The sequence below is a fragment of the Ornithinibacillus halotolerans genome (assembly GCF_014637405.1).
Lineage (GTDB): Bacteria > Bacillota > Bacilli > Bacillales > Amphibacillaceae > Ornithinibacillus > Ornithinibacillus halotolerans.
In genome coordinates this window covers 1-57,262 of sequence record NZ_BMEY01000023.1, presented here as the reverse complement: position 1 = coordinate 57,262, position 57,262 = coordinate 1, and the positions used below count along the sequence as shown (strand labels likewise).

50 protein-coding genes and 1 pseudogene are annotated in these 57,262 nt (G+C 36.1%); 17 read left to right on the top strand and 34 right to left on the bottom strand.

Going from position 1 to position 57,262, the window contains the following annotated elements:
- Positions 1 to 548 precede the first annotated feature (548 nt).
- From IEV35_RS17395 to IEV35_RS17385, 3 genes are all read right to left on the bottom strand, one after another.
- A complete protein-coding gene (locus IEV35_RS17395; RefSeq protein ID WP_188385921.1) occupies positions 549 to 1,556 on the bottom strand; it encodes a hypothetical protein in 1,008 nt (335 codons plus the stop codon).
- Positions 1,540 to 2,067 (bottom strand): RNA polymerase sigma factor, encoded by a 528-nt coding sequence (locus tag IEV35_RS17390; protein ID WP_188385920.1) that lies wholly within the window; start codon positions 2,065 to 2,067, stop codon positions 1,540 to 1,542. The genes IEV35_RS17395 and IEV35_RS17390 overlap by 17 nt, the downstream gene beginning before the upstream one ends.
- Positions 2,068 to 2,449: 382 nt before the next feature.
- Positions 2,450 to 3,292, bottom strand: coding sequence for an alpha/beta fold hydrolase (locus tag IEV35_RS17385; protein ID WP_188385919.1), 843 nt, complete (start codon positions 3,290 to 3,292; stop codon positions 2,450 to 2,452).
- 147 nt (positions 3,293 to 3,439) lie between these two features.
- Between IEV35_RS17385 and IEV35_RS17380 the strand changes: the two genes are divergently transcribed.
- Positions 3,440 to 4,249, top strand: coding sequence for an N-acetylmuramoyl-L-alanine amidase (locus IEV35_RS17380; RefSeq protein ID WP_188385918.1), 810 nt, complete (start codon positions 3,440 to 3,442; stop codon positions 4,247 to 4,249).
- Positions 4,250 to 4,461: 212 nt separating this feature from the next.
- On the opposite strand, the gene IEV35_RS17375 is transcribed toward IEV35_RS17380, so the two are convergent.
- From IEV35_RS17375 to IEV35_RS17350, 6 genes are all read right to left on the bottom strand, one after another.
- Positions 4,462 to 4,794: a DUF3870 domain-containing protein gene (locus IEV35_RS17375; RefSeq protein WP_188385917.1), complete on the bottom strand. Its 333-nt coding sequence runs from the start codon at positions 4,792 to 4,794 to the stop codon at positions 4,462 to 4,464.
- Positions 4,794 to 5,561 carry an IclR family transcriptional regulator gene (locus tag IEV35_RS17370; RefSeq protein ID WP_188385916.1) on the bottom strand — a complete coding sequence of 256 codons (768 nt, stop codon included), beginning with the start codon at positions 5,559 to 5,561 and terminating at the stop codon, positions 4,794 to 4,796. The genes IEV35_RS17375 and IEV35_RS17370 overlap by 1 nt, the downstream gene beginning before the upstream one ends.
- 76 nt (positions 5,562 to 5,637) lie before the next feature.
- Positions 5,638 to 6,810, bottom strand: a complete 1,173-nt coding sequence (locus tag IEV35_RS17365; RefSeq protein WP_188385915.1) for a saccharopine dehydrogenase family protein — start codon at positions 6,808 to 6,810, stop codon at positions 5,638 to 5,640.
- Positions 6,811 to 7,685: 875 nt separating this feature from the next.
- Positions 7,686 to 9,176, bottom strand: a complete 1,491-nt coding sequence (locus IEV35_RS17360) for an aldehyde dehydrogenase family protein (RefSeq protein ID WP_188385914.1) — start codon at positions 9,174 to 9,176, stop codon at positions 7,686 to 7,688.
- 37 nt (positions 9,177 to 9,213) lie between these two features.
- A complete protein-coding gene (locus IEV35_RS17355; protein ID WP_188385913.1) occupies positions 9,214 to 10,878 on the bottom strand; it encodes a thiamine pyrophosphate-dependent enzyme in 1,665 nt (554 codons plus the stop codon).
- Positions 10,878 to 12,053: an LL-diaminopimelate aminotransferase gene (locus IEV35_RS17350; RefSeq protein WP_188385926.1), complete on the bottom strand. Its 1,176-nt coding sequence runs from the start codon at positions 12,051 to 12,053 to the stop codon at positions 10,878 to 10,880. Before IEV35_RS17350 ends, IEV35_RS17355 begins: the two co-directional genes overlap by 1 nt.
- A gap of 158 nt (positions 12,054 to 12,211) precedes the next feature.
- Here IEV35_RS17350 and kynU point away from each other — a divergent pair, with 158 nt between their 5' ends.
- Genes kynU through kynA form a run of 3 tightly spaced genes read left to right on the top strand, consistent with a single transcriptional unit; the run spans position 12,212 to position 14,963 of the window.
- Complete coding sequence (gene kynU / locus IEV35_RS17345) at positions 12,212 to 13,483, top strand: kynureninase (protein WP_188385912.1); 1,272 nt, start codon at positions 12,212 to 12,214, stop codon at positions 13,481 to 13,483.
- Positions 13,483 to 14,118, top strand: coding sequence for an arylformamidase (gene kynB / locus IEV35_RS17340; RefSeq protein ID WP_188385911.1), 636 nt, complete (start codon positions 13,483 to 13,485; stop codon positions 14,116 to 14,118). Before kynU ends, kynB begins: the two co-directional genes overlap by 1 nt.
- Entirely contained in the window at positions 14,118 to 14,963 is an 846-nt protein-coding gene (kynA, locus tag IEV35_RS17335) for a tryptophan 2,3-dioxygenase (protein ID WP_188385910.1), read from the top strand. Before kynB ends, kynA begins: the two co-directional genes overlap by 1 nt.
- A gap of 35 nt (positions 14,964 to 14,998) precedes the next feature.
- On the opposite strand, the gene IEV35_RS17330 is transcribed toward kynA, so the two are convergent.
- From IEV35_RS17330 to IEV35_RS17310, 5 genes are all read right to left on the bottom strand, one after another.
- The gene (locus IEV35_RS17330) at positions 14,999 to 16,159 is read right to left on the bottom strand and encodes a DUF5667 domain-containing protein (protein WP_188385909.1); all 1,161 of its coding nucleotides are present in this window, start codon (positions 16,157 to 16,159) and stop codon (positions 14,999 to 15,001) included.
- Between the two features lie 144 nt (positions 16,160 to 16,303).
- Entirely contained in the window at positions 16,304 to 16,978 is a 675-nt protein-coding gene (locus IEV35_RS17325; protein ID WP_188385908.1) for a hypothetical protein, read from the bottom strand.
- Between the two features lie 82 nt (positions 16,979 to 17,060).
- Positions 17,061 to 18,113: a C45 family autoproteolytic acyltransferase/hydrolase gene (locus IEV35_RS17320; protein WP_188385907.1), complete on the bottom strand. Its 1,053-nt coding sequence runs from the start codon at positions 18,111 to 18,113 to the stop codon at positions 17,061 to 17,063.
- 454 nt (positions 18,114 to 18,567) lie between these two features.
- The gene (locus IEV35_RS17315) at positions 18,568 to 20,442 is read right to left on the bottom strand and encodes an ABC-F family ATP-binding cassette domain-containing protein (RefSeq protein ID WP_188385906.1); all 1,875 of its coding nucleotides are present in this window, start codon (positions 20,440 to 20,442) and stop codon (positions 18,568 to 18,570) included.
- A gap of 27 nt (positions 20,443 to 20,469) precedes the next feature.
- Positions 20,470 to 20,649: a hypothetical protein gene (locus IEV35_RS17310; RefSeq protein WP_188385905.1), complete on the bottom strand. Its 180-nt coding sequence runs from the start codon at positions 20,647 to 20,649 to the stop codon at positions 20,470 to 20,472.
- A 158-nt stretch (positions 20,650 to 20,807) separates the two neighbouring features.
- Here IEV35_RS17310 and IEV35_RS17305 point away from each other — a divergent pair, with 158 nt between their 5' ends.
- Complete coding sequence (locus IEV35_RS17305; RefSeq protein ID WP_188385904.1) at positions 20,808 to 21,797, top strand: DmpA family aminopeptidase; 990 nt, start codon at positions 20,808 to 20,810, stop codon at positions 21,795 to 21,797.
- Between the two features lie 31 nt (positions 21,798 to 21,828).
- Here IEV35_RS17305 and IEV35_RS17300 read toward each other — a convergent pair whose 3' ends face one another.
- From IEV35_RS17300 to IEV35_RS17285, 4 genes are all read right to left on the bottom strand, one after another.
- The gene (locus tag IEV35_RS17300; protein WP_188385903.1) at positions 21,829 to 22,728 is read right to left on the bottom strand and encodes an RluA family pseudouridine synthase; all 900 of its coding nucleotides are present in this window, start codon (positions 22,726 to 22,728) and stop codon (positions 21,829 to 21,831) included.
- A 12-nt stretch (positions 22,729 to 22,740) separates the two neighbouring features.
- Positions 22,741 to 22,971, bottom strand: a complete 231-nt coding sequence (locus IEV35_RS17295) for a helix-turn-helix domain-containing protein (protein ID WP_188385902.1) — start codon at positions 22,969 to 22,971, stop codon at positions 22,741 to 22,743.
- A 197-nt stretch (positions 22,972 to 23,168) separates the two neighbouring features.
- Positions 23,169 to 23,582, bottom strand: coding sequence for a transposase (locus IEV35_RS17290; protein ID WP_188385901.1), 414 nt, complete (start codon positions 23,580 to 23,582; stop codon positions 23,169 to 23,171).
- A gap of 122 nt (positions 23,583 to 23,704) precedes the next feature.
- Positions 23,705 to 24,331, bottom strand: coding sequence for an N-acetylmuramoyl-L-alanine amidase (locus tag IEV35_RS17285; RefSeq protein ID WP_229740793.1), 627 nt, complete (start codon positions 24,329 to 24,331; stop codon positions 23,705 to 23,707).
- Positions 24,332 to 24,439: 108 nt separating this feature from the next.
- Here IEV35_RS17285 and IEV35_RS17280 point away from each other — a divergent pair, with 108 nt between their 5' ends.
- Positions 24,440 to 25,312, top strand: coding sequence for an AAA family ATPase (locus IEV35_RS17280; RefSeq protein WP_188385899.1), 873 nt, complete (start codon positions 24,440 to 24,442; stop codon positions 25,310 to 25,312).
- A gap of 43 nt (positions 25,313 to 25,355) precedes the next feature.
- Positions 25,356 to 27,263 carry a vWA domain-containing protein gene (locus IEV35_RS17275; RefSeq protein WP_188385898.1) on the top strand — a complete coding sequence of 636 codons (1,908 nt, stop codon included), beginning with the start codon at positions 25,356 to 25,358 and terminating at the stop codon, positions 27,261 to 27,263.
- Between the two features lie 75 nt (positions 27,264 to 27,338).
- Here IEV35_RS17275 and IEV35_RS17270 read toward each other — a convergent pair.
- Positions 27,339 to 27,701, bottom strand: a pseudogene (locus IEV35_RS17270) (GNAT family N-acetyltransferase); the annotation flags it as partial.
- A gap of 181 nt (positions 27,702 to 27,882) precedes the next feature.
- Between IEV35_RS17270 and IEV35_RS17265 the strand changes: the two are divergent.
- Both IEV35_RS17265 and IEV35_RS17260 read left to right on the top strand, forming a co-directional pair.
- A complete protein-coding gene (locus IEV35_RS17265) occupies positions 27,883 to 28,575 on the top strand; it encodes a hypothetical protein (protein WP_229740792.1) in 693 nt (230 codons plus the stop codon).
- Positions 28,576 to 28,703: 128 nt separating this feature from the next.
- Complete coding sequence (locus tag IEV35_RS17260; protein WP_229740791.1) at positions 28,704 to 29,114, top strand: DUF2500 domain-containing protein; 411 nt, start codon at positions 28,704 to 28,706, stop codon at positions 29,112 to 29,114.
- A gap of 76 nt (positions 29,115 to 29,190) precedes the next feature.
- On the opposite strand, the gene pdxR is transcribed toward IEV35_RS17260, so the two are convergent.
- Positions 29,191 to 30,591, bottom strand: coding sequence for a MocR-like pyridoxine biosynthesis transcription factor PdxR (gene pdxR / locus IEV35_RS17255; protein ID WP_188385896.1), 1,401 nt, complete (start codon positions 30,589 to 30,591; stop codon positions 29,191 to 29,193).
- A 128-nt stretch (positions 30,592 to 30,719) separates the two neighbouring features.
- Between pdxR and pdxS the strand changes: the two genes are divergently transcribed.
- Positions 30,720 to 31,607 (top strand): pyridoxal 5'-phosphate synthase lyase subunit PdxS, encoded by an 888-nt coding sequence (gene pdxS, locus IEV35_RS17250; protein ID WP_505797951.1) that lies wholly within the window; start codon positions 30,720 to 30,722, stop codon positions 31,605 to 31,607.
- 188 nt (positions 31,608 to 31,795) lie between these two features.
- Entirely contained in the window at positions 31,796 to 33,403 is a 1,608-nt protein-coding gene (locus IEV35_RS17245; RefSeq protein ID WP_188385895.1) for an amidohydrolase, read from the top strand.
- A 37-nt stretch (positions 33,404 to 33,440) separates the two neighbouring features.
- Here the strand turns inward: IEV35_RS17245 and IEV35_RS17240 are convergent, their stop codons facing one another.
- On the bottom strand, positions 33,441 to 34,175 hold the full coding sequence (locus IEV35_RS17240; protein WP_188385894.1) for a sulfite exporter TauE/SafE family protein: 735 nt from the start codon (positions 34,173 to 34,175) through the stop codon (positions 33,441 to 33,443).
- Between the two features lie 159 nt (positions 34,176 to 34,334).
- Here IEV35_RS17240 and IEV35_RS17235 point away from each other — a divergent pair, with 159 nt between their 5' ends.
- Both IEV35_RS17235 and IEV35_RS17230 read left to right on the top strand, forming a co-directional pair.
- Entirely contained in the window at positions 34,335 to 34,526 is a 192-nt protein-coding gene (locus tag IEV35_RS17235; protein WP_188385923.1) for a YbxH family protein, read from the top strand.
- A 108-nt stretch (positions 34,527 to 34,634) separates the two neighbouring features.
- A complete protein-coding gene (locus tag IEV35_RS17230; protein ID WP_188385893.1) occupies positions 34,635 to 35,870 on the top strand; it encodes an IS256 family transposase in 1,236 nt (411 codons plus the stop codon).
- A gap of 550 nt (positions 35,871 to 36,420) precedes the next feature.
- Here the strand turns inward: IEV35_RS17230 and IEV35_RS17225 are convergent.
- From IEV35_RS17225 to IEV35_RS17205, 5 genes are all read right to left on the bottom strand, one after another.
- Positions 36,421 to 36,606 (bottom strand): DUF2187 family protein, encoded by a 186-nt coding sequence (locus tag IEV35_RS17225; RefSeq protein ID WP_188385892.1) that lies wholly within the window; start codon positions 36,604 to 36,606, stop codon positions 36,421 to 36,423.
- Positions 36,607 to 36,813: 207 nt separating this feature from the next.
- Complete coding sequence (locus tag IEV35_RS17220) at positions 36,814 to 37,539, bottom strand: ABC transporter permease (protein ID WP_188385891.1); 726 nt, start codon at positions 37,537 to 37,539, stop codon at positions 36,814 to 36,816.
- Positions 37,536 to 38,261, bottom strand: a complete 726-nt coding sequence (locus tag IEV35_RS17215; RefSeq protein WP_188385890.1) for an ABC transporter ATP-binding protein — start codon at positions 38,259 to 38,261, stop codon at positions 37,536 to 37,538. The genes IEV35_RS17220 and IEV35_RS17215 overlap by 4 nt, the downstream gene beginning before the upstream one ends.
- Positions 38,262 to 38,723: a DUF3021 domain-containing protein gene (locus IEV35_RS17210; RefSeq protein WP_229740790.1), complete on the bottom strand. Its 462-nt coding sequence runs from the start codon at positions 38,721 to 38,723 to the stop codon at positions 38,262 to 38,264.
- A 10-nt stretch (positions 38,724 to 38,733) separates the two neighbouring features.
- Positions 38,734 to 39,168 carry a LytTR family DNA-binding domain-containing protein gene (locus IEV35_RS17205; RefSeq protein ID WP_188385889.1) on the bottom strand — a complete coding sequence of 145 codons (435 nt, stop codon included), beginning with the start codon at positions 39,166 to 39,168 and terminating at the stop codon, positions 38,734 to 38,736.
- A gap of 170 nt (positions 39,169 to 39,338) precedes the next feature.
- Here IEV35_RS17205 and IEV35_RS17200 point away from each other — a divergent pair, with 170 nt between their 5' ends.
- A complete protein-coding gene (locus IEV35_RS17200) occupies positions 39,339 to 40,472 on the top strand; it encodes a zinc-dependent alcohol dehydrogenase (protein WP_188385888.1) in 1,134 nt (377 codons plus the stop codon).
- Between the two features lie 112 nt (positions 40,473 to 40,584).
- On the opposite strand, the gene IEV35_RS20235 is transcribed toward IEV35_RS17200, so the two are convergent.
- The 5 genes from IEV35_RS20235 to IEV35_RS17180 all read right to left on the bottom strand — a co-directional run bounded on the left by IEV35_RS20235 (position 40,585) and on the right by IEV35_RS17180 (position 49,044).
- Positions 40,585 to 40,737, bottom strand: coding sequence for a hypothetical protein (locus tag IEV35_RS20235; protein ID WP_229740789.1), 153 nt, complete (start codon positions 40,735 to 40,737; stop codon positions 40,585 to 40,587).
- A gap of 776 nt (positions 40,738 to 41,513) precedes the next feature.
- Positions 41,514 to 43,313, bottom strand: a complete 1,800-nt coding sequence (locus tag IEV35_RS17195; RefSeq protein ID WP_188385887.1) for a M3 family oligoendopeptidase — start codon at positions 43,311 to 43,313, stop codon at positions 41,514 to 41,516.
- Between the two features lie 129 nt (positions 43,314 to 43,442).
- The gene (pepV, locus tag IEV35_RS17190; RefSeq protein WP_188385886.1) at positions 43,443 to 44,855 is read right to left on the bottom strand and encodes a dipeptidase PepV; all 1,413 of its coding nucleotides are present in this window, start codon (positions 44,853 to 44,855) and stop codon (positions 43,443 to 43,445) included.
- A gap of 184 nt (positions 44,856 to 45,039) precedes the next feature.
- Positions 45,040 to 47,634, bottom strand: coding sequence for a polynucleotide kinase-phosphatase (locus IEV35_RS17185; RefSeq protein ID WP_188385885.1), 2,595 nt, complete (start codon positions 47,632 to 47,634; stop codon positions 45,040 to 45,042).
- Complete coding sequence (locus IEV35_RS17180) at positions 47,635 to 49,044, bottom strand: 3' terminal RNA ribose 2'-O-methyltransferase Hen1 (RefSeq protein WP_229740788.1); 1,410 nt, start codon at positions 49,042 to 49,044, stop codon at positions 47,635 to 47,637.
- 156 nt (positions 49,045 to 49,200) lie between these two features.
- Between IEV35_RS17180 and IEV35_RS17175 the strand changes: the two genes are divergently transcribed.
- From IEV35_RS17175 to IEV35_RS17165, 3 genes are read left to right on the top strand one after another with little or no spacing between them, the layout of a single operon-like run.
- Positions 49,201 to 49,965, top strand: coding sequence for a methionine ABC transporter ATP-binding protein (locus IEV35_RS17175; protein ID WP_188385883.1), 765 nt, complete (start codon positions 49,201 to 49,203; stop codon positions 49,963 to 49,965).
- The gene (locus IEV35_RS17170) at positions 49,958 to 50,620 is read left to right on the top strand and encodes a methionine ABC transporter permease (RefSeq protein WP_188385882.1); all 663 of its coding nucleotides are present in this window, start codon (positions 49,958 to 49,960) and stop codon (positions 50,618 to 50,620) included. Before IEV35_RS17175 ends, IEV35_RS17170 begins: the two co-directional genes overlap by 8 nt.
- Positions 50,621 to 50,636: 16 nt before the next feature.
- Entirely contained in the window at positions 50,637 to 51,470 is an 834-nt protein-coding gene (locus IEV35_RS17165; protein WP_188385881.1) for a MetQ/NlpA family ABC transporter substrate-binding protein, read from the top strand.
- Between the two features lie 124 nt (positions 51,471 to 51,594).
- Here the strand turns inward: IEV35_RS17165 and IEV35_RS17160 are convergent, their stop codons facing one another.
- The 3 genes from IEV35_RS17160 to IEV35_RS17150 all read right to left on the bottom strand — a co-directional run bounded on the left by IEV35_RS17160 (position 51,595) and on the right by IEV35_RS17150 (position 56,982).
- Positions 51,595 to 55,320 (bottom strand): S8 family serine peptidase, encoded by a 3,726-nt coding sequence (locus tag IEV35_RS17160; protein ID WP_188385880.1) that lies wholly within the window; start codon positions 55,318 to 55,320, stop codon positions 51,595 to 51,597.
- 326 nt (positions 55,321 to 55,646) lie between these two features.
- Entirely contained in the window at positions 55,647 to 55,883 is a 237-nt protein-coding gene (gene tlp, locus IEV35_RS17155) for a small acid-soluble spore protein Tlp (protein WP_188385879.1), read from the bottom strand.
- Positions 55,884 to 56,010: 127 nt separating this feature from the next.
- Positions 56,011 to 56,982, bottom strand: coding sequence for a hypothetical protein (locus tag IEV35_RS17150; RefSeq protein WP_188385878.1), 972 nt, complete (start codon positions 56,980 to 56,982; stop codon positions 56,011 to 56,013).
- Between the last annotated feature and the right edge of the window lie 280 nt (positions 56,983 to 57,262).

Below are 57,262 nucleotides of genomic sequence, written 5' to 3'. Positions count from 1 at the left end.
TCCTTTTTGTTTACTTTAATATCAGAAAATTGCGTGCAAAAAATAATAAGCATGGTCCTTACCATTAAAACGTTGGTAAGGACCATGCTTATATTAATTTACTGGGGTTTTGTCCCAGCCTCTTTTTGTTTGGATGAAAAGGAGTATAGTGGGGATTTTCAATAGAATTCCCCTTCATTTGCTTGATGAAGAGGAGTTGTACTTGAATTCTTACTTGATTTCCCCTTCATTACCTTGATGAAAAGGATTTGATCACAGATTCTTAACCGATTTCCCTTTCATTACCTTGATGAAGAGGAGTTGAACTCGAATTCTTAGCCGCTTTCCCCTTCATTACCTTGATGAAGAGGAGTTGAACTCGAATTCTTAGCCGCTTTCCCTTTCATTACCTTGATGAAGAGGATTTGAACTCGAATTCTTAGCCTCATTTCCCCTTCATTCGCTTGATGAAGAGGATTTAACCTTGAATTATTAACCAATTACCCCTTCATATATCGAATAAGGGATTTGAGCAGAATTCCTGCTTCAAATCCCCTTCAACCTAAAAGCTAATATATAAAATCTAACTTCTCTAACCCATTATAAAAGAGATAATATGAGTATACATTTCCATCTTCCGTATCTACATAAAGGGCTGTAAATGATTCTAACTCATCATTCTCATTCCATGTAAAAGAAAGTATTGCCTCTACCGCACCATTCTTAATTTCTTTGATGTCTTCTATTTCATAAGTAACAGTGGGGGATTGATAACCTTCTATTGCACCAATATCATACTTCCAAGTTTCTTTTCCATCTAATTCGGATTTCCCAATTCTATAATCTGCACCTAATAGATTTTCAATTTCAGATTTTGTTGCGTTTAAATCTACTTTCTTCCGTAACATTTCTACCGTCTCGTTATTAATCTCTATTGTAAAGTTAGTATCATCTTCAATTAGATAATAAGAAGTATTTGACTCAGTTCCTAACTTCAAATAATATACTTGCTCTTCGCTAATTGAAAATGGGATTCTATTCGTGGTGTAAAATTCCCCTGTAGATGCCCATTCTATTTCCATTTCAAGTTTTACTTTTTCTTGATTCAATTCATATTCCATAAATTCAAATTCCATTATTTCACCCGGTTTGATGGCTGTTCCATCCGCGTAAGAACCGGCTAGAGAATATTTCAGATCCTCATTTATATATACATTAACAGTCATCTGCTTCAATGAATATGGGGTGTAATTCATTACCTTTAGCTTTATTTTCTCAGCCGAAGATTCGCTTACGATAGGGTTCTTATCTTGACCACTCGGTGTAGGAATAGATTCGTGTTCACGCGCTATGTCCTGATTTGGGTTTGTAAAGAATGGAATTACAATGATAAACAATAGTAAAATAGCAACTGTAGATGCAAGATAGTATTTCCATTGTATCGTTCTTTGCTTCTTTCCTCTTTTGCCTATTTTTTGATTAATAGAAACTAATAACTCCTGTCTTTCCATCTCAGGTAATTGAAACTTCTCATTCATAGACTTTAACCGTTGATTTAATTCATCGTACTGTTTCATGACTAAAATTCTCCTTTTCCAATTCTTTTCGAAGTGCTTTCATGCCGCGAAACAAGTTCACTTTCACCTTGTTCTCCGACCAGCCTAGAATACTAGCAGTCTCTTTTATGGAGAACTCTTTTATTTTCCGCAATATGATCACATCTCGATAGGAAAGTTTTAGTTTACTTAGGGCTACGTACAATTCCCGTTCAGACTCATTTAAGACCGCGATTTGTTCCGGGGTATATTCAGTTGTTTGCATGATTGGTAGAGTTTCTAGGAAATAGGTAATTGGCTTTTTCTTTCTCATTTCATCAATTGCTGTATTACGTGCAATTCGAAATAACCATCCCCTTACATTATCACCTCGAAATGAATCAATATGGTTGAATGCACGAAGAAATGTATCTTGTAGGATGTCTTTTGCATGGTCGTGGTCACGAATTAAAAAACAAATATAATTAAATAAATCATGACTAAACTCGTGGTACCAATGATTAATCTGCTCTTTCTTAATCTGTAGGTCCATGACCTCAATTCCTCTCATTCTTTCTATTTACTTAATCAACGGTTGAGTGTCAATAAAGTTACATATTTTTATGATTCGGATGATATATATTCTTAAAATATGTAACTAAACATCAAAGTAAGTGCAAATAACTCGCCCCGGAAATATACTTCGCTTTCCGCAGGCGGCTGCTGAGCCAGGCAACTACAAAGAATTTGCTTCTTCGCTGCCTTGCACCGAGGAAGCCTACTGCGTAGCGTTACTTGCAGACGCAGGTGCATCAAAGGGGTCTCACCGATGCCTTTCCTCCTGCTGGAGTCTACGTATATTTCCGGGGCTAAAGTAGTGGTTGATCCTTATTACTATCTTATGATTAGTTTTATTCCAGCCATAATGAAGATTACTATTCACCTCTTACTGTCTGCACAACAAATTCTTTAAACTTATCTTCTTCCTCAATAGCTGGGTTGTGATTACTCTCTTCGAATATAGTTAAAGATGCATTTGGAATTAATTCTGCAATTTCCACTCCAAACTTAACTGGACATTGGGCATCGTATTTTCCAGCATAAATATAACTAGGAATCGTAATCTCCTTAATATCCTCCCGTATATCGTAAGTTGGGTACTCTACTCTTCGAAAATAATCTAATCTAGGTCCAACCGTTTTCCCGCTGTTCGGCTTCTTTAATGAGGCTTGTAACTTCTCCTCCGAATAATAAGACATTAATGCCCATTCATAACCTAATTCTCTTCTTTTTTCTACAGGTGTTGTTGGGTCTTCTAGTTTGTTCATGATCTCTACAATTCTATTAAAGTTAGGATTCTTGGAGCAGTAGATAGAATCAGGATCTGCGCCATATTCATAGCTAGCCGCGGCTCCTCCAGCAATGATTTTTGTTAATGAATCTTGTTTTAAAATAGCATACTTTAATGCCAACATGCCTCCGGTAGAATGCCCTGCAAATCCCCACTTATCATATCCTAGCGATTCTCTAATTGCTTCAAGGTCGAGGACCGTATTATCCATACTATATTCATGTTCGTCTTCTACTTTGACAGAGTTCCCAGCACCTCTTAAATTAATAAGGTATACATGATAATGCTCGGTAAAAGTGTCAGCAAATTGATTTCCATTTTCATTATAAGCACTATAATGATGCGTAACTGCTAAAGGTTCACCTTGCCCTTTTTCAAATACTTCAAACATACCTCTTTTTGTTTCTAGTAGTCTTTTATTCCACATGATCAAAACCCCTTTACATTTAATAACTTTCTAACCTCTATACACACTAGCGGATTTTTCCATCATTCAAGATGTTTGTCCAATAGTTTCCTCTAAAGAGAGAATACATTATTACGTAAGATATCTAATAAATAAGGAGGGATTTATATGAAATTATATCTTGATCCCGGTCATGGCGGGACAGATCCTGGAGCACAAGGAAATGGTTTACGAGAGAAAGATATTAATTTAGATATAGCTCTAAAGATAAGAAGTTTAATAACAAGTCAATATGAAAACGTATCTGTAAAAATGAGTCGAACTAGTGATACGACCAAAAGTCTTACTCAACGGACGAATGAAGCTAATTCTTGGAATGCAGATTATTATGTGTCGATTCATTGTAATTCGTTCAATGGTTCAGCCCAAGGATATGAAGACTATATTCATAGCGGTCTAGCTGATTCGTCACAAACTGCTAGATACCGTGATATACTTCATACAGAAATCACAAAAGTCAATCAACTAAGGAACCGTGGTAAGAAGAAAGCCAATTTCCATGTTTTACGTGAATCCACGATGCCTGCGATTTTAACTGAAAATGGTTTTATTGATAACAACCATGATGCAGCATTAATGCGAAATGAATCATGGCGACAAAAAGTTGCCCAAGCACATGTTGATGGAATTGCCCGTGCATTTAATCTTAAAAAGAATGATTCAAGTCCATCCCCTAGTCCAAATGTAATCTTTCGTATTATTGCTGGATCATTTCAATCTCGAAAAAATGCAGAAAATCGCCAAGCTTTACTCGCTAATAATCAAATTGATTCCTTTATTGCATCAGTTACAATTTCAGGAAAAGTTTGGTACCGAGTGCAAGCAGGTGCTTTTACTAGTCGTGAAAATGCAGAAGAGCATCTCACAATTGTTAAACGTATCGTATCCGATGCTTATATTGTGCAGGAGCAACGATGATTTCAAAAGACAAAAGTATTGTGATTATCTCAGCTATGTCCAATTTATATAAATTGGACATAGTTTTTTTATAATTTATTTCCATTACGAATCATAATCTCTTGTTTCATTTTGAGGATCCAATTTTATTCTAGCAATTTTCTAAATTAATGGATAGTATTTTCAAAAGCTATTGTTCAAAACGAAAACGCATAGCTAGTAAACTATGCGTTCTATTTGTGAGCATTCTCATTCTTTTTCTCTAAATATAACTCGTACTGTTTATGTAAATCTTTTAATGCTGAAATGATTGCATTACTTGCTTTTCCCATATAATGGCTTTTAATGGCTTTAACTGGTTGGTCTATTCCATCTTGCAAGCTATATCCTCTTAACAACTGTTGCACAAAATCGCGGCCATGTTCCGTAGCTAGCGTACAACTAGCTGCAACAATGACACCATACTTTCGGTCTATTTCGGCCGTTATTGTTAATGTTTCATACATATTTTGGGCTGCCATGCCGGATGGTAATCTAGAATGGCCTGCTATGAAAACCGTATTCATTAGTCTACCACTCCTTGAACTATGCCTTTAAAACCTAATTTCCTAGAAATTTGTATAGCTGTTTCTTTTGATTTCAACTTTATTTTAGATAAATTATCTCCTTCAAAATAAGTAGACAATCCACTAATAGTAAGTGCGGCGATTACTCGATTTCGATAATCATAGATTGGATAAGAAATTCCAGTCGTATTTTCATCCTGCTCACTAACGCTATAGGAATAGCCTTCTATTTTTATTCGTTCAAGCTCTCGTAATAATAATTCCTTATTTATTCCACGAGCTATTACGCCATCATTTATTATTTTCTCTTGTTTCACTTTAGGTAAGTGGGCTAACAAAAGTTTAGGGCCAGAACCAATATAGAGTGGTGAGTTTTTACCAATCCTTGTGTGTAATCGAATTGCTTTTGAACTTTCCACCTTTTCAATATATGTTGCTTCATTATTATTAACAATAACTAAATGAACCGCCTCTAAGATTTTTTTGGCTAGCTGTTCCATATACGGGTATGCAACTCTTCTCACTTCTAATTGATCAGATACAAGCTGACCTAATTCTAGAAGTTTTAGTCCTAACCGATAGCGACTATCATGTTCATTTTCTTTTAATTTATATACATAATTCATTGATTCTAACGTAGTCAATAAACGATATGCTGTGGGCTTTGGAAGATTTGAACGCTCAGCTATTTCTTTGAGAGTAAGTTCATAATTATTCTCATCAAATAAATTTAGTAAATTAAGTGCTTTTCTAACACTTTGGTTCATCTTTATTCTCCCTTATTAGCAATTAGAAAAAGGAGAGGCAACCAGAGGATTCACCCTCTAGCAACCTCTATTTCCTTTAAGATTGAACAACGGAGTCTGTCTTTACAATAGATTCTTTGATTTCAACTCCACGTTTTGCCATCTCTTTAATGTAAACATCACCAGGTACACTTTGTTCTGGTGGGTATACTCCTTTTTTCGCTATCGTTCCATTTCCAATCATTTGTGCAACAACGGAGATCGTGTTTGCAGTCGCCCTTGCCATCGCAGTTACCTGATTCTTCCGGTCTTTAAAAGTTGCCATTTCATATTGATAGGATGTTTCTTCACCGTCTTTAATTCCAGAAACAACTACACGTAGTAGTACTGCATCATCACGGTCTCCTAGTTCCACAATTGGGTCAAGAACTTTGAGCAGGACATCTCTTGGTTTCACCTTTTGGCCATTTAAATCAATCTCATAATCATTTCTAGTTAAATTTAAATCTACTAGTAATTTAAATTTCTCGGCATGACCAGGATATCGAATTGTTTTATATTCTAATGTATCTATATTTGGAAAAGAAATGGATAATGTAGAAGTCCCACCAGATGTATGGAATGCTTCTAATGGCCCAAATTTTTCAAAATGTAGCCGCTCTACTTCTGATAAGGATGGAACTTCTTGTTTAACTCCATTTCGAATGATTAATGATGGATCTGTATAATGGTCAAATAATCCTTCCATAGAAAATACATGATAATATTCAAGTGGAGGCTCAGGTTTTACCGGAATTCCCCCAACATATAATTTAATTGATTTCAGTTCATCTAATTTGCTAGCTCCATAGCCTGATAGAATATTAATCATTCCAGGTGCTACACCAAGGTCTGGAATTAATGTTACTTTAGCAACTTCTGCATCCTCATGCATAGCTAATACCTTATCGGTAATGTGGCCAATATGGCCTCCTAAGTCGACTGAACTCACTCCAACTTGAATTGCGGTCTTTGCTACTATTTCATTAAAGGAGTAGAATAGTGCGTTAATTATTACATCATATTGGCGCATGAAATTAGCTAATTCTTGTTCATCAGATGCATTGACTTGATGAGCTGTTAACTTAGGTGAATTTAATTGATCAACAACTTGTTGGGCACGATTAAGATCAATGTCTGCTAAGCCAATTGCTGTTACCCCTTCACTTAACGTTAAATCACGCGCCGCTTCTTTTCCCATTAGTCCTGATCCTAGTACTCCGATTTTCATCGAATCACTCCTTTTAGTAAAATTTGTTTGCTTCCTTCAATTAGATTCATTTCAATAAAACTCTTTTAAATATGGTTAGTCTTCTTATGTTTATGAGTGACCGTTGCTCGCAGTTTTCTGCTCCAATGGGCACTCACTTCGCTTATGAGTGACCGTTGCTTCGAATTTTCTGCTCCAACGGGCACTCATCTCGCTTATGAGTGACCGTTGCTCCTAGTTTTCTGATCCAAACGGCTCTCATTTCGCTTATGAGTGACCGTTGCTTGCTAATTTCAACTCCAAACGGCACTCATCACACTTATGAGTGACCGTTGCTCCTAGTTTTCTGATCCAAACGGCTCTCATCTCGCTTATGAGTGACCGTTGCTTCGAGTTTTCTGCTCCAACGGGCACTCATCACACTTATGAGTGACCGTTACTACAAGTTTTCTGATCCAAACGGCTCTCATCACACTTATGAGTGACCGTTACTCGCAGTTTTCTGATCCAAACCGCACTCATCACACTTATGAGTGACCGTTACTCGCAGTTTTCCGCTCCAACCGGCACTCATCATCCTTATGAGTGACCGTTGCTACAGGTTTTCTGATCCAAACGGCTCTCATCTCGCTTATGAGTGACCGTTGCTACAAGTTTCCATCTCCAATGGGCACTCATCACACTTATGAGTGACCGTTACTACAAGTTTTCTGATCCAAACGGCACTCATCACCCTTATGAGTGACCGTTACTCGCAGTTTTCTGCTCCAACCGGCACTCATCTAACTTATGAGTGACCGTTACTCGCAGTTTTCCGCTCCAACCGGCACTCATCTAACTTATAAGTGACCGTTGCTTGCAAATTTCAACTCCAATGGTCACTCATAAACTGTGTCTTAATTATTATCAATTTGAGCACGTTGTAATTTGCCACTAAAGTCTACATAGACAGACTTCCATTCCGTAAATACATCTAGTGCTTGAACCCCTGAATCACGGTGACCGTTACCAGTACCTTTCGTTCCTCCAAATGGTAAATGGATTTCTGCTCCAGTCGTTCCTGCATTCACATAAACGATACCTGTATCTAGATCACGCTGTGCTCTGAATACACGGTTTACGTCTTTTGTAAAAATAGAACTTGATAAACCATACGTAACACTGTTATTTACTTCAATTGCTTCTTCAAAACTTTTCACAGGAATTAAAGAAACAACTGGTCCAAAAATTTCTTCTTGTGCAATACGCATCGAATCTTTTGCATCTGTGAATAATGTCGGTGCGAAGAAGTTACCACCTGTATGATCACCGTCTGTTAATTCATATCCACCAGCAAGAAGTTTTGCTCCTTCTTCTTTTCCAATTTCAATATATTTCTTGATTTTTTCAATACCAGCTTTATTAATAATTGGTCCTACCTTAATCGAAGAATCAAGTCCATTACCAATTGTTAGTTTTTCCATTTCAACTAATAGTCGTTCTTCCAATGCCTCTTTCACATCTTCATGGACAATTACACGACTACAAGCTGTACAACGTTGACCACTTGTTCCAAATGCACTCCATAAAATTCCTTCTACTGCAAGGTTCAAATCAGCATCGTCCATTACGATTACCGCATTCTTTCCACCCATCTCAAGTGAAACTTTCTTCAATTGGCGTCCACATTCTGCGGCAATATTTCTACCAACATCATTTGACCCAGTAAAGGAAATAACACGAATATCATCATGGTGAACCATGGCGTCTCCTACTTCTGATCCACTACCAAAGACAACATTGATGACTCCTTTTGGTAAGCCTGCTTCTTCAAATATTCTCGCTAATTCATAGGCCATAATAGGTGTTTCTGTTGCAGGTTTCCAAACTACTGCATTTCCTGCAACAATTGCAGGGAAGGACTTCCATGTTGCTATAGCAATTGGGAAGTTCCAAGGTGTAATTATTCCAACTACGCCAATTGGAGCTCGAACACTCATCGCAAACTTATCTCTTAACTCAGATGGTGTTGTTTGACCAAATAGTCGTCTCCCTTCGGCTGCCATGTAAAATGCCATATCAATACCTTCTTGCACTTCACCTCGAGCTTCATCAATGACTTTTCCATTCTCCATTGTTAGCAGCTGTGACAATTCTTCTTTTCTTTCTTTTAACAAGTAACCTACACGATATAGTACTTCCGCACGCTCTGGCGCAGGAACTTTAGCCCATTCTTTTTGTGCTTTTTTCGCAGCCTGAACTGCTGCTTCTACACTACTTGCATCTGATAATGGAACATCTAAAATTGCTTCACCTGTTGCCGGATTAATTACAGAGGTCGTTTTTTCAACATCAACCCATTCCCCATTAATAAAGTTTGCTAGTTTTTTTGTTTTAACTTCTACCATTTGTAAAAAACCTCCTATGATTATTAATTAAATAGATTTATAGTTTGGGGGACTGTCCCCTCAGTGATGATATTGTTGTTGATACAGAAATTTGTTCGACATCAGTAAGAATTTCAATTACTGTTGGTAAACCTACTTTTAACGCTTGACTAAAAGCATTTTTGAATTCTCCTATTGATTGTACGGTTATCCCTTGTGCTCCTACTGCGTTTGCGATTGCTGCAAATGAAACTTCCCCTAAGTCTGTACCTACGACTCTTCTTGGGTAATGGATTTCTTGATGCATTCGAATCGTTCCATAACTATTATTATTAAAAACTAATGCAATTACTGGAATATTTTCTCTCACTGCTGTTTCTAATTCTTGTACGGTCATCATAAAACCACCATCTCCGGAAAGAGAAACAACTGTTTTATCTGGTGAACCTAATTTAGCACCTATTGCTGCTGGCAATCCGTAACCCATTGCACCTGATGTTGGCCCGACATACGTATGTTTCTCAATAAATGGATAAAACGCATGGAGCCATCCTGCAAAGTTACCTGCATCGTTGGTAAGGAGTGCACTTGTTGGCAACATATCTACCATTGCTTTTATAATCTGCTTATTGATTACATCATCCTCACTTACTACTAACCGACTAGTAGACTCATAGCGAAGGTGTCCAGTCTCAGCCCATTGTGGCCAAGAGCCATGTAATTTTATCTCAGCAAAAGCATCTAATGCCTTATCCATATCTGCAATGATAGCTAAGTCTGGAGGATATACTTTACCAATCACTTCTGACTCGATATCTACATGAATGAGTGTTTGATCATTCGTTAATAATGTATAATCTTGTGTCGTTACTTCAGACAATCTCGTTCCAAGTGCTAAAATAACGTCCGCCTCTTTCACTGTTTCGAGAATCGGTTTAGGAGTTCCTAATCCTAGATGACCTGCATACAAATAATGGCGATTAGGAAACACATCATGACGACGGAAAGCAGCCATTACCGGAATTTGTAGTTGCTCGGCAAAAGCAATTAACTTCTCTTCTGCTTGGGCGAGTTTGACACCACCTCCAGCAATGATGAGTGGTTGTTTCGCTTGTTCTAATATCTTTTCCACCTTTAAGACTTCTTCATTGGAGGGAGCTGGTTTAGGAATCGTTATTTCCGGACCAAAATACATTTCCGCTTCCACAGGTAATACATCCTCCGGCAAAGAAACAACTACAGGACCTGGTCTACCCGACCTAGCGATTCGAAATGCCCTTCCTACTAGTTCAGGCATTCGTTCCGCATCCTTTACTTCTACAGCCCATTTAGTAATCGGTTTGAAAAATTGGTCTAAATCAACTTCTTGAAACCCTTCCCTCCCACGGAACTTACTATGTACTTGCCCCAAGAAAACAACCATCGGAGTAGAATCTTGATAAGCAGTGTGTACTCCAATTGAGAGATTTGCTGCACCGACACCCCTAGTTGCAAGAACAACTCCTGGCTTCAACGAACTCTTCGCATAACCTTCAGCCATAAAGGCTGCTCCACCTTCATGCCTTGCGGAAACCACATCAACCGTTTCTTCATCGTAAAGAGCATCTAAGAGTGGTAAATAACTCTCTCCAGGTACACAAAAAACTTTATCGATGCCTTCTCTTTTGATACATTTAACAATTGCTTCCGCAGCAGTCATCATAGTTAAAACTTTTGTATTCATTAGGAACTCACTCCCTTGCTTGTAAACTCTTTTATTCTCCTAATTACCTCGTCAATACGATCTAATTGTACGGATAAGGAGATACGAATATATCCTTCACCTGATGGACCAAAGGCTGTACCTGGAGTAACAATGACACCTACATCTTCTAATAACCTCTCTGAAAACTCAGCTGATGTATATCCTTTTGGGATTTTCGACCATATAAAGATGGACCCTCTTGGTTTTTCTACTTCTAAACCAGCTTCTATTAATCCCTGATACATTCGTTCCATTCTTTCTTTAAATATTTCACCATGTTTTTTCACATCGGATAAATCACTACGTAATGCATGTGCAGCTGCTATTTGGATTGGGAGAAATTGGCTTGTGTCAATATTACTTTTTAATGTATGAAGTGCCTTAATTAACTCTTTATTTCCAACTACATATCCAATACGCCAACCAGTCATATTAAAACTTTTAGATAGTGATCCAAATTCCACAGCTACTTCTTTTGCATTTGGTACTTGTAAAATACTAGGTGACTTATACCCATCGAATGTCACTAAGTCATAAGCTGCATCATGCACTACAGCAATTCCATTTTCTTTTGCAAATGTAACCGTTTCCAAAAATGTGTTTAATTCGACTGTGGCTGCTGTTGGATTACCTGGATAATTAAGAAACAATAACTTGGCGGCTTTTTTATTTTCTTCTTTGATTTGATTGTATAGTGGGACATAACCATTATCCGCATCAAGCGGAAAATAGACACTATGTCCACCTGCTAAGTGGGTCGCAGTTTGATAAACAGGATAACCTGGGTCTGGGATGAGTACGGTATCACCTGGATTAATACACGCTTGAATAAGATTCGCTATCCCTTCTTTTGAACCAATTAGCGTTAATATTTCAGAATTCGGGTCTAACTCAACTCCATAATGATGCTTATAAAAATATGCGACAGCTTCTCTAAAATCTTTACATCCATCATATGAAGAATATCGGTGATTTTTTGGCAATTGTACTTCTTCACAAAGTTTATCAATGATAAACTTTGGAGTCGGTAAATCTGGTGCGCCAATTCCTAAGTCAATTACATCCATACCTTTTGCTTGTAATTCTTCTTTTCGCTTATTAAGCCTTGAGAATAAATACGGTGGTAAATCTTTGACTTTATCCGACACATACATCGTTTCCACTCATCCTCCCATTTCAATATACGAAATGCCATTTCATATATCTGACAACAGTATAATCCTATTAACTAATTTTTTCAATTATTATTAAAAAATAAAATATTTTTGATACAATGAAATAGTAAGCGCTTACTTTTAATGGAGGTGACAAAATGATTGTAAATAAAGAATATGCCCTATCATTGGATAAGGAAGATCCAATTAGTCATTTTCGAGAAGAGTTTTATGTTTCTGATGAAATTATCTATTTGGACGGTAACTCATTAGGGCTCTTGTCTAAACGTTCAGAGAAGGCAGTTCTCACACTTCTTGACTCGTGGAAAAAATATGCCATAGATGGGTGGACAGAAGGAAACAACCCTTGGTTTTATTTATCAGAAGAAATGGGAAAACAATTTGCTTCTCTAGTAGGAGCAACAGACAAGGAACTAATTGCAACTGGTTCTACAACAACTAATCTACATCAATTACTTGCAACATTTTATAAACCAAAAGGAAATAAAACAAAAATTCTTGCCGATGAATTGAATTTCCCATCTGATATTTACGCAATAAAAAGTCATTTGCAATTACATGGCTTATCCCCTGAAGACCATCTTGTTACGGTTAAAAGTAGAGATGGCCATACATTAAGAACGGAAGATATTATTTCGCAGATGACCGATGAGATAGCATTAATTATTCTTCCAAGTGTTCTATATCGAAGTGGCCAAATTTTAGACATGAGTGCTATTACGACCGCTGCACATGAAAGAGATATTGTCATCGGCTTTGACTTATGCCATTCTATTGGCTCTGTCCCACATGATTTATCAAATTGGAAGGTAGATTTTGCTTTTTGGTGTACATATAAACATTTAAATGGTGGTCCAGGTAGTGTGGGAGGTATTTATGTAAATGAAAAACATTTAGGAAAAGAGCCTGGGCTTTCTGGATGGTTTAGTTCAGCCAAAGATAAACAATTTGATTTAGAATATGAACTTACTCCAGCTCTAACAGCTGGGGCCTACCAAATTGGTACACCGCATATACTTAGCTTAGCCCCACTCATTGGATCATTAGAAATATTTAACGAGGCTAGGATCGAAACCATTCGAAAAAAATCACTACAGTTAACGGATTATTTAATTCGTTTAATTGAGGCTGAGCTGACAGAGTACACTTTTGAGATCACAACTCCAAAAGAAGCTCACGCAAGGGGCGGTCATATATATCTCACCCACCAAAATGCTGCAAGTATTTGTAAAGCTTTAAAGTCAAATGGAGTCATTCCTGATTTTAGGAATCCTAATGGAATACGCTTAGCACCAGTGGCTCTTTATAATACTTTTGAAGAAGTATGGAAAACCGTTCAAATTTTAAAAAGGATAATGGAAGAAGAACAATATAAAAAATATGATAATACAAGAGGAGTTATTGCTTAATGACAAAATGGATTGATATTACCCAAGCCCTAACGAACGATATGGCTCATTGGCCTGGTGACCGACCATTTACTTTTGAAGTAGCTGCCACAAAAGAACAAACGGGTTCTGCAAATGTTGGAAAAATAACGACGAGTGTCCATATGGGTACCCATGTCGATGCTCCATTTCACTTTTCTAATGATGGCGATACAATAGATAAAATACCAATCGAAACATATATTGGAGAGGCAAAAGTGATTGACGTTAGTAAGTATGATTCGATCACTCCCAATGTGTTAGAACAATTTCAATTAGACGGGGTGAAAAGACTATTACTTCGAACTTCACTACCAAATAATCCTAAATATTTCCCTGAGGAGATTCCATTTCTAGATCCCTCAATTGCACCGTACTTAAGTGAACTAGGGATTTTACTTTTAGGAGTAGATATGCCGTCTGTCGACCCAATTACTAGTAAAACATTAGATACACATCACGCCCTACACAAGCATGGAATCTATATCCTTGAAAATCTAATGCTCGACCATATTGACATTGGGAATTATGAATTAATTGCTCTTCCACTAAAAATAGTTGGTGCGGATGGTAGCCCTGTTCGTGCAGTATTGCGTCCAATTAAGGAGGATGAATAATGGCTGAGGATTTCAATGAATCATCTTATTCAAAAGACGGAGCGCATACTGATTTTAAAGAGAAAATGACTTATGGAGATTATTTACAGTTAGAAACATTATTAGACAGTCAAAAACGTCTTTCTAACCATCATGATGAAATGCTTTTTATTATTATTCATCAAACAAGTGAACTATGGTTAAAATTAATGATTCATGAAATTGAAGCTGCAACAGAGGCCATTGCAAAGGGAGATTTTCAGAGTGCCTTTAAAATGCTAGCTAGAGTAAGCAAAATTCAATCTCAAATTATTCAAGCCTGGGACGTACTATCAACCTTAACACCTTCAGAGTATATGGAGTTCCGCAATTTCTTAGGAAATGCATCCGGATTTCAGTCTTATCAATATCGATTAGTAGAATTTGTATTAGGTTATAAGACACCACATATTATTAAGATTTATGAAAAAGATCCTAATCTCCATACTCGATTGAAGAAGGCATATGATTCACCAGGACTGTATGATATTTCCATACTAGCATTATCTAGGCATGGATTTCCTATAAACAACCATATACTAGAACGCGACTTCACGAAGAAGTATGAACAAGACCCTTCTGTTGCAAATGCATGGCTCCAAGTTTACCGTAAAAAAGAGATGTACTGGGACCTCTATCAATTAGCTGAAAAGCTAGTTGATATTGAAGATTGGTTCCAACAATGGAGATTCCGTCATATGAAAACAGTCGAACGGATTATTGGTCACAAAGCAGGTACTGGTGGTACATCAGGTGTTGGTTACTTAAAACACGTATTAGATCACTACTTTTTCCCTGAATTATGGGAAATAAGAACGCAATTATAATAAAAAACTTAGAGGAAGCCCTCTAAGTTTTTTTATTAGTTATTACCTTTTCCGTTATTTCCTTGTCCCTTACCATTGTTTCCATTATTTCCTTTGCCGTTGTTGCCATTATTACCTTTGTTTTCTTTATGTTTGTTTCTCTCGGCTTTTTCTGCTTTCTTCTCAGCCTTTTCTAATGCCTTTTCAGCTTTCTTTTCTACTTTTTCTGAAGCTTTATTTTCTTTTTTATTAGAGTCTTTTTTCACTTCTACTATTTTTAAATCTTTTGCATCCTTTTCTATTTCCGATTCTTTATCTGTTACTGGTGGTTGAACTGTAAATGTTGCTTTTTCTTCTGAGCTCTCTTTTGCTTTATCTTTTTCCTCTAGTTCAACTGGCTCTTCCTGCTTAGCTACTTTATTTGAACGTTTTTCAATTTTTTCCGCTAATTTAGCAAAGGATTTCTCGATATTTTTCATAATCGCTGCTTGTGCTTTAGGATTGTCTACTTTAGCTAATACAGCTGATAATGCATTAATATTATTCGCTAGTTTAACCTTAACTTTTTCTCCCTCTTCTGTATCCTCTTTTTCCGCTTCTTCCTCTACTACTTCGTCAGTTTCTTCAACTACGACTTCATCAGTTTCTTCTGTACCTTCTTCATTTGTATTACTTTCTTCCGTTACTATTTCGTTACCTTCTTCTTTATTATTTGTATCATCTTCATTATTTGCTGATTCCTCTTCAACCTTTAGTTCTGCCTCTTCTTGCAACTCTAATGCTTTTTGAAGTAATTCACTAGCTTTTTCGTATTCTCCTTGTTGGATTAAAGCATTTGCTTCACCAATTCGTTCAGCAGCAAGCTCTGCCAGTAATTGACCTTTTTTATAATCATTAAATGTTAATGCTAATTGGATTTTTTCTTGAATTACTTTTACAAAATAGAAAAAGTCTCCAGGAATTAGGCCAACTTCAACCTCTTCCATTGCTTCTTCTTCGTTATTTTCAGTATTAGTGCTTTCGTCTGTAACTTCATTATCTTCATTTGTTTCTACATTTTCTTCTTCCTGAGAAAGTGTAGTTTCATCCTGTGGTGCTGTAATAACTAGTCCCTCATCGTTCTCCTCTGCAAATACAGCAGTTACTCCTGATGTTAAGACCGTTGAGACTAGTACTGTACTAGTTACTAATACAGTTATCTTCTTTGATAATTTCATTTATTGTTCCTCCTCGAACTGTATATATTATTATTTGCGTTATATATTTCGAGGGGTATGAGAATTTATATGTCCCTTTTTGTAGAAAAAATAAAAATGCGAGAATAAATTAATTATCCTCGCAACACAGTTACCTATTTCTGCTTATAAATCTTCTAAAATCCTGAAAACTACTTGATATTTTTCCTCATCAAACAATTCGGCAATATGCACTTTTTTTCCATGGCCAAATACGACTTCTGTCCCAGACATTGCAACTACCATTGCTTTTGTATTTGTTTCCACATCCAAAAATACATCCCCTACTACTGGTTTTACTATATCTTCATCACTATCCATTAAATAAGAGATACTCTCATCTTGGATTTGTTGTTCTTCAGGGACTAAATTCTTATCATAATAGGCAATTTCTTGACTTGCTTCTGCCTTTCCTGGGACCATGACAACATATTCGTGATGTTTTACTCCATTATCCCTTGTCGTTACTACGTTCCCATCCTCTACACTAGCAACTTTCTCAATGGAATTTAATGAATAATGATCCAAAAAGTCAGGCGCTGGTTTCGTAATTAATATATAATCACCTGGATTTGGTCGCCTATTCTCATCTATCGTATACCGTTTTCCGTAGAAAATAAATGTATCATTATGTTTAGGCTTATATAATGTAATCTCGTTTGCACTCGTTAATACTTGCTTCATATCCTTCATTCTATATAAATGGACTGACTTCTTGAACATATGTTTAACAGTATATACTTTATGTAATTCATTTTGATAAAAAACAAACTGACCTTTCCGAACCTGATAGAGCTTCACCGAACAGCCTCCTAGGAAAAGAATAATAATTATTCTTTAGCTTTTGTAAGAAACCCTGGATTTAAACATATTTCATAAAACTTTATCTCACATTCTTATCCATATGAGCAAAAAGCTGATTCGTATCTACCTTTCCTACAATTCGTTTTAACTGTAATGAATCACCTTGTAGCCATTTTTTAAAATTAATGATGACTGGTTCCCTGTCGCCACCGAGTGCAAACCATGCTTTCTGTTCCTTTGGAAAATATGCTGACGTATGAATTGTCCCAGCCCAATTTTTATATTGATCTGAAAAAACACCTTTATCAGAGTCATTCATCATTCGAAATGCATCATAAGCATTCATTACATTCTCTTTGTGAGCATTTATGGCATCCATTCTTTTAAATGAATCATCTAGGTGGTATCTGTTTTCATGTTTCATTAATTCAAAATGATTCGTACAAACGTTTGAACTACGAACTTCTACTCCACGAGGTGTTGCTTCAACTATGTAAGTATCTCCTAATTGATCAAGGACAACATAACTAAACGAATGACGATGAGGAATTTCTTTTAACATTTGAATGGCTTCTTCAACAGTAGCGCAGTTCTCCAAGACCATTCTTCCAATCATATTACAAATAAATCCATCTCCAGGTTTCTTTCGATGCATGAAGTTATACCCCATCACCAACCCTTTTTCGTTCATCCCATCCATTCTTCCTGTAATACGTTGACTTGGACCTATGATTGCATAGCCTTGATCTGTTGGTTGATAAAGTGTATATCTACCTTCATATGTTTTTGGATGATAGTCATAGTTACGAATCATATAATCTGTATCTGTAAAAATGGAACAACCACTTCGCATATAGTGAAGACGATATCCGCCAAATTCTCGTAATACTTCTTGCATATCCCATTTCAGAGCATCTTGTAATCCAAGTAATTCTTCCCAAATTGCAGGTGCAAACGGCTCAATTACATTTTTTACTTCTTCTTCTTTAATAATGAAATGGGCCCTGCGTAATTTCCAAATCCGTCTTCGATTTTCGATTAATAATGTATCTTTTAAGCGTTCTCCTTGCATAAATCCGAAGTCATAATGAGATCCTCTAAATTGAATAACGTCACTGTAGATTTGTTTCATTCGAATCAGTCCTTTATAGAATAGGATTGGGACAAAAGCTTTTCTAATTAGTAAGAACCGAATTATACGATTTGGGTGCAACTTACCCGCTCCGGGAATATACTTCGCTTTCACTTCCAGTACCGGGGCGACATCTGCTCGGAAAAACCATCGCAGTGTCTACCTCGCCGCGGGCGGCTGGTGAGCCAGGCTACTACTTGAATAAGCTTCCTTGCTGCCTTGCACCGAGGAAGCTTTCTTCGTAGCGTTACTTGCAGACGCAGGTGCATCTGTGGGGTCTCACCTAAGCCTATCCTCCCGCAGGACAAGGAACGCTTCGACAGCGACACATCGCACGCAGAAAAAAGTGATATTCTTTTTTCAAGGAGTCTACGTATATTCCCGGAGCTAATAATGCTTATTGTTCTTCTTTTAGGTCTTACATTTAATTTTGTCTCATCCTTGTCATTATTCTTTACATATTCTCAAATTCTTCTACTAACAAGGATAATTCTTCCCATCTTTCCATTTTCGCATCGAGTTGTTCGTTTACTTTTTGTTGTTCTGCGAAGAGGGATTGTACTTTTTCAGAATCACTTCCTGCAGCTGCGATTGCTTCTTCTAATTCTGCAACTTTATCTTCCAGTGCTGCAATCTGGTCTTCAATTTCATTCCATTCTTTTTGTTCCATATAAGATAATTTTTTCTTTTGTTTAGGCTTTTGTTCTTCTTTTTGTACTTTTATGGATTTCTTTTCGACTGGTTGTTGTGAGGATCTAAACTCGCTGTAATTACCGAAGAATGGATTAATTTGACCATTTCCTTCAAACACGAATAATTTATCTACAACCCGGTCTAAGAAATATCGATCATGGGAAACAGTGATGACTACCCCCGGAAAATGATCTAAATATTCTTCTAACACACTTAATGTTTGTGTATCTAAATCATTTGTTGGTTCATCAAGAAATAGAACATTCGGCTCTGTCATTAACACTTTTAATAGATAAAGACGCCTTCTTTCCCCACCAGAAAGTTTGCGGATATAGTTATATTGTTCATATCGAGGAAACAGAAAACGCTCAAGCATTTGTTCAGCAGTAATAACATCTCCATCTATCGTATAGATTATTTCTGCAACCTCTTTTATATAATCAATTACTCTTTTTTCACCATCTAATTCTTCATCACCTTGCGTGTAATAACCAATTTTTACTGTTTCCCCAATGGTTACTTCGCCACTATCTGGTTGTAAACGTTTCGCCATAATATTTAACAAAGTTGTTTTTCCAGTTCCATTGGCTCCTACAATCCCAATCCTATCACCAGGAATAATTAACTGACTAAAATCTTGAATAAGCTGTCGACCTTCGAATGCTTTCGAAATATGTTCTAATTCCAATACTTTTTTGCCAAGACGTGTAGACCCAATTTGAAACTCTACTTGTTTTGATCCTGTTTGGAAGGTTTTCTCTTTTAATTCATGTACTCGATCTATTCTTGCTTTTTGTTTTGTTGTTCTTGCTTTCACACCTGCTTTTAACCATGCTAACTCTCTTTTCAATGTGTTTGCATGCTTCTGTTCATTACTTCGCTCTAGTTCCTCTCGCTCGGCCTTTTTCTCAAGAAAGACTTCATAGTTTCCTTCATAGATATAGAGATTTCCTTTATCTAATTCAAAAATTTTATTTGTCACTCGATTTAAGAAATATCGATCGTGAGTAACGAGTAATAATGCGCCTTTAAAACTTTGTAAATACTTTTCCAACCACTCAACTGTTTCGTTATCCAAATGGTTCGTTGGTTCATCCAGTATTAATAGATCTGCAGGTTGAATTAACGCTTTAGCTATAGCAATTCGTTTACGCTGACCACCCGATAATTCGGTTACACTTTTATTAAAATCGGTAATACCTAATTTTGTTAGAATGGTTTTTGCAGCTGTATTTGCTTCCCAAGCTTCATGCTCATCCATCTTTTGTTGTACTTTTATTAACGCCTCTTGAATCTTTGTATTTTCTGGATCCGCAGATAGCTTTTGTAGGGTGCTTTCATATTCTCGCATTACCTTCATTATTGTTGCTTCACCATAGTAAATTTGCTCAATTACAGATAAGTTTGGATCTAATTCAACTTCTTGCGGTAAATACTCAATGCGATATTCTTTTGGAAATTGAACCGTACCACTTTCCGCTGAGTCCAAGCCTGCAATTACTTTTAGGAAACTAGATTTCCCTGTCCCATTCACACCTATTAAACCAATCCGGTCCTCATTAGTTATCGTACAGCTTATATCTTTAAATAGAATTTTATCTCCATAAGATTTATGTAAATTTTCAATTGTTAACATAACTAGTCCTTCCTTAACAACTTAACGTTAATTTGAATTCTTGCGCTGACTAATAAATTGCTTCACCAATAAAACAATTAATAACAGTAACCATGATGTAACTACGTAAAATATCATCTTACTTAATTGGTCCATCTCGTCTAAGAAGAAGACCATCCCTGTCCAAACAAATGCTATAATAATAATTTGATAAATTAAAGGTTTCATGTCTATATCCTCCTGTAAAATCTCCTACATATCAGTTTACATTACCAATACGTTTTTTACCATTTGTCTGCAATGCAAAAAACAATGTAAACTTTGTAAATATCCATATATAATCGTACATAATAGAAGTACCGAATTTTATTATTGGGGGGAAACAGATGGTATTACAAAAAGGGAAAAATAACTGTATTACTGATGTCGAAGGGGTTCTAGTTGGTCATAAAACACTCTATGAAAAATTAAATGAGGAAGACACTATTTGTACTGGAGTGACCGCTATCCTTCCACACCCTAGAAATCTTTTCTATGAAAAGGTTAGAGCTGCAAGCTACGTCATAAATGGTTATGGTAAAACAAGTGGCCTTGTTCAAGTTGACGAACTGGGGTTAATTGAATCACCGATAATGTTAACGAATACATTAAGTGTAGGTCCAGTACTTGAAGGTACTGTTTCCTATATGTTAGAACAAAACAAAGAACTAGGAGATTCAGCAGGGACATTGAATGTCGTTGTCGGAGAATGTAATGATGGCCATTTAAACTCAATGAGGTTACAATCTATCAAACCAGACCATGCAATAGAAGCAATTAACAACGCCAAAAGTAAACCGACCGAACAAGGAGCTATTGGAGCAGGTAAAGGGATGATTTGTTTCGGATATAAAGGTGGCATTGGTACTGCATCAAGAGTTGTAACAGCGAAGGAAAAATATACAGTTGGTTGCTTAGTATTAAGTAATTTTGGCAATAGTGAGGATGCTTTATTTGCAAACTTTGTCGAGAAAAAGAAAAATCCTAACAGTACGGACGGATCGATTATGATGATCATCGCAACAGATGCACCAGTCTATGATAGGCAATTAAAACGATTAGCAAAACGTACAGCTGCTGGATTAGGGAGAGTGGGTAGTCATATGGCCAATGGCAGTGGTGATATTGCCATTGCTTTTTCCACAGCGAATACATTTAGCCATAATGCAAATGGCCATCTAGATTCAATCACTTATTTACGAGATGACGATAAAGCTATGAGCCAACTATTCCAAGCAGTAGCAGAAGTAACAGAAGAAGCAATAATTAATTCCTTAATCCACGCAGATACTACGATAGGTCAGAAAGGAAGAGTTATAGAAAAAGCACCACTATAAATGTGGTGCTTCTCTCCTCTTTTGTTACGTTCTACTTTGATTTGGAGTAGAATGGTTTTGGAACATCTGCTCGAAACAACATCAACTGATTTGTTACCGGGTGATGGAAAGATAATATTTTTGCATGTAAACCAAGTCTACCAATCTCATTCGTTTTTGCACCATATTTTTTGTCACCAACTACTGGATGACCTAAATCACTCATATGGACACGAATTTGATTTTTCCGTCCTGTCTCTAGTTGTAGCTCTACTAAAGAAAACTTATCGTTATGTTGAATACGTTTAAAGTGAGTGATAGCCAATTGACCATTCTTGTCCTGGACAGAATACATGTGATGTGTTTTACTTTCCTTTAACCAGGATTTGACCATTCCTTCTCGTTGTTCTAGTTTCCCTTCCACAAGTGCTACATACGTTCTTTCCTTCACAAGTTCTTTCCAGTTATCTTGTAGTTTTCGCTTCACCTTTTCACTCTTCGCGAACATCATCACACCTGAAGTTTCCTTATCTAATCGATGAACGACAAATACTCGATTTCTAAGATCTTGGCGTCGGACATGTTCCATTAACTGGTGTAAGGCAGTCCGATGTTTTTCTTTTTCTGTTGCAATAGATAAAAGGCCTGCATCTTTATTAATTACAATAATATCTTTATCTTCGTACAGAATTTCCATGCCGATTAGTACATTTTCTCTAACGGCAACCTTATTTTTTAACACGCTTACGCTCTGACCTGGTCGTAGGGGATAATTGTGTTTGGTCACTATATGGTCATCTACTTTCACCTGACCACGTGTAAGTATGGACTTTACTGAATTTCTACTCCGATTAGACATCTGGCTTAATAAAAATGGCAACAATTCATCTGATTTAGTAATTTTAAAATTTAACGTATCGTTCTTTTGTGTTGGCCTTTTGTTATATGACATGTTAATTTACTCCTAATCTTCGTCTTTTACGTCGATATCCTCTGGAATTGGTTCATTCAAATACTCTTGAATCATTAATTTATATTTCTCCACTTGTTCAAAGTGTGTTGTAAATTGACTTTTGTTTACTAGGTACTGCTCTCCATCATGAATTGCTCGAATCCTGCCTTGTAATACGAGAGATTTCACTTTCGCTTCATTCATGGATAAATATTCTGCTAACTCCGGAATTGTTACATACATGAAGAACACCATCCTTTTTGAACTTTGAAAGTAATCTTTTTACTATAATTTCCTGATAAGGAAATATTAAAACTACATAAAGGAGATTATACACTAATAAAGTATTTATTAAAAACTAATATTAAACAATAAAAAAAGAGCTGTGACAAAAACTACCTTTAATGTAGTTTTTGTCACAGCTCTTTCAAATTTAAATATTAAGCCCTCTGTCTATACTCTAGAAATTCTCCCTTTGGTACATTCAATGCATTACAAAGTGTGTCTATTGGATAATGTTTTTCTAAGGTTCGAATTGCTTGGTATTTTTCTTCTTCGCCATCTAAAAGAAAATTCAGACAAGTTTTTAAAGCCTCAACCTCTATTTTTAATTCTTCGACTTGTTTTTCGACTTGTAATAGTTTACTTTCTTCTACTTTTTCGAATGACCTATCAAAAGCATGTGGACCTTCTTTTTTATATTTTTTGATCCATTCATACACATTATCCCGATGGCGTATTCCTAAGTCTTTTATTACATCTTGTACAGGTCGATCTTCTTCTAGAACTAATCTTACTGCCTCTAATTTTGTCTGTTTGCTATACCTACTATATAGTTGCTTTTGTTTTTTCAAAGCCCCATCTCCCCTGCTGCCCTAATAAAGTGAAGATAAGCTTATCATACAATATAGTGCATTACACTATCATTACAAAATTAGGATTTTCTCCCTAATAACTAGTAAAAAAGTACAAAAACTTATTCTAAGTTAATTTTCTTCCAATTAAACAATTTACCTGGATCAACTTTTCTACCTGCAGCATAATCTTCATGACCAATGATATGAAATCTGTCATGCCGAATACTCGGGTAACGATTTATTAAGTCCGCTATTAAAATTTGAAGAGATTTATATTGTTTTTCCGTAAAGCCAATATGTTGTGGATTTATTGAATCAAATATTTTTTCTGGTATGAATGTCGTCATTTCCTCTTTCGTCCCGATTCCCATTATCTCAATCCCAATCGAAAAGTCATTCATTGAATGGTCAATAAATGGAGCTTGGGGTAAACTACTTCTCCCCGCATGATAAGCGACACGGTCATCCGATACGAATTGGAATATAGTCCCTTCTCTGTCTATGACATAATGAGTAGAAAGGCCATATTCCAACAATAATAAATAAATATCAGTTATGTTATACGGTGACTCAGGCTTAGCAACAATATTACTAATCGAATGGATTACAATATGAGTAATATTCTCTGTTCTCGGTTCCGAGTTTAAAATTGGCAATAAAAATTCATGACTTTGTATTACATGATCATTTCCTTTTTCCTCGACTGCATTCATCGTAGGCATCAATAGTAAACTCAATATCAACATACTAAGCATTAGTACCACTCCACTCTTATAGGTAATGATGTAACAAAGATTTCTTTTGTGATTCACTTTCAAAAGGCGTACAATGTTCAGGAGGAAAGGAGATTTACAATGAACATTAACTATCCACTACCAGATGAAATAATACGTATTTTACAAGAAAATAGAAACAAAACGAATAAATACCAACATCTTATCCGTCCAGGTGGATATATGCCACCACATATCGATTTACTTATAGATGCAATCACAGCACTTAGTCTAGGTAAGAACATACTCCTTAAAGGACCAACTGGTGCAGGGAAAACAAAATTTGCAGAGACTCTATCCAACTTGTTTCAGCAACCTATGTTTAGTGTGAACTGCTCTGTTGATTTAGATGCAGAAAGCTTGTTAGGATTTAAAACATTATCCTATCAAGGAGAGAAACAAATGATAGAGTTCGTTCCAGGTCCTGTGATTAATGCGATGACTAATGGTACTTTCTTATATATTGATGAAGTAAATATGGCTAAACCAGAAACATTACCATTAATTAATGGTGTGCTTGATTACCGTAGAACAATTACTAACCCTTTTACAAATGAGATTATTACTGCTAGTGAGGGATTCGGAGTTATTGCTGCAATAAATGAAGGCTATATTGGAACCGTTCCATTAAATGAAGCATTAAAAAACCGCTTTATCGTACTTGAAATTCCTTATATAGAAGGAGCACAACTAAAACAATTAATCGAAACAAACTCAAAATTAAATGACGAAACACTAACTAATTACTTTGTGAAACTATCTTCCGATTTAATTGAAGCTGTTACGCAAGGAAAATTATCAGAAGATGCGGCATCCATTCGGGCATTATTAGATGCATGTGACTTATCCGTGTATATTCCTCCAAAGCGAGCAGTTTTACGTGCCATTGTTGATAAGTTAGATGAAGATCGGGAAAAAGAATTTGTATTAAATTTAGCCGAGACTTATTTTTAGGAGAATTTTTCCTACTAGATCAGTTTAGTTAGGAGGAATAACAATGAAAGTTTTTAATGATGCAAGAGTTGATACAGGAGTTTTTCTTCAACTACAAGACCTTGCTACTGTTCTATCGGGAATTCGCGACTTAAAATTTGAATATAATTTTGGTTCACTTGTTGACCTTATTGAAAATAAACTTACCGCAAGTAGATTTTGGGATAATACGAATGATGCAATAAAGGAACCTGGTTTAAAAACGGATGTCTACTTACGAGCAATTGGTACGATGAGATATTCCAGTATTCCGGTGATGAAATCTTTTTTACCAACAATTTCTGAAACCGGTGTACCTAATTTTGCCCATGCCTTATTCACTCTTTTAGAGGATCTTCGGTTAGAAGAGATTATTAAACATCAACGTCCGGGAACCTTCCGAGCATTCTCAATTCGACGACAAGCTTATCGGCACTTTTTTAGCTCCCAATTAGTTGTTAATGCAACAAGGAACTTTCCATTAGATGAACTTTTTTGCTTAATTTACTTACAATTGACAGCGGAAAGCCCTGATCCAACTTTTCCTAAAGCAAATGAAAAACAGATTGAGAAGTTAGAGGAAATTAGACCTTTTCTATTTTCTTTATTTGAGGCAAAGGATACACGTGAGATAGCGAATATCGCGGAACAAATTATTTATCGAACAAACGATTATAAAGACACCATTAATGAATATTTTGTTTTTCCAATTAATCACATTGAACAATATGAGAAAAACACGTTATTTGATGAACTCACTAGGACAGACCCCCTTGCAAATAAAGATATGCAAGATTTTGATAAGGATAAAAGTGAATACTTTGATCAAGAATTCTCTACTTGGCATCGAGAAAACAAAAACGAAAACCGCAGACAGAACTTTCTTCAATTTGAACTAGAGCAAGGTACAAACACTAGCATGTTAGGTGGTGGTGCTCGGGAAACAGAAGAAGGTGACCAAGCAGTTGCCTCCATTCAAGGTGCGAGTGGTCAAAGTAAACAAAATGATTATTCAAAAATGGAAGCATTGGAAAAAGACAATTCATCCCGTTCTGGAGGCAATGCGGATGAATTCGGAGAAGATAATAAAGATGCAGTAATAATAGAGAAATTGGCAAAAGTTCCTACAAAAGAAGATATTTTGACATACGAAGGGTACGTACATGATATTGAAGCATACAAACGGAAATTAGCAAAAACGATTGAAAAAACTATTGAGCATAAGAAAAATGAACCAAGAAGTGATCTTGTATTTGGCCGCTTATCAAAAAAACTATTACCAATTGTATTAGACGAAAACCCAAGAGTATTTTATAAGAAAAATGAGGATTCTAACGAATTTGATGCTATATTTACTCTATTAGTTGACTGCTCTGCATCGATGCACAATAAAATGGATGAAACAAAACGAGGCATTGTGCTTTTCCATGAAGTGCTAAAACATTTACATATCCCGCATTCCATAATTGGATTTTGGGAAGATGCAAATGAAGTAACAAAAGATTATCAACCAAACTATTTCCATCGCATTCATTCTTTTTCAGATTCACTTTACCAGCAAAATGGACCAAAAATTATGCAACTAGAACCAGAAGAAGATAATCGGGATGGATTTAGTATACGAGTAATTACTAAAGAACTGGAAGCAAGAAGAGAGAAGCATAAATTTCTATTAGTTTTCTCAGATGGCGAGCCTGCTGCTGCTAACTATGACCAAAATGGGGTTGTTGATACAAACCTTGCTGTTTCTGATGCACGTAAAAAAGGAATTGAAGTGATTGGGATGTTTCTAGCGAATGGAGAAATTGAAGAGCGAGAAGATTCTATCATGCAAAATATTTATGGTAAAGAACGAGTAATGATTCCAAGTGTAGCTCAATTACCAGAACATTTTGCACCACTTCTGAAGAAATTGTTATTGAAGACGATTTAATACCAATTAAAAATTTGAAAAGATAAAAAGACGAAATTTATTTTCGTCTTTTTAATTTTAGTTAGATATGATGTTTTACATAAAAAATTCACTTGGATATTCAACAATTCCATCCGCTTCGTGAAGCGCATTGTCACTAAGTTCAATTGCCATAAACGCTTCCTCTGCCACTTCAAAAGGTGCTTTAATTCCCCATTTAGCCGCACGTTGAAAGCCAAATTTTGGATAATAGTCTGGATGTCCTAATACAATGACTGAATCGAATCCGAGACTTTTTGCTTCTGCTAATGCATAAGTTATGAGTAAACTTCCTATACCTTGATTTTGACATTCTGGTAAGACAGAAACAGGAGCAAGGGCTAAGGACGAAAAAGATTGATGATTGTCTTTTTTTATTTTTATCTTTGTTAAGAGAATATGTCCTACAATCTTGTTATTCTCTATATTAGTAGCAACTATTCACATTCATACTGGAAACTTCTCTGATGTTTAATCTTTTTTCTGTTTAATCTGTTCACAATAGGCCTAAACTATCACCTATTTTTCCCCTTTAGAATAACATATACCATGTTTCTATTATTGGGGAGTGACGAGAAAAGTGTATTATTTTAGAAATTACATGTATATTCCTGGCAATCCATATTGGGTGGCTCCAAACCTTCAACACTCATATTCTTATCCGGTTGGACAACAATATGTGCCTTCTGGATATCCCATGCAACAACAAATGAATCCTACCACACATTGTATCACTCAAGCAGAAGTGGACTATCGAAATGACAATAGAAGTCTTTGGGAAGAACACGTTGCTTGGACAAGAATGGCCATAATTAGTTTAACATTTAACTTGCCAGATATTGATGAGGTCCTTGCTCGACTTCTAAAAAATGCTGTCGACATGGGGAATATGATTCGTAGACTTTACGGGGATGAGGTTGCAACTACTTATAGTAGATTAATTCAGGAACATCTCCTAATTGCTGCAGACCTTGTGAAAGCTGCACTGAGAGGAGATTCAAAAGCAGCACTAAGAGGAGATTCAAAAGCAGCAGAAGAAGCCGAGCGTAAATGGTATCAAAACGCTGATGAAATTTCCGAATTTCTTAGCCAAGTAAATCCATATATTTCGGAAAGTGAATTTAGAAAGATGTTTTATGAGCACCTAGAACTTACGAAGCAAGAAGCGATTCACATGATTAACAAAGAATATAAAAAGGATATTGAAGTTTACGATCAGATAGAAAAACAAGCACGTGAAATGGCAGATGCAATTTCCGATGCTATGGTAAAACATTATCCGAATATGTTTTGAACAACGAAAAAGCTGAATCAACGTGTCTTGGAACCATTTTGATTCAGCTTTATTAATTGATATAAAAAAGTGTAACTTTTTCCATATCTCATCCGTATTAAAATTAAGTAATCGAAAGGGGAATGCCAATGGATACTTACGGTTTTGGTGGAGGAATAGGTTTTGACTTTTTTCCAATTATATTTGGTATTGTATTTATCATTATTTTAGGTACGATTGTAGTATCTATAGCTAAAGGGATTGGACAATGGAGTAAAAATGAACAATCTCCAGAGTTATCTGTGCCTGCTATTGTTCGGTCTAAACGGATGAATGTTTCTCGTTCCCATCACCATCATCACGAAGATCACCACCATAGTCACACAACATCTTCTACTACATACTATGTTACCTTCGAGTTCAACAGTGGTGACAGAAAAGAATTTAGAACAACTGGTAAAGAGTATGGTCTACTCGCAGAAAATGACACTGGTATTCTTACCTTTAAGGGAACAAGATACCTTGGATTTGAACGGGAAAGTAACACCACAGAACTATAAACTCGAAAGCTACTAGATAGTCCCCTCCCTTACTTTCAGTGCGCTATCTATGTAGCTTTATATGCTAGTCTAGAATTTACACGTCAAACTCCCAGCTCTTTAATAATTGCTTAATAGATTCTTCCAATTCATCTTCTCTAATTCCAGCAAATCCTAGTAGAAAGATAGGGCGAGGATTCGCTTTTTTATCCATTCTATAATTTGATAGTGGATAAATTAAAATGTTAGCTTCCTTTGCTTTCTTTACCAATTGATTCTCACTCATCCCATTTTCCACATTTAATACAACATGAAAACCAGACAAGTCACTAACTACTTTAATTTTTTCTTCATATGGCTTTAGAACAGCTAATGTCTTTTCCATTTTTCTTCGATATACCTTCCGCATTCGATTAAGATGTCTTTCAAACTCTCCTTCTTTCATGAAATTAGCAAGAATATGTTGATCGATTCTTGATACAGAACATTGAAAAAAGGATAGCTTTTTTCGATACTGCTCCATTAATTGTTTCGGGAGTACCATATAACTAATTCGTATCGATGGTATGAGCGATTTAGAAAAAGTTCCGAGATATATCACTTTGTCCGCCTGATCCATACTTTGTAAGGATGGGATGGATTTACCACTATAACGAAACTCACTGTCATAATCATCTTCAATAATATATCTATTTTCTCTACTAGCTGCCCAATTTAATAATTTTATTCTCCGGTTAGCTGATAGGACAGAACCGTATGGAAAATGGTGGGAGGGTGTAACATACAGAACGTCAACTGGAGAATTATCCAATGAGTTTACTTTAACTCCCCTATCATCAACCTCTAGCGCTCTTACTTCATTAGGATAATGTGCTAATATACGTGAAATGACATGGTAACCAGGATCCTCTACGCCATAGACTGCATCATTACCTAATAAAAGAATTAATTGCTGTAACAAAACCTCAATCCCAGCCCCAAGAATAATCTCGTCTGGTGAACTATGTACTCCTCTTGCTTGGAAGAGATAATTAGCAATTTCTTCACGAAGGACAAATTCTCCTTGCCTATCTCCCATTAATAACAAGGATTGATTTTCGTAAGCAATAATATTTTTTGTTTGTTTCTTCCACTTTGCAAAGGGGAAGTTTTCTGTGTCAATTCTGCTTGGATGAAAGTCATATCGAATTTTTTCTTCCTTTTTCTTAGGTTGTTTCTCTACTTTACTCGTTCGAACATACTCTAAATCCTCATAAGCTAACACAAAATATCCTTTTCTCGCTATTCCTTCAACATAACCTTCCGCAACTAATTGTTCATAGGCTTGCTCTACTGTATTCTGACTTATCTTCAAGAATTCAGATAGTCTGCGTTTAGAAGGTAACTTTGCTCCATATGGAATATTTCCATTCATTATTTCTATCTTTATATAGTCATATAGCTGTTCATATAATGGCATCTCACTTTCGCGATTTAGATGACATGCTAGCATTTCCATCATTCATAATCTCCTTTACTGGCATTATCAATTTCTACAAATCTGGCACTTTTGATAATGCCAACTACTACTTATAATAAAATAACAAGCTAATAAATCAAGCATATAAATCGATTGGAGTGTTTCTATTGGGAAATCTAGTAAAAACAATTAGAGATAATAAAGGATTTGTACAAATGCAAAAGGGTGGCGTTATTATGGATGTCATCAATGCAGAGCAAGCTAAGATCGCTGAGGCTAGTGGTGCTATTGCAGTAATGGCTTTAGAACGTGTGCCTTCGGATATCCGTGCTGCTGGAGGAGTTGCTAGAATGGCAGATCCCCGTATCGTAGAAGAAGTAATGAATGCAGTAAATATTCCAGTTATGGCAAAAGTCCGAATTGGACATATCGTTGAAGCACGTGTACTTGAAGCAATGGGTGTCGACTATATTGATGAAAGCGAAGTACTAACACCAGCTGATGAAGATTTTCATATATTGAAGAGTGAGTATAATGTTCCTTTTGTGTGTGGGTGTCGTGACTTAGGAGAGGCAGCACGAAGAATCGGAGAAGGTGCTTCTATGGTTCGGACAAAAGGAGAACCAGGTACTGGAAACATTGTAGAGGCTGTTCGTCATATGCGTAAAGTGCAAGCACAAGTTCGAAAAGTTTCATTAATGAATGACGATGAATTGATGACAGAGGCAAAAAATCTAGGAGCACCTTATGAAGTTTTAAAACAAATTAAAGAGACTGGTAAATTACCTGTCGTTAACTTTGCTGCGGGTGGAGTTGCAACACCAGCAGATGCTGCATTAATGATGGAGTTAGGTGCAGATGGTGTCTTTGTTGGTTCAGGAATTTTCAAATCAGAAAATCCAGAAAGATTTGCAAATTCCATCGTTCAAGCTACAGAAAATTATAACGACTATGATTTAATTGGAAAACTTTCAAAAGAACTTGGAGCAGCGATGAAAGGGATTGATATTTCCAAATTAAGTGCGGAAGAAAGAATGCAAGAGCGTGGATGGTAAAAGCAACAACAAAATCTTTCTCGTTAAAAAATAAAGTATTAATATTAGAGCTAAAGGTGCCCAAGGACAGTTCCTAAATAGGAGTTGCTTAGGTACCTTTTATTATTTTTAATAATTATCATATTTTTATTGGAAAAGTTAAGTAAACGAATTAAAATTATTTTAATAATATTAAAGGGAGTAAAAACATGACCAATTCACCTAATATCATTCTCACAGGTAATAATGTATTTACAGGTACTACTACTTATCCAAAGTGTGCTGCAATATTAATTAACGATAATAAAATAATTGATGTTGTCGATAAAGAATTAGTTAATGATTATCTAACTCCTGAAACAACACTATATGACTTCGGTGATAAGTTGATTATGCCTGGTTTCCATGATTTCCATATTCATCTTTTATTAGGTAGTATGCTTGAAAATAGTGTAGACCTCACGGAAGCTAAATCGGCTTCAGAGGCTGCTAAAATGGTTGAAGAATTTGCTATGAAAAACCCTGACCTTCCACTAATAATTGGAAGTGGTTGGGATGATAATAGTTGGACAACGAAAGAGTCCGTCCATAAAAAACATCTAGACGAAGTCGTTCCAAATCGCCCTGTCATCTTATATCAAGCAGAATTTCACAGTGTATGGGTGAATAGTTCAATGTTACATGTAGCTGGGATAACATCAGAAACAGAGAATCCCGAATTTGGTGAAGTTGTTATAGATGAAAATGGTGAACCATCTGGCTTGTTACTAGAACATGCTGTCGGACTTATCACGAAAGCTATGCCGATGGACCTTCATCAAAAAGAGAATTTACTAGAACAATTCTTAAATAAAGCTGCTCGTTTTGGAGTTACTTCTGTCCATGATTTACTTCGATTACCTGAAATGAGTACGGAAGAAGCTGCAATATACAGAGACTTCGAAAAGAGAAATAAACTAACTACACGAGTTCACTTTGTTGCTCCACTGAATGGGGATGTTGAGGAAGCGAAGCATCTTCGAGACAATTATCAGTCTAATATGGTTCAATTTTCTGGGTTTAAACAATTCATTGATGGTGTGATTACTAGCTATACAGCCTACTTACTGCAGCCATATTCGAATAAACCTGAAACTTCTGGTGGGACAGTATATTCAGAAGAAGACATTAAGAAATGGACTATCGAAGCCGATAAGGAGAATTTCCGCGTTCGTTTTCATTGTGTTGGAGACAAAGCAGTTAAATTAGCCCTTGATAGTTTTGAAGAAGCACAGAAACAAAACGGTGTACGTGATTCGCGACATGCGATTGAACATATCGAAATGATTCGTGAAGAAGATATTGCACGCTTTACAGAACTTGGAGTACTAGCATCTATTCAGCCAGAGCATATTAACGGTTCTTCCTATGAAGTATTTGAAGAATTAATCGGTGAAGATAGAATGAAGCTATATATGTTACAAAAAACTTTACAAGATGTTGGCGCACAGCTTGTCTATGGTAGTGACTACCCGGTAGTCGATCTTAATCCGCTACCTGGAATATACCGAGCAGTAACGAGGCTCGATGATAACAAAGTAGAGTGGAATAATGGTGAAAATATTTCATTATCTGAAGCGTTAAAAGCCTATACTTATGGACCAGCTTACGGTTCGTTTCGCGAACATGAATTAGGCACGTTAGAAGTTGGAAAATTAGCGGATATTATTGTACTAGATCGAGATTTATTTTCTGTTCCTTCAGAGGAAATAAAAGATGCGAATGTTGTCTTTACAATGGTAGATGGAAAAGTAGTTTATCATTCAAATATTAAGTAATTCATGCAAGCCAGTTTTGCTAGGCTGGCTTGCTTTTTTACAAGATATTTTCCACAAATACTTGAATAATTATAGCTAATGTAACGATACGTAAGATTGGTTTTATATAGCTCGGTTTTAATTTTTCTGCTACTCGCACTCCTATTTGTGCACCAATAACAGATCCAAATAGAAGGGCAATTGTTAGCCCCCAGATTATTTTTCCAAATGTAATATAAATTGTCGCTGCACCTATACAGCTTGAAAAAGTAGCTAAGCGAACATACCCAACTGCTCGAATATAATCTATCCTCAAATAAGCAAAAAGAAATAACATTAACGTCCCTTGCCCTGGTCCAAATAACCCATCATATATCCCAATTCCATACATCCCTGGCAAACTAATTTTATTCATTTTTAATATATTTCCACCTGTAAAATTCCGCTTTCCAATCATCGAAGTAACTAATGCAAACATAAGCAAAAAAATGGCAATGATAGACAACAGTTCTCCTGAGATACGTGTTGCAATATATCCCCCACTAAGACCACCTAGGATGCTGACTGGAATAATCCAATAACATTCCTTCAGGGCAATTTTTTTATGCCTTAACAAATGAAAAAAACTAGAGAAAGAACTAACAGTATTTGATACTTTATTTGCCCCTATTGCTGAATGAATTGGTATTCCTAATAAAAGCATTAGAGGCAAACTAATTAATCCTCCTCCACCTGCAATCGTACCTAATGTAGTTGAGATGATTCCTGTAAAGAAGATGATTAAATACTCCATCTGTAACACCTCCTATATTTAGTATAGTGCAGCATTAATATAAGTAAAAATACTATATTATTATCAACATTGATAAATAATAATTATATAGTTTATGAATGGGAATGTACTAGTTGGTGAATGAATAATAAAAACGAGGACAAGAATGGAGGTACTGAAATGGGTGCAATTGAACGAAGTGGATACCGATTCGAACCCGAATTTAGTGTAATTGAACAAAATGGAGCAGTTCACGTCTATCATAAGGGAGATTTTGTGGAAGAGATTAAATTTACTTTCACAGGAAAATATCCTTTAGTTGATAAAATCGAGGAATTAGTTGATGAGTACTGTAATGAAAAAGGGTTGTAGAGAGTGTAATCTAAACTGTGTAAGTAGAAGAGCGTACGGCTTCTACTTGGCAGTTTAGATTTTTTTTATATTCCCATAATGGAAGTATAAGGAAACGGAGGAATTTATATGGCGAAAATTAAGCGTGATCCTAAATCAGTAGAACTAGCTAATAGAATTATTGAAGAGTATCAACCAGAATCTGTGGAAGACATGCAAAATGCACTTAAGGATATTTTCGGACCGATGTTCGAATCTATGTTAAAGGGTGAAATGAATCACCATTTAGGCTATAAATCAAATGATAAAGGCGAAAAAGAATCTTCAAACAGAAGAAATGGATACGGTAAGAAACTGTTACACACCAGTTCTGGAGAGGTAGAAATTGCTACCCCACGTGACCGGGATGGATCATTTGAACCACAACTTATCCCTAAGCGCCAAAGGGATGTTTCAGCTATTGAGGATAAAGTTATTTCGATGTATGCTCGCGGCATGTCACAGCGGGATATCTCATTAACCATTGAAGATATTTACGGTTTTTCTGTTTCTCATGATATGGTATCGGATATAACGGATTCGGTGATTCCTGAGTTAGAGGAATGGCAAACCCGTCCACTAAGTAATTGTTATGCTTTCTTGTTTGTAGACTGTATGTTTACAACGATTAGGAATGAATATGAAACCAAGAAATATGCTGTTTACACGATTCTTGGCTATACAATGCAAGGCAAAAAAGATGTTCTTGGCTTGTGGTTAAATGAAACTGAAAGTAAGCATAAATGGATGCAAATATTTGATGAGATTAAGGCAAGAGGTGTTGAAGATATATTCTTTATTTCTATGGATGGTGTAAGTGGATTAGAGGAAGGTGCCCGTGCTATTTTCCCAGAAGTAACCGTCCAACGATGTATGGTTCATTTGATACGTAACTCTATCAAATATGTTCCAAGCAAGGATTACAAAGCCTTTACAGCCTCATTGAAAAAAGTGTATGGTGCTCAAAGTCTTAAGGCCTGTCAGAGTGCATTTGAATCGTTTAAACAACAATGGTCGGCATATCCAGGCGCCATTAATGTGTGGATAAGGAACTTCAATCATGTGGAACAGCTATTTGAATATGGAAGTGCAATACGAAGGATTATGTATACAACCAATGCGGTTGAAAGCATCCATTCAAGCTTTAGAAAGGTAACTAAGAAAGGGGCATTTCCCAACGATACAGCCCTCTTTAAAGTTTTATATTTAAGGGTAAAAGAATTAGAAAAAAAGTGGGAAGGTGGCCACATTCAAAACTGGTCTATGGTGATGAACCAACTATTGATTCATGAGGGACTAGAAGAAAGGGTACACAAATATATATAAGATAGAAATTAGATCTCGTACCACGAACGCCACCATTGACTTTGCTTTTGTCCGTGTTGTTAGAATCTTCGCAGGATGGTCAAAATAAAGCCCTGTGGGGCAATCCTGCTTTAAATTGTAACACGGACAAATCAATTCTAAGTATTCGCTGGCGGGGCCCCGACCCCTTCCACCGAATACTAAGAATCCGGCGCTGTAGTCAATGGTGGCTAGCTGTGACACTTAATTTATCGTTCGAACATTTGTCGAAAAGTGGTTTCCATTCATGAATAGTTGGTTAAAATATCAATCAATAATAATTAACTTACACACTTTATTTGACAAACCCGGGTTGTAGGATTATCTTTGAATGCAACCTTGACTTGAGTTCCCCTTAGATTTATGAAGGGAGTTTCATCTGCTTCTTATGTTAATTTTCTCTTCATCAGCTTTATGAAGGAGAGTTTCCATGCTTTTTCTAACAACTTTATCCTTCATCAACTACATGAAGAAGATTTCAAAAATAAATTGCCCTTCATTCGATCAAATGAAGGGCAATCCATTAAGTTCCTCATACTATCTTATAATTTTTATGATTAACAACTGTTTTGATTGGTTCGTCTCGTACTTTATTATGTCCAATCTCTACAATGACTGAATTTTCTCGAACGATAAGTACTTTACCTTTCTTACCTTTATTTTCTCCGCCTACTATTTCAATTGTGTCGCCTTCATTTGCTTTTTTTGCTTCTGCCATAGCTTAAACTCCTTTGATTACTATTTACATATGTACTAGTATGACTCTCCGTACAATTTAAGATTCACTAATTTTGAAAAGAAAATTGCCTGGCCACATTTACACCTTTGCTATCTTATCACAACTGTTTATTTATATCTAATCCTTTTTTATAATAAAGATAAAAAAGGGCAGTGGAGTATATCGATCACTCTAATGCCCTTTATGCTAGCTCTTCATCTTTTTCTTAAATCCAATGATAGCAATGATAAATATAATTAATGTATAAACAAGTACCCATAAGGAAGGAACTAGTATTTCACTATATTCCCCCTTCAGTGCAAACCTTGTACTATCCACCGCATGAACAAATGGAAGTGCATATGCAATCTTCTCAAATAATCCACCTATCATATCAAGAGAGAACCATGTACCACTTAACCAGGCTGATGAATTAACAAATATAGCAAACAAACCTCCAACTTGTTTATCAGTAAAAAATGTTCCTAGTAATAATCCAAAACTAATGTATAAAAGTGCATTAAAAAGAAGAACGATTATAGCTACTAAAACATTCCAATCAAATTGCAGGTCTAATACAAATGCTGTGATAAAACAAACAATAATTTGAATGAATGCAATAATAAATAATGGAATGGTATAGCCAATCATGTATTCTGATGATTTTAATGGCGAAACAAAAATCCGCATTAATAAAGAACTACTTTTATCCTTTCCTAAGAGCATTCCTGAGAATAAGGTTAAAAAAGAAAAACTAAAAACAATGACACCTGGAGCAAGGTTTTCTATTCGGTATAATTCCATTGGCATATTTCCTTGCATGATTGTAAAGAGCCACATAATAACGATTGGAAGTCCAATACCAAAAAGTAATGTCAGCGGATCACGGATTATTTCTTTTTGATTTCTAGAGGAAAATGCGACAAATCTCATTTTACTCCCTCCTCAGTTAACGAAAGAAAAATATCTTCTAGACTATCCATTTCCATCTCACTTTTCAGTTCATTAGCAGTCCCTAAAGCTTGTAATTTTCCTTGATGCATAATCCCAATTCGATCTGCTAAGGATTCTGCTTCATCTAAATAATGAGTTGTCAAAATCACCGTTACTTTTCCTTTTAACTGTTCTAATATATTCCACAGTTCACGGCGTGCCCTTACATCTAATCCAAGTGTTGGCTCATCTAAAAATAAAACTTTTGGATTAGAGATGAGTGCCATTGCAATACTTAAACGTCTCTGCCATCCACCTGATAATGTTTTGGCTTTTGTCTTTGCTTTATCTAATAAACGAAACTGCTCCATCATGTTCTTTGCCAGTTGTCTCGCCTGCTCTTTATTCGCACCATAGATTCTCGCTACAAATTCCAAGTTTTCCTTCACCGTCAAATTTGGTGCAATCGCTGTCTCTTGTGGGGATACATTTATCTTCTGTTTTACAATATGAGGACTTGTAACGACATTATCCCCGAGTAATACAGCTTCCCCGCTTGTTGGTGTTAACAGACATGAGAGCATTTTAATCGTTGTTGTTTTCCCTGCACCATTCGATCCTAGTAAAGCGAAGAATTCCCCTTGTTTAATTTCCAGCGTTAACTGGTCGACTACCACTTTTTCCTTATAAGACTTGGATAGATTCTTTAACAATACTGCCATTTACACTCCTCCTTTTGCCTGTTGAAGCACGGCATTAATCTCCTCGATATCCTTTTTTGACTTCACATATTGAATCCAATAAGTTATCAAGTAAGCTCCAATAAAATTTGCAAGTAGAATAATGACACCTATTATGGATTGTGGCATCCATAATAGAATAACGATTGGTAGCCAAACAGCTCCTGTACCGATTAAATGAACAATATATTGCTTTAGTAAACTCCAACTTTCAATATCAAATATGAAAGCACCTAGGGCAAGACCAACACCAATACATCCTGTTAGGAAAAACTGAGCTAACACCGCGGTTACTTCCGATGAGAATAAAGAACCAAATTCCTCCGTTGTAGACAAAAACTCCCCGTCTCCTATTAATACCGAAATTACTAATTGCGTAATTTGTCCTAACGTTACTCCGATAATAAAACCCATACTAATTCTGCCGAGTATTTTTTGTATCATTATTCCCACCTCAAATCCCAAATTGTTTTTTTATTTTCGGTACATAGCGACGTGATGTATAGGTTTTGATATTCCCTGTTAATAAAACTCCTATCGTTCCTGATAAGCTGATATCCATTTTTTTAATATGATTCTTATTTATAATTTCTGAATGGGAAATCCGAACAAATTGCTCTTGGTCTAACTCCTCTTCTAACTCATATAACCGCATTTTTATTGCATATATTTCTTGGTCAACTTGTACAAAGACTTTTTTATTTTCCGAATAGATTCGAATGATATCATCTGCCTCTATAAAAATTGCTTCACTCTCCGAAAAGACTGTTAACTTTTTAGTGTCGGAAATCCGATTCATTATATTTTTAACTTCATTGGTAATTTCTTTTGTAATTATGATGATTTTTGGTTCATCATAAGCTGCATCTAGTTTCACTTCGATATTCAATTTTCTCTTCCTCTCCCCATTAAATTAATATGTATCCATTCCTATGTAAATAGGTTTAAGACAGTCGGTCTAATCTAGGAGACAAACGGTATTATTTGTATAATTAACGACCTGTATATTATTAAATATAGCGTAAAAAATAACTTCATCATACCCATTAGGAGGTAATTATGAAGGCTGTCACGTATCAAGGAAAATATGAAGTTGCAGTGAAAGATGTAGAAGCACCGAAAATACAAGATAAAGAAGATGTAATTATTAAGATCACATCCACTTCCATTTGTGGATCTGACTTACATTTATATCAGGGGAACTTTCCTTTACCAATCGGTTATGTCATTGGTCATGAACCAATGGGAATTGTCGAGGAAGTTGGCCCAGATGTAACAAGCGTAAAAAAGGGAGATCGTGTGGTCATTCCATTCACAGTTTCTTGCGGGAAATGTCATTACTGTTCACATGATTTAGAAAGTCAGTGTGATAATTCAAATCCACATTACGATTCTGGTGGATACTTCGGCTATTCGGAGAAATTTGGGGATTATCCGGGTGGACAAGCAGAATACCTACGCGTACCATTTGGAAACTTTACTCCTTTTAAAATACCGGATGACTGTGAATTAGAAGATGAATCTTTATTATTTTTATCTGATGTTTTACCAACTGCTTATTGGAGTGTTGTCAATGCAGGTGTGAAAAAAGGGGATACGGTTATCGTTTTAGGATGTGGGCCAATTGGTTTAATGGCACAACAATTTGCATGGCAGCATGGAACTGAACGAGTAATTGCTGTGGATTATATACAGGATCGACTTGACCATGCTAAGAATATGAATAAAGTAGAGGTATTTGATTTTACAAAAGATGAAGATATGGGTGAAACTTTAAAAGAGATAACAAAAGGTGGCGCTGATGTCGTTATTGATTGTGTCGGAATGGACGGTAAAAAATCCCCTGCTGAATGGGTCGGACAAAAGTTAAAACTTCAAGGTGGAACACTTGGACCTATACAAATCGCAACAAAAGCTATTCGTAAAGGTGGAACGTTTCAAATTACCGGGGTTTATGGTGGCCTTTATCAAATGTTTCCATTAGGAGCTTTCTTCTCTCGAAATATAAACATTAAAATGGGACAAGCCCCAGCCAGACACTTCATGCCACACTTATATGACCTGATTGTTAAAGAAAAAATCGATCCAACTCAAATAATTACCCACCGCTTACCATTAGGAGAAGCATCACACGCCTATAAAATATTCAATGGCCGGGAAGATAATTGTATTAAGGTGGTTTTGAAACCATAGTATAAGTATGTAGCAACCGAGATGAATGTTTATCGTTCCCTCGGTTGTTTTCATTTTTAATAATGGATTTAGTACCGTGATATGGGTTCTCTCGGCATTTATTCTTACAATTTCATTGAATATCTACCGTAATAAATGCTCTCACGGTTGACTTTAGACAAATCTCTGAACTAACTACCGTGATAAGGCCTCTCTCGGTAGCAATGCTATCAACGGCAGGAACTTTCTTCCGTGATACTGCTTCTCTCGGCAGTATTTCTATCAACGGCATGGGGTTTCTTTTGTGATACTACTTCTCTCGGTAGCATTCTAATCAACGGCTGGGACTTTTTTCCCTGATAAGGCTTCTCTCGGTAGCAATGCTATCAACGGCTGAGACTTTCTTCCGTGATAAGGCTTCTCTCGGCAGTAATGCTATCAACGGCAGGAACTTTCTTCCGTGATAAGGCTTCTCTCGGTAGTAATGCTATCAACGGCAGGAACTTTCTTCCGTGATAAGGCTTCTCTCGGTAGTAATGCTATCAACGGCAGGAACTTTCTTCCGTGATACTGCTTCTCTCGGTAGTAATGTTATCAACGGCATGGGATTTCTTCCGTGATACTGCTTCTCTCGGTAGCACTCTAATCAACGGCTGGGACTTTCTTCCGTGATACTGCTTCTCTCGGTAGCACTCTAATCAACGGCTGGGACTTTCTTCCGTGATACGCCTTCTCTCGGCAGTATTTCAATCAACGGCAGAGACTTTCTTCCGTGACACCGCTTCTCTCGGCAGAACTTCTATCAGATACATGGACTTTCTTCCGTGACACCGCTTCTCTCGGCAGAACTTCTATCAGATACATGGACTTTCTTCCGTGACACCGCTTCTCTCGGCAGCACTCCTTCAAAGACATTGACTTTCTCCCGTGATACAACTCCTCTCGGCAGCAACTCTATCAACCAAATAAACTTTCTCCCCTGAAACTCCATATCCAATCCATAAATTCACCCAACAAAAAGGATAAAGGCTCCACACCTTTATCCTTTCTCATCAAAATTGCTTATTGAACAACTTCATTTGTCAATTGAATGAATTCTTCTACGTCTTTCTTCATGATATCAATACCTGCAGCCCAGAAATCTTCTTTTGTAATATCTACTCCTAGATGTTTCTCGGCAAGATCTTCCACTTTCATCGAACCTGTATCTCTTAATAATGCGATATATTTTTCCTCAAAGCCTTCTGGATTCTTAAGGTACTCTGCATAGATTCCTAAGCTGAATAAGAAACCAAACGTATATGGGAAATTATAGAATGGTACACTGTCGATAAAGAAGTGTAATTTACTGGACCAGAAATGTGGGTGGTAGCTGGATAAACTATCCACATACGCTTCTTTTTGTGCTTCAACCATTAACTCATTTAGTCGTTTCTCGGATACATACCCTTTTGCACGTTCTTCATAATATGCATTTTCAAATAAGAAACGAGCATGGATGTTCATAAACATTGCTGTTGCATTTTCTAATTTAGAATTTAGTAAGGCAATTTTTTCTTCTTTTGTTTTAGCATTAGCAACTGTTGCATTACCAATAATTGTTTCTGCAAAAGTGGATGCTGTTTCTGCAACGTTCATAGCATAACGGCGATTTAATGTTGGAAGATCCTTCATTACATGGCTATGGAATGCATGACCTAACTCATGCGCTAAAGTACTTGTATCAGAAGGTGAACCAGTAAACGTCATGAAGATTCGTGATTCTCCAAATTCCGGAAGTCTTGTACAATATCCACCTGGACGCTTGTTTGGTCTATCTTCCGCTTCTACCCAACGATTTTCTAGTGCATGTTTTGAAAATCCTGCAAGTTCTTCACCGAATGTTGCGAAATTCTCAATGACAAAATCACATGCTTCATCGTATGTAAAACGAGTTGGTTCTGTATTACCAACTGCAATTGGTGCATCCACATCTTGCCAACCTAATTTTTCCATCCCTAGAAGTTTTGCTTTTTGTCCAAGAAAGTCAACGAAAGGCTGTTTATTATTAGAAACAGCAGACCACATAGCATTTAACGTATTCTCTGTCATCCGGTTATATTCCAATGGTTCTTCTAAATGATGCTTATAATCATGATTCTTTTGTAAAGTTAATCGGTATCCGGCTAAATGGTTAAGTGTATCTGCAAATACAGGACCAAATTTAGTCCATGCCGCTTCCCAATTTTCAAAAAGTTGTTTACGTACTTTTGGATCTGGATCAGCATACATTCTGTTCATTGCTTGTCCAACAGATAGTTCAGTAGTTTTACCATCTTTATCTGTAAATGGAATCGTCATTATAGAAACAGTTGTATCATATAACGTACTCCAAGCAGCTAAACCATCTTTGTTTAATTCAGCAATAAGCTTTTCTTCTTCTTCAGATAATAAACGTTTTCCATCATCACGGATTTCATTTAACGCAAAAGATACTTCTTGTAAATCTTTATCTTCTAGTAATGTTTCCCATTCAGCATCGGTAATAGCAACGACTCTTTTCGTAAAAGTGTTGGATAGCTTTTGAATCTCACTATAGAGATTCATAATTTGTCCCATAACAACACTTGCATGTTCATCATTTGTAAAAGCATCATGCCACATTTGAACGAATGTTCTTGATTGTCCAAGACCTTTACCGATTTTTTCTTGGATCTGTAGAATCCCTTTAAATTCATCAACTGAACCTGTATTCCATGAACTTAATAAGCTTTTATACTGTTCAATATCTTCTTCTACTGATTTTAATTTTTCCTGAAGTGCTTCGGATTTCGTTCCTCCAGGGAAAATTGTTTCTAAATCCCATGTGTCTACATATTTCATATCAATTTCACTCTCCCTTTATTCTATTTTAAGCTAGCTAGTAGATATCTGTCGAATTTTTTAAAATATTTATCACAGATTAATGAACAATCAGCGGGGAACGAGCCCCCATTGATTGTTCGTTTCACTTTACTTTGCTAATTCATAAATTGCTTGGGCATATATTGCAGATGCTTTCAGTAAATCATCAACAATTGCATACTCATCTTTTTGGTGCATTACATCTTCACGTCCAGGGAACATCGCACCAAATGCAACTCCTTTATCTAATGCACGAGAGTATGTCCCGCCACCAATTGAAAGTAATTCTGCCTTTTCACCTGTTTGTTCTTCGTATACTTTTTGTAACGTTTTAATTAGTGGATCATTTTTTTCTACATAGGTTGGTTTTGAATCGGTGAAATTCTCCATTTGAAGTCCTTTTTCTGCTAATACATTTTCAATTTTGGACTTCCCTCCATCAATATTGAAGGTAACTGGATAACGCATATTCAGGCCAATTCTTCCACCAGTTTCAGGGCGATAGTTCATCACACCAACATTAATTGTTAATTCCCCTGATTCTTCATCCTCAAAAGCAATACCAAAAACTTCACCACGAGACTTGTCATGAAATTCGGCTACTGTTGAAACGTACTTTTTCCCTGCATCATCTAACTGTAGTGTTTTTAAATAATTGGCGAGGTAAATGCCTGCATTTTTTCCAGCTCGTGGTTCTGCACCGTGGGCACTCTTGCCAACTAATGTAAGAATGATTTCCCCATTTTCAGCTGTTGTAGCATTACCTTCTAATTTAGCTTCACTTAAATAAGAGATATACTGTTGGATTATATCTTCAGTAGGCACGTCTGTTTTCAGTTGTGCTTTTGCAAAATCTGGAACCATATTATAACGACGGCCAGATTCAAATGATATTAATTGGTATGCTGCTTCATTATTATTTTCTTCAGTTTGTTGCACCATATCATAATCAGCAATCCCTTTTTCAGCAAAAATAATAGGAAAATCTGCATCAGGTACAAAGCCTGTCGTTGGCATTTCTTCATGTTCGAAGTAATGGTCTACACAACGCCAATCACTTTCTTCGTCTGTTCCTATGATCAGGCGTACTCGTCTATTCAGTGGTAAGCCTAGCTCTTTGACAATTTTCATTCCATAATACGCAGCAATAGTTGGGCCCTTATCATCACTCGTACCACGAGCATAGATTTTTCCATCTTTGATTTCTCCTCCATAAGGATCCATCGTCCAACCATCACCTTCAGGGACTACATCAACATGGCCAAGAACACCAACAAGTTCTTCTCCTTGCCCCATTTCAAGATGTCCCGCTAAATTACCAACATTTTTAGTTGTAAAACCATCTTTATCTCCTAAATCTAACATATATTGAAGTGCATCTTTAATCCCTTGTCCAAGTGGTGCATCTTCAGTTGCATTCTCTTCATCTAATACACTTTTTATTTTTAATAATCCTTGCAAATCTTTAATAAAGTCTTCTTTTCTAGTTAAGACTTCATCCATCCAATTGATATTAGTCATGTAGTAACACTCCTTCTTTCAAACGATCATTTAATTTAAAATACAACTTCAAACAAACGTTTGATTAAATTCTTTTTCCATCTACCTTATTTTACCCTTTTTATGTAAATATACATAATTCTAATACTTGTAAAGAGATATATGTGAAAAGAAAGGAGTAAGGTCCAATGCCTTACTCCTTATCTTATAACCTTGGATCAACCGGATCTGACTCCATAGCTAGTGTTCCTAATACACATTCATGGACCCTCTCCAACTGTTCACGATTTACAAATCGTTTAATTCCTTCCACTCCTAATGCAAATTCCTTTAATGCTAGTTTTTGTTTTTTACCAACATTTCTTTCTTTTAATCGTTTAAGATTTTCTGGAAGCAAATAATCCATCCCATAAATAATGTGAAGATATTTTCTACCTCTTACTTTAATGGCTGGCTGAACAAGTTTTCCTTTATACCGGGATATAAAATTCAAAGGTTTGATGACGATTCCTTCGTGTCCATCTGCCGTCATCTCCTCCCACCATTTAATAACAGCTTCTTCACTCCGAGAATCTTCAATAACTTTAAACTCTGTCTCTACAAAAATATCATCCATTGCTGCAAATTCTCGATTCATCTCCATATGCCACGTATGGGGTTTATGGAAGAAAGTTTCCTTACTATGGGCTAATACATGGAAAGGAGCAATTTGTATCTCATTTATGCCATCGACATTCCAACAATATTTTTGAAATACTTCTTGGAAAACATATGCATTTTCTAATTTGGACTCGTATTCTGCTAACCAATCTATTACATCCTGATTTGTACGAGCAGCGGTTTCTAGTTTATTTTTCAAGGTCGCCCTATCTAAAATTGCATTTTCTGATACATGTGCATACTGATTACTTATTAATTCCTTCGCCTTTAAATTCCAAGGCATAATTTCTGCATCGAGTAGTACATATTCGGTATTATATTTACTAAAATAGTCATTAGCTATTAAACTCTGATTTAATTTGGTTAGTATTTCTTTTTCTGTCTCTTCATCAAAAAATTTCCGTCCTGTTCGGGTGTAAATCGTGCCTAGTGTATTTCTCCCTATTGCTTGAAGTGCTGTATCCGTATCTTTAAAAATAAGTAGAATCCCTCTACTTCCCATATGTTTCTTCTCTGCTACCATCTTTTCTACGCCCATACTCAGGTAGTAGTCTATGACCTCTTTCGGATGTTCCAAATAAGTATCTAATGCAGAAGGTTTTGGACTTGGACTCATCGTTGGTGGAATATAAACAAGTTCTTCCATTGGTACCGTATGATGTGATACTAGATCAATTGCTGGGAGTACATGTTTCTTCGGTACATGTATTTCCCCGAGTTCCTCAGATAAAACCGAAAACCCATTAATATATTTACCGATATTCGGAGGATTAAGTCTGTTTTTCTCCCATTCTTTTAATGGATTTCTACTATCATTCGAATAATCTTCCTTTGCTTTAATAGAAACGAATGTTTTTTCAGGATATCTAAAGGCAGAAAGTTCCCCTCCAAATACAACCCCTTGATCAATATTGATTGTATTATTTGTAATAATTGGTTTTGGTCTCGGATCATGTCCCCATATTATTAATTGACTTGTACGATGAGATATCGTCCAATCTTTTCGAATCGGCTTCCCTGATTCATCTACACCATCGGTATCACCATAACGACAAAAATCACTTACTAGATGTGACTGTTTGCCAATAAATTCGTCCTTTATTCCTGCATGGGTACATACTGCTGTTGGGACACCATTTTTCAATAGCACATAATGGGAAGGTGCATGAAATAAGAACTCCTTAATCTCTTGTTTCAGTTCTTTTGTTTTTTCTTCACCGTGCTCTTGTTCGAACTTATTGAATTCTTCTTCTACTAGCTCATCACCATGGTTTAATGTTACCTTTCTACCATCTAACCACCGGGCAATTTTCCAGCCATGATTACTATCAATCATAAATCCAAGACTGGCCTGAACATGACGTAGGAAAAATTGTATTGTCTTTAAGGAGTGTGGTCCCCGACTCATTATGTCTCCTAGTGATAAGATTTTTCTTCCTTCTGGATGAACGTATAAATCTCGCTCATTTTTTTCATAGCCTAGTTTTTCTAGCAGTTGAATGAATTCGTCGTAGCAACCATGAATATCACCAATCACATCTATTCCATTAGCAACATCAAGTTCAAGTGGGTTATTCGTTCTTCTTATTATTTCTATATCATTGGTACCTGAAATGAAAAATGAAGCCATATACCCTTCTTTTTTAATAAAACGCTTCTCTCTTTTAAATGTTTGAAATTGTTGTCTAATTCTACGTTTTCCTCTTGGCTTTTCTCGCAAATCATCTCGTTCTAGTAACGTCTCTTGATTTACATCAAAAGCAACAGCAACAATTGGCACATGATTGTTTCTCGCAATTTCGATGTATCTTTTTCGATCATCAGCATGCAAGTGAGTAGCATCTACAAACGTTAATTTATTTAGTTTACATCTTTTTTCAATTAATAAATCCATCATCGAAAAAGCTTCTCTAGATATGATTTGATATTGGTCATATAAATTATCTGCTTCATCTTTCGGCCTTTGTTTCCAATCGATAAAATCTGTATCACTTACTAACACTCGAAAGTCATCCGAGCTGACTACTTCAGAAGCGTGAATTTTATTCTCTTCTATTAGTCTTTGGATAAATGTGGACTTCCCACTGTTAGAAGGACCGATTAATAGAACGATTCCAGCATAAGGTAATGTGATTTTCACTTAGTAGTCCTCCTTTCTTGAAAATAGGCAAAGTTGCGTTGGACACCCATATGTAGGATGTTCCTCCCCTATGCCATCAAATACTAAGTCATATGTACCAGGATTTTGTTCCACACACCAATCTTGAAACTCATTTCTCGTCCATTCAAAGCGATGATCAGGATGTCTGTAAACTTCTCCTAACTCATAGATTTGATTGTATTCCTTGTTTGGTGTCGTAATAATTATAGATTTAGGTTGATAATCTACTAAAATTGTTTTCATCACTTTTGGTAAACGATGTTCATCAATATGTTCAATCACTTCACATAAGATGATGATATCCTTATTTTTCAAGCGTTCATCATAATAGAATAAAGAACTCATTACAGGGGTAGGTTGTACAAAATTGTCTTTTTCCTTTATCTTCTCAAATCGGTCCATTGCTTTGAGAGTTTCACCTTCTGATGGTTCAACAGCTAATATCTCTTGTACACCTTTTACAAATCCAAGACGGACTGCCAATTTACCTTCTCCAGAACCAAGATCTACGATACTTTCTTTATATTTACATTTATTAACATAATTAATGATTTTCTCGTATCGTAACTCATTTAATCGGATTCTGTTTTCAGTTTTATTTGGAACGGGCTTTAGTTCACCTTCAATCTCCAATGATCGATAAAGTTCTTTAAACCGGAGAGCACGTCGCAGAATAAATTCTCGCTTGGGATGATTATTAAGCCAGTCTTTACCGAATCTTTCAATCTTCTCTACTTCTTTTTCATCAATATAATAATGTTTATAATTATCTAGTACTGGAATAAGGACATATAATTGTCTTAATCCAGCTTGTAATGTTGTTGTTCCATTTAGTGTTATCCATCTAGCGGTACTTTTCTTTCTTAAGTCAACTTGATATTCTGCTTGTCCATAATTAATTTCCACATCGTACCCTAATGGTTGAAAGATATTTTCTATCTGTTTATCGGTTAAATCGGATGCTATCGGTCCAAAACTAAACTGAAAAGTAAACTGGTGTTCGACCCAAGGTATATACTCCTCCTTAGGTTTTCCATTTAAAGCCGTACCAAGTGCAGAGCGTAGGAACGAACAAAATATACTACTTACAACAAATTCTCTGTCATTTATATAGGATGTAATATCATACCTTTCTGAATGATCCCTAGATAATGCAATTGGATCTGGTGTGACAAAAAATGTTACTTCTACCTCTTTACTCGTAAACCTGTTATAAAACATTCGGATGAGGTGTCCATTATTAGTTCGTTCATAGCGATTATTTGGATTTTTAGCGAGCAAATAGGATAGGACATCTACATGTTCACCGGTAGCTTGAATCGTTAGTTGCATCATACCACCTCTTAATTGTTTAAGTTTTATTACAATATACCATAATTTGTATAACACTTGGTAACCTATATTTCCCTTGTCATACGTCCTCCTTGGATTTTTTTCTTTCCAATTCATTACTTAATAAACTGAACTATTAGCAAATATATTAAATTACCTTTATAATGATTTTGGTGTAGACATCAAGAAGGGTAAAAAGGAGGTTGGTATCAGATGATATCGCTAATAGACGTATCTAAAGTCTATAATCAAAAAGACAACTCTACCTTTCATGCAATTGATTCCGTATCACTATCAATCAATCGTGGCGATATATACGGCATTATTGGTAGAAGTGGGGCAGGCAAATCTACTCTATTACGATTAATTAATCTCCTAGAAATTCCTAGCAGCGGAACCGTTATCGTTGATGGAGAGGATCTAACTAATCTATCGAAACAAAAATTACGTCATGCTCGTCAATCAATTGGGATGATTTTTCAACATTTTAATCTTGTATCCAATAAAACGGTGTTGGAAAACGTGCTTGTACCTTTAGAATTAGCAAGGTATCCGAAAAAAGAAAGACTGGACCGTGTGAGAGAAGTACTACGTTTTGTTGGTTTAGAAGACCTTATGTCCAAGTACCCTAGTCAATTAAGTGGTGGACAGAAACAGCGGGTAGCTATTGCAAGAGCACTAGCAAATAAACCAAAAATACTGTTATGTGATGAACCAACTTCTGCACTTGATCCGAATACAACGAAAGAAATTCTTGAAGTATTACAGTCTATACATAAAGAGCTAGATGTAACCATTGTTATCGTCAGTCATGAAATGGACCTCATAAAAAGCATTTGTAATCGAGTGACGATCATTGATAATGGACAAGTATATGAAACAGTAGATATTAAGCCAAAAGGTATAGTTAATTCTGATCACACTCCAGACTGGTTCTTAACTCAATTGACAGAGGAGCGTGAGTCAGACAATGCCTGAAATACTAGTTCAATACCAAGCAGAAATTTGGCAATCCATCGGTGAAACCTTTATCATGGTAGGCGTATCTATCTTATTTGCGATTGGTTTAGGACTACCTCTTGGTACATTGCTATTTCTTACTAGAAAAGGACAACTTTTAGAGAATCGTTATGTTTTCTCTCTCTTGAACTTATTTGTAAATATAGTTCGTTCCTTCCCTTTCTTGTTATTTGTCATTTTTCTTATTCCTTTTACAAGATGGATAATAGGTACTGCAATTGGTACTGCAGCTGCAACTGTACCACTTTCCATTATTGCCATTGCTTATTACTCCAGGTTAGTGGAACAGTCATTAATAGACGTTCCTAAAGGAGTCATTGAAGCTGCAATATCCATGGGGGCTTCAACCCGAGAGATTATATTTAAATTTTTATTTGTAGAAGCACGATCAGGATTAGTTCTAGGACTTACTACATCAACAATTAGTTTTATTTCTTACTCAACTATTGTCGGTGTTGTTGGTGGTGGTGGAATAGGAGACTTTGCTATCCGCTATGGCTATCAGCGATTTGAAACGGAACTAATGACCTATATGATTATCATCATGATCATTCTAGTACAGCTAATCCAATTTTTAGGTACAACAATTTCTAAAACAATTGATAAACGATAAAAGGAGCTTAACAACGATGAAAAAACTAATCATGTTAATTACGTTATCACTACTCATTCTTGCAGGATGTGGCCAATCTGAAGACAAAAATGCAGAAAATAACCAAAATAACACTAATACTCAAGAAGAAGTTACATTAAAAGTTGCATCTTTAATTCCTCCAATGACTGAAGTTCTAGAGGTAGCTGAACCATTACTTGAAGAACAAGGTATTAAATTGGAAATTGTAGTTTTAGGTGATAATATTCAACCAAATACAGCATTACAAGCTAAAGAAGTAGATGCAAACTTCTTTGGCCACGGACTTTGGATGCAAACTTTCAATGAAAACAATGATGCGAATCTAGTTGTAGTTGAACCGATTTACCATGCTGCACTTGGTCTATATTCTAAGGAATACAGCTCTTTGGAAGAACTTCCAGATGGTGCTACAATTGCTCTACCAAATGACCCTACTAACCAAGGTCGTGCTTTAGCATTTCTAGATGATAAGGGAATCATTACGTTAGATGAAGAAGCTGGAATCTATGGTTCTTTAAAAGATATTGTAGAAAATCCAAATAATTATGATTTTCAAGAAGTTGACTTACTAATGTTAGCAAGAATGTACGATGATGCAGATGCTTCTATCATGTATCCTTCTTATGCTGCACCTTTAAATCTAGTTCCTAGTGAAGATGCTTTATTAGTCGAAGAGCCAATTGCTGATTTCGCTATATCGTTAGTTGCTAGAGAAGATAATGTAGATTCAGAACCAATTCAAAAGTTAGCAGAAGCAATGACAAGCTCAGAAGTAAAACAATTTTTAGAAGAGAATTATCCTGAATCAGCTGTACCAGCGTTTGAATAATAAGGATAAACATATAGTAAAGAAGCAGAACTCTTTCATTAGAATTCTGCTTCTTTTTCATAAGAAAGAGCCAGCATAGAGGATGCTGGCTCTTTCAACTTAATATCTACTTATGGAAAATTTATTATCTTCCTGGTAGAGGTCTTACTGGTCGATCACTTGCATCACTAGCAATAGCAAGCATAACATCTACGGAATTACCGTTATATGTTACTGTCATTGCTGTAATACCAGGCATTAAACCAGTTACGGCACCTTGATCTACAGAAGCAATTCTTTCGTTGGCCATTACATAGGAAGCATCTGCAGTTACATCTACTTCTTCTGTACTACCATCTTCGTAAGTTCTAACTTCTGTAACAGTAACATTATCAGTTTGACCAACTGTTACCATCATTAGAGCTTTGTCAACCTCTAATGATACTTCAACAGGCTCACCGATGTTACCTTCAACGACAGTAACTTCTACAGTTACTTCATTTTCACCGTAAGTAATCGTTACTGTTGTTTCACCTGCACCAACTGCAGTAATAACTCCAGCATCAACAGTTGCAACAGATTCGTCAGCTACAGAGTAATCAGCTAGAGCTGTTACATCTTCTTCTGTAGACTCGTCACCAACTGTAGTAGTTTCTGTTACTACAACTGAAGCTGTTTCTCCTACTTCAAGGTTAACAGAATCAGGATTAACATCTAGACTGATAACTGGTTCTGGATCTTCTCCATCTCTTTCAATTTCAAATTCTGCAGTTCCACTATTACCAGCAGCATCTAAAATGTGAACAGTAACCATTTCAGCACTTTCTGGAACATCAATTTCAAATGAACCATCTTGTTCTAGTACGAACTCTACTGGATCACTCTCTACGTCTTCATTTATGAAGCTATAAGATGCTGACAGCTTTTCATTGAGATCGTAAGAATAACCCCAATCTGCTAAAACGTCAATGTAGTGGAGGTAATCATCTGATACCTGGCCAGTAATTTTGTTTTCAGCTACTTCACCTGTAATCACAGGAAGTGTCGACTTAACAAATAATGGACCAACCCAGTCACTGATAACATCACCAGTTGGTGTCAGAGCAGTAAAGTCAATTGAATATACTCCATCTGGAATCGTTGTTAATTCCTGTGGTGGAGCCCATGGTGTATATTCCCCAGTAACATTTAGATAGTAGGATCCTGCACCTAAGGAATTCCCAGCGTGTAGGTATCCAATATAACCATCACCATAATAGCCACCATATGGGTCTTCGAAGTCCCAAACTTCAAGGTAGTTTGTTAAAACATCCCCTGTAATGGTGAAATCAAGTCTTGCTACATCATTTACTCCATCACCATTGAAGGATAAATCAGTTTCAGAGATTCTCATATCTCTTATTTCGTAAACTGCTTCTTCCTGAGGACTAAAATCGGCAGCAAATGGTAGAGAAATTTGATTTTCTCCTCCATTAATATGGATATAGCCTAAGAACTCGTCACCTCTTTGAGTATCTTGTCCTCCAACTACTAATGTTACTTCAACTAATTCTTCTCCATTTGGTGCTAACGTAAACGACTCTTTATCAACTCTTAAATATGCATCTGAGAATGGCTTCGTTACTTCAACTTCTACATTGAAGTCCCCACCTAATCCTTTTAAATCTTTCACACGAATTTGCTTCGTAACAGAAATCTCTTCACTTAGATCTTGTGGACCAAATGTAACTGTACCTTTGATATTTGGTACAATTTCTCCGCTTGAATCAAGTACTGCTTCATCTTCAGCGTAAGCAAGTACACTTGGGAATACTGCAGCATAAGCATTTACTCGACCTGCACCTTGATCAAAAACATCATATCTATCTTTATCTAGAAGTTTTGCAGTATTTGAAAGTGATACTTTCACATCAAATGCATTCCAGTCTGGATTTGCTTGCTTGATTAATGCTGCAATTCCAGTAATATGTGGTGCTGACATTGATGTACCTGTAAAACGATCATAAGACTGTTCATAGCTTGCATCTGGGAAATCCCATTTGTAAGCAGGGATAGATGACATGATATTTGTTCCAGGAGCTAGAACATCTGGTTTAATATCAAAGTTCGGTCTGGATGGACCACGTGAACTTGAATCATTGATTTCATCACCAGCAGTTTGTACTGAAGAAAACTCAGAGAACGATACAGTTCCTGGTCCTACTTCAAGTGCACTACGAATAGCCTCTCCGTCTGTTACAGACATATCAATCGTAGGTATGAAGTCGAATGAATCACCTAAGAAAATATCAGCTGGACCAGGTGCATTCGTTCCACCAGAGAAGTTATGAATAATAGTTGCCACTGCGCCGTTTGCCTTTGCATTTGCAATTTTATCAACAAACGCAAGCTCTCCACGAGAAATTAGTGCAACTTTACCTTCCACATCAATTCCTTCATAGTCTTCTAAAGCACCAAATCCAGGAACAGCGACTAGCTCATACTCACCGTCAAGTTGATTAGCTAGATCTTGTCCAAATGTTGTAGCCATAAATTTCAAGTCTTTAGAATAGCCATAATCATTACTTGGAACAGAAACATTTACTACTGCACTATGTTGTGTTTCTGGATTAGTCGTGTTACCTACAGTAATTGCTAAACGTGAAGTTCCTGGAGTTGTAACAGATCCACGTCCTGGGCCTGAGTTTCCAGATGAAAGTACAGCTATCACGTCAGCCATCATCGCATTATTAATTGCATAAGCTAAACTATCATTCTCAGAGTTACTTCCCCCACCAAGTGATAGGTTAATAACATCCATATCTTGATTAACTGCCTCTTCAACTGCTGCTATAATACCAGCAGTAGCACCACTACCATACGCACCTAATACACGGTAAGCGTATAAGTCAATTTCCGGTGCAACCCCTTTAATTCCATATTCATTTGCACCAATTGCAGCAATTGTACCAGCTACGTGCGTTCCATGGTCTGTCCAGAATGTACGACCACTTGCATTTACTTCTGGCATATGTGCTGGACGTTCTGCAGGAGATGTTTCACGAGCATCATCGTCTGCACGTTCACGATTATAATCTGAACTGCTTTGAATAAAGTTCTTTCCGCCTTTATAGATGCCTTGGAATTCTGGATGGTCTGGGTCGATACCAGTATCAAGTACCGCTACTTTAATTCCTGCCCCTTTATAACCAGCTTCCCAAATTGGCTCAATTCCTAAATGATCAATACTTGTATTCATTTGAGTGCCAAGTTCCATATCTTTTTCTAATTTAGAAGAAGAATCAACTGGCTTCTTATTTTTAAGAGAAGATACATCTCTAGATTTACGAACATCATCAGCATATACAATAGCATCTGGTTCAACTAAAGTAACACCTTTAATGGCAAGTAATTTCTGAAGATCATCTGCTTTTACTTCTGCAGAAAAACCGTTCAGTACTGTATCATACTCAAATCCTTTATTAAATAAAATATTCTTTGCGCTCATTTCAGAAAGTACACGACCATGTTGTTTATTAATTACGTCACGTATTTCTTTCGCTTTTGAACTAGACAAGGATTTCCCTTGTAACTCCGCAATCCCTTGTTCTAAAGCTACTGGCTTTTCAGAAAGATGGATAATAACTGGAACCATCTCACTTCCAGATTTTCCTTGTAAATCTTTATGAAGCTTTGGTAATCCTTCAGAATTTGCAAGTTGTTCAGCAATCGCTGCCTTCAATTGCATATTTTCTACACTTTGTACTTCTTTCTTGAATGTACCGTTATTAGCCATTGAATAGTCATTCGCTGATACAGGTATTACTAGCGAAATAACCATTAAAAAGGCTAGGAAACTACTAAATAGTCTCGTGAATTTCTTCTTCCCCAATTGTTTTCCTCCTACTCTATTCCATCGAATTCAATGGTGTTCTTTAGTAGATTGTTTCTACTATGTAGCATTCTAGTAAAAGAATCTCTAGTTTCCCTCCTTTCCATTTCACTTTACTAGAAAACTCACGCACTTGTTCTCAATAAAGAACATCATGCCCTAAAACAAATGGAAGTTATCTTTCCATTTATTGCATTATACTATATAATTTAGAAAATTAAAACGATAAAACGAATATTTTTTTCTTTATTGCGAACAAAAAGTGTTTATATGAAATAAAATATAAAAAAACTGAGACTAGATAAGTATCTGTCTCAGTTTCTCTACTATATTTCTCCCTTTTTACGTGCAGACATTTCTTCTTTCATTTCCTTATCCATTGCTTGTATCGATTGTTGCCTATTTCTATTTTTTTGGATAATTGCTTCTCGCTCTTCAGGACTTGCAAATTCCAAACTTGCTTCTGCCTCTTCCATTTTTGCTTTCGTATTTTCGATCATGTCATGTAACCGTTCCACATTATTCATTCGGTTATCTGGATTTGATTGTTTTTGCTCAGACATAGGTTTCCTCCAAACTTACGTTATTATCGTTAGTTTGATATCAACTTATCGTTTTATGCATATAAAATAAGTAAAAAAGAAACAGTCGCCATTTGCTCCTGTTTCTATTAATTGTCATTTTATATTATTAAGCTGTAACTTTTTTCTCTTCTTCTTCACTTTTCTTGAACAAGCGCTTGAATTTGGATGAAACACCTAATAATTTTTCTTGTAAATCCATTGCCGGTTCAAGACCTTTAATACTAGATTGGTAGGACCGAATCATGGAAATCGTCACAATTGGATCGATTATTGCTCGTTTTAAAGCAGTAGTTAAAACGTACGCACCAATAATGACTAATAGTCCTAGCACCGAACCTAATCCTGGATTATTCTCAGATAACAGTTTCGAAATAAACATTAATGGTAATGCAAAGAGGATAAACATAATAATATTAAATGCATATATAAATACAACTGATCCTAATGATGTTTTAATAATGCTCTTCCAACTTTGGGCATATAATACAACGCCATCTGCTGCAGACTTCCAAACTGTTTCCTCACGCTTTTCATTTTTTCTAACAATGATATAACTTACAATGGCTTCATCAATATAATTTAGACTGATAGACATTACTGCGTTAAGAAAACCGATAATATTTTTGGAGCCAGGAATAAAACTAAAAAATTCTCCTACACGCATTGTCCAACTTTGAATTTGCCTTACTGCACCATGAATCATTTGATCAACAGCAAAGGCTACATTTGCTGAGCCGAAATTGTTTTTCACTTGGTCTTTTCCATATTCTATTTGCCCTTTTCCCTCAGGAACTTTTCCATTATTTAGTAGTTCAATAATGACAGATATATGAGCTACTTTAACCATATACAATACATATCTTTCAAGAAACTTTAAACTTCCATAGACAACCCCAAAAGCAATTAACATAACGAATAGAAACGCTCCTGAACTTTCACCGAACATCTTAAATAGTAAAAATCCAATTCCAACCATAATACCTAAAAATATTAGGCCTCCAACAGCAAAGGCTGCATAAATTAAGATTCTTGCAAAAATAAAAGGCATCGTACGCTTAAATAGGTTCATAACAGACATAAATAAAGACCTCCATAATGTATTGGTGAGGCATCTTTACTTGGCTAGGAATATTTTCCTAGTAATCTTTACCTCCAGGCTATTGTATGCGAAGTATGTATGTATCTATTCCTCAATTTTCCAATTTATTATGTTTCATCTAAAGGACAAAATAAAGAGGCTGGGACAAAACTAGCCGAAAATAACTAAAAATGGTTCCTATCATCAAAAATAGATGATAGGAACCATTTTTCTTTGGATTATTTTCACAATTTATTGTTCGATTGCCTTTCATGGCGGT

Coding starts and splice junctions, on each gene's coding strand:
- IEV35_RS17320 (WP_188385907.1), bottom strand. CDS start 18,113: ATGAAACAAATCTACAGTGACGTTATTCAATTTAGAGGATCTCATTAT.
- IEV35_RS17170 (WP_188385882.1), top strand. CDS start 49,958: ATGCCTGAAATACTAGTTCAATACCAAGCAGAAATTTGGCAATCCATC.
- IEV35_RS17365 (WP_188385915.1), bottom strand. CDS start 6,810: ATGAAAATCGGAGTACTAGGATCAGGACTAATGGGAAAAGAAGCGGCG.
- IEV35_RS17260 (WP_229740791.1), top strand. CDS start 28,704: ATGGATACTTACGGTTTTGGTGGAGGAATAGGTTTTGACTTTTTTCCA.
- IEV35_RS17310 (WP_188385905.1), bottom strand. CDS start 20,649: ATGAAACCTTTAATTTATCAAATTATTATTATAGCATTTGTTTGGACA.
- IEV35_RS17375 (WP_188385917.1), bottom strand. CDS start 4,794: ATGAATACGGTTTTCATAGCAGGCCATTCTAGATTACCATCCGGCATG.
- IEV35_RS17265 (WP_229740792.1), top strand. CDS start 27,883: ATGTATATTCCTGGCAATCCATATTGGGTGGCTCCAAACCTTCAACAC.
- IEV35_RS17220 (WP_188385891.1), bottom strand. CDS start 37,539: ATGAGATTTGTCGCATTTTCCTCTAGAAATCAAAAAGAAATAATCCGT.
- IEV35_RS17200 (WP_188385888.1), top strand. CDS start 39,339: ATGAAGGCTGTCACGTATCAAGGAAAATATGAAGTTGCAGTGAAAGAT.
- IEV35_RS17210 (WP_229740790.1), bottom strand. CDS start 38,723: ATGATACAAAAAATACTCGGCAGAATTAGTATGGGTTTTATTATCGGA.
- IEV35_RS17165 (WP_188385881.1), top strand. CDS start 50,637: ATGAAAAAACTAATCATGTTAATTACGTTATCACTACTCATTCTTGCA.
- IEV35_RS17280 (WP_188385899.1), top strand. CDS start 24,440: ATGAACATTAACTATCCACTACCAGATGAAATAATACGTATTTTACAA.
- IEV35_RS17300 (WP_188385903.1), bottom strand. CDS start 22,728: ATGTCATATAACAAAAGGCCAACACAAAAGAACGATACGTTAAATTTT.
- IEV35_RS17285 (WP_229740793.1), bottom strand. CDS start 24,331: ATGTTGATATTGAGTTTACTATTGATGCCTACGATGAATGCAGTCGAG.
- IEV35_RS17305 (WP_188385904.1), top strand. CDS start 20,808: ATGGTATTACAAAAAGGGAAAAATAACTGTATTACTGATGTCGAAGGG.
- IEV35_RS17355 (WP_188385913.1), bottom strand. CDS start 10,878: ATGAATACAAAAGTTTTAACTATGATGACTGCTGCGGAAGCAATTGTT.
- tlp (WP_188385879.1), bottom strand. CDS start 55,883: ATGTCTGAGCAAAAACAATCAAATCCAGATAACCGAATGAATAATGTG.
- IEV35_RS17360 (WP_188385914.1), bottom strand. CDS start 9,176: ATGGTAGAAGTTAAAACAAAAAAACTAGCAAACTTTATTAATGGGGAA.
- kynA (WP_188385910.1), top strand. CDS start 14,118: ATGGCTGAGGATTTCAATGAATCATCTTATTCAAAAGACGGAGCGCAT.
- IEV35_RS17350 (WP_188385926.1), bottom strand. CDS start 12,053: ATGTATGTGTCGGATAAAGTCAAAGATTTACCACCGTATTTATTCTCA.
- kynB (WP_188385911.1), top strand. CDS start 13,483: ATGACAAAATGGATTGATATTACCCAAGCCCTAACGAACGATATGGCT.
- IEV35_RS17245 (WP_188385895.1), top strand. CDS start 31,796: ATGACCAATTCACCTAATATCATTCTCACAGGTAATAATGTATTTACA.
- IEV35_RS17330 (WP_188385909.1), bottom strand. CDS start 16,159: ATGAAATTATCAAAGAAGATAACTGTATTAGTAACTAGTACAGTACTA.
- IEV35_RS17390 (WP_188385920.1), bottom strand. CDS start 2,067: ATGGACCTACAGATTAAGAAAGAGCAGATTAATCATTGGTACCACGAG.
- kynU (WP_188385912.1), top strand. CDS start 12,212: ATGATTGTAAATAAAGAATATGCCCTATCATTGGATAAGGAAGATCCA.
- IEV35_RS17230 (WP_188385893.1), top strand. CDS start 34,635: ATGGCGAAAATTAAGCGTGATCCTAAATCAGTAGAACTAGCTAATAGA.
- IEV35_RS17275 (WP_188385898.1), top strand. CDS start 25,356: ATGAAAGTTTTTAATGATGCAAGAGTTGATACAGGAGTTTTTCTTCAA.
- IEV35_RS17380 (WP_188385918.1), top strand. CDS start 3,440: ATGAAATTATATCTTGATCCCGGTCATGGCGGGACAGATCCTGGAGCA.
- IEV35_RS17225 (WP_188385892.1), bottom strand. CDS start 36,606: ATGGCAGAAGCAAAAAAAGCAAATGAAGGCGACACAATTGAAATAGTA.
- IEV35_RS17295 (WP_188385902.1), bottom strand. CDS start 22,971: ATGTATGTAACAATTCCGGAGTTAGCAGAATATTTATCCATGAATGAA.
- IEV35_RS17370 (WP_188385916.1), bottom strand. CDS start 5,561: ATGAACCAAAGTGTTAGAAAAGCACTTAATTTACTAAATTTATTTGAT.
- pepV (WP_188385886.1), bottom strand. CDS start 44,855: ATGACTAATATCAATTGGATGGATGAAGTCTTAACTAGAAAAGAAGAC.
- IEV35_RS17235 (WP_188385923.1), top strand. CDS start 34,335: ATGGGTGCAATTGAACGAAGTGGATACCGATTCGAACCCGAATTTAGT.
- IEV35_RS17385 (WP_188385919.1), bottom strand. CDS start 3,292: ATGTGGAATAAAAGACTACTAGAAACAAAAAGAGGTATGTTTGAAGTA.
- IEV35_RS17315 (WP_188385906.1), bottom strand. CDS start 20,442: ATGTTAACAATTGAAAATTTACATAAATCTTATGGAGATAAAATTCTA.
- pdxR (WP_188385896.1), bottom strand. CDS start 30,591: ATGGAAATGCTAGCATGTCATCTAAATCGCGAAAGTGAGATGCCATTA.
- IEV35_RS17215 (WP_188385890.1), bottom strand. CDS start 38,261: ATGGCAGTATTGTTAAAGAATCTATCCAAGTCTTATAAGGAAAAAGTG.
- IEV35_RS17195 (WP_188385887.1), bottom strand. CDS start 43,313: ATGAAATATGTAGACACATGGGATTTAGAAACAATTTTCCCTGGAGGA.
- IEV35_RS17395 (WP_188385921.1), bottom strand. CDS start 1,556: ATGAAACAGTACGATGAATTAAATCAACGGTTAAAGTCTATGAATGAG.
- IEV35_RS17175 (WP_188385883.1), top strand. CDS start 49,201: ATGATATCGCTAATAGACGTATCTAAAGTCTATAATCAAAAAGACAAC.
- IEV35_RS17240 (WP_188385894.1), bottom strand. CDS start 34,175: ATGGAGTATTTAATCATCTTCTTTACAGGAATCATCTCAACTACATTA.
- IEV35_RS17150 (WP_188385878.1), bottom strand. CDS start 56,982: ATGTCTGTTATGAACCTATTTAAGCGTACGATGCCTTTTATTTTTGCA.